The 57,506-nt window shown below is 63.8% G+C and carries 49 protein-coding genes and 2 pseudogenes (2 of these 51 only partly in view); 11 read left to right on the forward strand and 40 right to left on the reverse strand.

What is annotated here, in order from left to right:
- The 4 genes from ACNQPB_RS09375 to ACNQPB_RS09390 form a co-directional block, all read right to left on the reverse strand.
- Positions 1 to 62: the beginning of an FAD-dependent oxidoreductase gene (locus tag ACNQPB_RS09375; protein ID WP_498751060.1), read on the reverse strand. 1,333 nt of this gene lie to the left of the window's left edge; the window shows 62 of its 1,395 coding nt (coding positions 1-62); the start codon lies at positions 60 to 62; its stop codon lies off the left edge, out of view.
- A 107-nt stretch (positions 63 to 169) separates the two neighbouring features.
- Complete coding sequence (locus ACNQPB_RS09380; protein WP_498751062.1) at positions 170 to 1,003, reverse strand: SDR family NAD(P)-dependent oxidoreductase; 834 nt, start codon at positions 1,001 to 1,003, stop codon at positions 170 to 172.
- Positions 993 to 1,379, reverse strand: a complete 387-nt coding sequence (locus tag ACNQPB_RS09385; protein WP_498751064.1) for an NIPSNAP family protein — start codon at positions 1,377 to 1,379, stop codon at positions 993 to 995. The genes ACNQPB_RS09380 and ACNQPB_RS09385 overlap by 11 nt, the downstream gene beginning before the upstream one ends.
- Complete coding sequence (locus ACNQPB_RS09390) at positions 1,376 to 2,803, reverse strand: MFS transporter (protein ID WP_498751066.1); 1,428 nt, start codon at positions 2,801 to 2,803, stop codon at positions 1,376 to 1,378. Before ACNQPB_RS09390 ends, ACNQPB_RS09385 begins: the two co-directional genes overlap by 4 nt.
- A 175-nt stretch (positions 2,804 to 2,978) precedes the next feature.
- On the opposite strand from ACNQPB_RS09390, the gene ACNQPB_RS09395 reads away from it, so the two are divergent.
- Complete coding sequence (locus ACNQPB_RS09395; protein WP_498751068.1) at positions 2,979 to 3,743, forward strand: IclR family transcriptional regulator; 765 nt, start codon at positions 2,979 to 2,981, stop codon at positions 3,741 to 3,743.
- Between the two features lie 65 nt (positions 3,744 to 3,808).
- Here the strand turns inward: ACNQPB_RS09395 and ACNQPB_RS09400 are convergent, their stop codons facing one another.
- Complete coding sequence (locus ACNQPB_RS09400; protein ID WP_498751069.1) at positions 3,809 to 5,065, reverse strand: FAD-dependent oxidoreductase; 1,257 nt, start codon at positions 5,063 to 5,065, stop codon at positions 3,809 to 3,811.
- Complete coding sequence (locus tag ACNQPB_RS09405) at positions 5,058 to 6,338, reverse strand: MFS transporter (protein ID WP_498751070.1); 1,281 nt, start codon at positions 6,336 to 6,338, stop codon at positions 5,058 to 5,060. Before ACNQPB_RS09405 ends, ACNQPB_RS09400 begins: the two co-directional genes overlap by 8 nt.
- A 48-nt stretch (positions 6,339 to 6,386) precedes the next feature.
- Between ACNQPB_RS09405 and ACNQPB_RS09410 the strand changes: the two genes are divergently transcribed.
- From ACNQPB_RS09410 to ACNQPB_RS09430, 5 genes are all read left to right on the forward strand, one after another.
- Positions 6,387 to 7,208 (forward strand): IclR family transcriptional regulator, encoded by an 822-nt coding sequence (locus ACNQPB_RS09410; RefSeq protein ID WP_498751072.1) that lies wholly within the window; start codon positions 6,387 to 6,389, stop codon positions 7,206 to 7,208.
- Positions 7,209 to 7,303: 95 nt separating this feature from the next.
- A complete protein-coding gene (locus tag ACNQPB_RS09415; protein ID WP_498751073.1) occupies positions 7,304 to 8,443 on the forward strand; it encodes a cupin domain-containing protein in 1,140 nt (379 codons plus the stop codon).
- Positions 8,443 to 9,279 (forward strand): fumarylacetoacetate hydrolase family protein, encoded by an 837-nt coding sequence (locus ACNQPB_RS09420; RefSeq protein WP_498751074.1) that lies wholly within the window; start codon positions 8,443 to 8,445, stop codon positions 9,277 to 9,279. Before ACNQPB_RS09415 ends, ACNQPB_RS09420 begins: the two co-directional genes overlap by 1 nt.
- Positions 9,279 to 10,043 (forward strand): maleylpyruvate isomerase family mycothiol-dependent enzyme, encoded by a 765-nt coding sequence (locus ACNQPB_RS09425; protein WP_498751076.1) that lies wholly within the window; start codon positions 9,279 to 9,281, stop codon positions 10,041 to 10,043. Before ACNQPB_RS09420 ends, ACNQPB_RS09425 begins: the two co-directional genes overlap by 1 nt.
- A gap of 97 nt (positions 10,044 to 10,140) precedes the next feature.
- Complete coding sequence (locus tag ACNQPB_RS09430; protein ID WP_498751078.1) at positions 10,141 to 10,488, forward strand: DUF5655 domain-containing protein; 348 nt, start codon at positions 10,141 to 10,143, stop codon at positions 10,486 to 10,488.
- A 448-nt stretch (positions 10,489 to 10,936) separates the two neighbouring features.
- Here ACNQPB_RS09430 and ACNQPB_RS09435 read toward each other — a convergent pair whose 3' ends face one another.
- From ACNQPB_RS09435 to ACNQPB_RS09485, 11 genes are all read right to left on the reverse strand, one after another.
- Positions 10,937 to 12,400 (reverse strand): APC family permease, encoded by a 1,464-nt coding sequence (locus tag ACNQPB_RS09435; protein ID WP_498751301.1) that lies wholly within the window; start codon positions 12,398 to 12,400, stop codon positions 10,937 to 10,939.
- Positions 12,401 to 12,536: 136 nt separating this feature from the next.
- Positions 12,537 to 13,202, reverse strand: coding sequence for a TetR/AcrR family transcriptional regulator (locus tag ACNQPB_RS09440; protein ID WP_498751080.1), 666 nt, complete (start codon positions 13,200 to 13,202; stop codon positions 12,537 to 12,539).
- Between the two features lie 348 nt (positions 13,203 to 13,550).
- Entirely contained in the window at positions 13,551 to 16,493 is a 2,943-nt protein-coding gene (locus ACNQPB_RS09445; protein ID WP_498751082.1) for an FAD-binding and (Fe-S)-binding domain-containing protein, read from the reverse strand.
- A gap of 107 nt (positions 16,494 to 16,600) precedes the next feature.
- On the reverse strand, positions 16,601 to 17,545 hold the full coding sequence (locus ACNQPB_RS09450) for a sugar ABC transporter substrate-binding protein (RefSeq protein ID WP_498751084.1): 945 nt from the start codon (positions 17,543 to 17,545) through the stop codon (positions 16,601 to 16,603).
- A gap of 86 nt (positions 17,546 to 17,631) precedes the next feature.
- Positions 17,632 to 18,630 carry an ABC transporter permease gene (locus tag ACNQPB_RS09455; RefSeq protein WP_498751086.1) on the reverse strand — a complete coding sequence of 333 codons (999 nt, stop codon included), beginning with the start codon at positions 18,628 to 18,630 and terminating at the stop codon, positions 17,632 to 17,634.
- Positions 18,627 to 19,511 (reverse strand): ATP-binding cassette domain-containing protein, encoded by an 885-nt coding sequence (locus ACNQPB_RS09460; protein ID WP_498751088.1) that lies wholly within the window; start codon positions 19,509 to 19,511, stop codon positions 18,627 to 18,629. The genes ACNQPB_RS09455 and ACNQPB_RS09460 overlap by 4 nt, the downstream gene beginning before the upstream one ends.
- Before the next feature lie 292 nt (positions 19,512 to 19,803).
- Complete coding sequence (iolG, locus tag ACNQPB_RS09465; RefSeq protein WP_498751090.1) at positions 19,804 to 20,814, reverse strand: inositol 2-dehydrogenase; 1,011 nt, start codon at positions 20,812 to 20,814, stop codon at positions 19,804 to 19,806.
- A 47-nt stretch (positions 20,815 to 20,861) separates the two neighbouring features.
- The gene (locus tag ACNQPB_RS09470) at positions 20,862 to 22,325 is read right to left on the reverse strand and encodes an APC family permease (RefSeq protein WP_498751092.1); all 1,464 of its coding nucleotides are present in this window, start codon (positions 22,323 to 22,325) and stop codon (positions 20,862 to 20,864) included.
- A 140-nt stretch (positions 22,326 to 22,465) separates the two neighbouring features.
- A complete protein-coding gene (locus ACNQPB_RS09475; RefSeq protein ID WP_498751094.1) occupies positions 22,466 to 23,449 on the reverse strand; it encodes a D-2-hydroxyacid dehydrogenase in 984 nt (327 codons plus the stop codon).
- Between the two features lie 68 nt (positions 23,450 to 23,517).
- Positions 23,518 to 25,275 carry an IlvD/Edd family dehydratase gene (locus ACNQPB_RS09480; RefSeq protein ID WP_498751096.1) on the reverse strand — a complete coding sequence of 586 codons (1,758 nt, stop codon included), beginning with the start codon at positions 25,273 to 25,275 and terminating at the stop codon, positions 23,518 to 23,520.
- Positions 25,276 to 25,329: 54 nt separating this feature from the next.
- The gene (locus ACNQPB_RS09485; protein ID WP_498751097.1) at positions 25,330 to 26,097 is read right to left on the reverse strand and encodes an SDR family NAD(P)-dependent oxidoreductase; all 768 of its coding nucleotides are present in this window, start codon (positions 26,095 to 26,097) and stop codon (positions 25,330 to 25,332) included.
- Between the two features lie 189 nt (positions 26,098 to 26,286).
- Here ACNQPB_RS09485 and ACNQPB_RS09490 point away from each other — a divergent pair, with 189 nt between their 5' ends.
- On the forward strand, positions 26,287 to 27,471 hold the full coding sequence (locus ACNQPB_RS09490; RefSeq protein ID WP_498751099.1) for a Gfo/Idh/MocA family protein: 1,185 nt from the start codon (positions 26,287 to 26,289) through the stop codon (positions 27,469 to 27,471).
- 73 nt (positions 27,472 to 27,544) lie between these two features.
- Here ACNQPB_RS09490 and ACNQPB_RS09495 read toward each other — a convergent pair whose 3' ends face one another.
- The 10 genes from ACNQPB_RS09495 to ACNQPB_RS09540 all read right to left on the reverse strand — a co-directional run bounded on the left by ACNQPB_RS09495 (position 27,545) and on the right by ACNQPB_RS09540 (position 41,719).
- A complete protein-coding gene (locus ACNQPB_RS09495; protein ID WP_498751101.1) occupies positions 27,545 to 28,900 on the reverse strand; it encodes an NAD-dependent succinate-semialdehyde dehydrogenase in 1,356 nt (451 codons plus the stop codon).
- Between the two features lie 94 nt (positions 28,901 to 28,994).
- Positions 28,995 to 30,944: a 3D-(3,5/4)-trihydroxycyclohexane-1,2-dione acylhydrolase (decyclizing) gene (gene iolD, locus ACNQPB_RS09500; protein WP_498751102.1), complete on the reverse strand. Its 1,950-nt coding sequence runs from the start codon at positions 30,942 to 30,944 to the stop codon at positions 28,995 to 28,997.
- Between the two features lie 186 nt (positions 30,945 to 31,130).
- Entirely contained in the window at positions 31,131 to 32,264 is a 1,134-nt protein-coding gene (locus tag ACNQPB_RS09505) for a Gfo/Idh/MocA family protein (RefSeq protein WP_498751104.1), read from the reverse strand.
- An 83-nt stretch (positions 32,265 to 32,347) separates the two neighbouring features.
- Positions 32,348 to 34,108: a hydantoinase B/oxoprolinase family protein gene (locus ACNQPB_RS09510; RefSeq protein WP_498751106.1), complete on the reverse strand. Its 1,761-nt coding sequence runs from the start codon at positions 34,106 to 34,108 to the stop codon at positions 32,348 to 32,350.
- Positions 34,109 to 34,110: 2 nt separating this feature from the next.
- On the reverse strand, positions 34,111 to 36,201 hold the full coding sequence (locus ACNQPB_RS09515; protein ID WP_498751108.1) for a hydantoinase/oxoprolinase family protein: 2,091 nt from the start codon (positions 36,199 to 36,201) through the stop codon (positions 34,111 to 34,113).
- A gap of 51 nt (positions 36,202 to 36,252) precedes the next feature.
- On the reverse strand, positions 36,253 to 37,152 hold the full coding sequence (locus ACNQPB_RS09520; protein WP_498751109.1) for a fumarylacetoacetate hydrolase family protein: 900 nt from the start codon (positions 37,150 to 37,152) through the stop codon (positions 36,253 to 36,255).
- Positions 37,149 to 38,447: an aspartate aminotransferase family protein gene (locus tag ACNQPB_RS09525; protein WP_498751111.1), complete on the reverse strand. Its 1,299-nt coding sequence runs from the start codon at positions 38,445 to 38,447 to the stop codon at positions 37,149 to 37,151. The genes ACNQPB_RS09520 and ACNQPB_RS09525 overlap by 4 nt, the downstream gene beginning before the upstream one ends.
- 21 nt (positions 38,448 to 38,468) lie before the next feature.
- Positions 38,469 to 39,416 carry a C-terminal binding protein gene (locus ACNQPB_RS09530; protein ID WP_498751113.1) on the reverse strand — a complete coding sequence of 316 codons (948 nt, stop codon included), beginning with the start codon at positions 39,414 to 39,416 and terminating at the stop codon, positions 38,469 to 38,471.
- Between the two features lie 249 nt (positions 39,417 to 39,665).
- Positions 39,666 to 41,465: a sigma-54-dependent Fis family transcriptional regulator gene (locus ACNQPB_RS09535; protein WP_498751115.1), complete on the reverse strand. Its 1,800-nt coding sequence runs from the start codon at positions 41,463 to 41,465 to the stop codon at positions 39,666 to 39,668.
- Between the two features lie 32 nt (positions 41,466 to 41,497).
- Positions 41,498 to 41,719: a hypothetical protein gene (locus ACNQPB_RS09540; RefSeq protein WP_498751117.1), complete on the reverse strand. Its 222-nt coding sequence runs from the start codon at positions 41,717 to 41,719 to the stop codon at positions 41,498 to 41,500.
- 126 nt (positions 41,720 to 41,845) lie between these two features.
- On the opposite strand from ACNQPB_RS09540, the gene ACNQPB_RS09545 reads away from it, so the two are divergent.
- Positions 41,846 to 42,565 (forward strand): TetR/AcrR family transcriptional regulator, encoded by a 720-nt coding sequence (locus ACNQPB_RS09545; protein ID WP_498751119.1) that lies wholly within the window; start codon positions 41,846 to 41,848, stop codon positions 42,563 to 42,565.
- Between the two features lie 242 nt (positions 42,566 to 42,807).
- Here ACNQPB_RS09545 and ACNQPB_RS09550 read toward each other — a convergent pair whose 3' ends face one another.
- From ACNQPB_RS09550 to ACNQPB_RS09570, 5 genes are all read right to left on the reverse strand, one after another.
- On the reverse strand, positions 42,808 to 43,338 hold the full coding sequence (locus tag ACNQPB_RS09550; protein WP_498751121.1) for a gluconokinase: 531 nt from the start codon (positions 43,336 to 43,338) through the stop codon (positions 42,808 to 42,810).
- Complete coding sequence (gene manD, locus ACNQPB_RS09555; protein WP_498751123.1) at positions 43,328 to 44,557, reverse strand: D-mannonate dehydratase ManD; 1,230 nt, start codon at positions 44,555 to 44,557, stop codon at positions 43,328 to 43,330. Before manD ends, ACNQPB_RS09550 begins: the two co-directional genes overlap by 11 nt.
- Before the next feature lie 73 nt (positions 44,558 to 44,630).
- Positions 44,631 to 46,037, reverse strand: coding sequence for a mannitol dehydrogenase family protein (locus ACNQPB_RS09560; protein ID WP_498751124.1), 1,407 nt, complete (start codon positions 46,035 to 46,037; stop codon positions 44,631 to 44,633).
- A complete protein-coding gene (gene uxaC, locus ACNQPB_RS09565; protein ID WP_498751126.1) occupies positions 46,034 to 47,440 on the reverse strand; it encodes a glucuronate isomerase in 1,407 nt (468 codons plus the stop codon). Before uxaC ends, ACNQPB_RS09560 begins: the two co-directional genes overlap by 4 nt.
- Before the next feature lie 120 nt (positions 47,441 to 47,560).
- A complete protein-coding gene (locus ACNQPB_RS09570; protein WP_498751128.1) occupies positions 47,561 to 48,613 on the reverse strand; it encodes a LacI family DNA-binding transcriptional regulator in 1,053 nt (350 codons plus the stop codon).
- 61 nt (positions 48,614 to 48,674) lie between these two features.
- Here ACNQPB_RS09570 and ACNQPB_RS09575 point away from each other — a divergent pair.
- Positions 48,675 to 48,878 (forward strand): annotated as a pseudogene (locus tag ACNQPB_RS09575) (NADP oxidoreductase); the annotation flags it as partial.
- Between the two features lie 109 nt (positions 48,879 to 48,987).
- On the opposite strand, the gene ACNQPB_RS09580 reads toward ACNQPB_RS09575, so the two are convergent.
- Together ACNQPB_RS09580 and ACNQPB_RS09585 are read right to left on the reverse strand one after the other, a co-directional pair.
- Entirely contained in the window at positions 48,988 to 49,890 is a 903-nt protein-coding gene (locus ACNQPB_RS09580) for a sugar phosphate isomerase/epimerase family protein (RefSeq protein WP_498751130.1), read from the reverse strand.
- Positions 49,891 to 49,895: 5 nt separating this feature from the next.
- Positions 49,896 to 50,852: a Gfo/Idh/MocA family protein gene (locus ACNQPB_RS09585; protein ID WP_498751131.1), complete on the reverse strand. Its 957-nt coding sequence runs from the start codon at positions 50,850 to 50,852 to the stop codon at positions 49,896 to 49,898.
- Here ACNQPB_RS09585 and lasR point away from each other — a divergent pair.
- The gene (gene lasR, locus ACNQPB_RS09590) at positions 50,788 to 51,507 is read left to right on the forward strand and encodes a transcriptional regulator LasR (protein WP_347032980.1); all 720 of its coding nucleotides are present in this window, start codon (positions 50,788 to 50,790) and stop codon (positions 51,505 to 51,507) included. The genes ACNQPB_RS09585 and lasR overlap by 65 nt on opposite strands.
- Before the next feature lie 59 nt (positions 51,508 to 51,566).
- On the opposite strand, the pseudogene ACNQPB_RS09595 reads toward lasR, so the two are convergent.
- From ACNQPB_RS09595 to ACNQPB_RS09615, 5 genes and pseudogenes are all read right to left on the reverse strand, one after another.
- A pseudogene (locus tag ACNQPB_RS09595) lies at positions 51,567 to 51,803 on the reverse strand (Gfo/Idh/MocA family oxidoreductase); the annotation flags it as partial.
- Positions 51,800 to 52,648, reverse strand: coding sequence for a sugar phosphate isomerase/epimerase family protein (locus tag ACNQPB_RS09600; protein ID WP_498751133.1), 849 nt, complete (start codon positions 52,646 to 52,648; stop codon positions 51,800 to 51,802). The pseudogene ACNQPB_RS09595 and the gene ACNQPB_RS09600, both read right to left, overlap by 4 nt.
- A gap of 2 nt (positions 52,649 to 52,650) precedes the next feature.
- Positions 52,651 to 53,577 (reverse strand): carbohydrate ABC transporter permease, encoded by a 927-nt coding sequence (locus ACNQPB_RS09605; protein ID WP_498751135.1) that lies wholly within the window; start codon positions 53,575 to 53,577, stop codon positions 52,651 to 52,653.
- Positions 53,574 to 54,605, reverse strand: a complete 1,032-nt coding sequence (locus tag ACNQPB_RS09610; protein WP_498751137.1) for a carbohydrate ABC transporter permease — start codon at positions 54,603 to 54,605, stop codon at positions 53,574 to 53,576. Before ACNQPB_RS09610 ends, ACNQPB_RS09605 begins: the two co-directional genes overlap by 4 nt.
- Positions 54,606 to 54,610: 5 nt before the next feature.
- The gene (locus tag ACNQPB_RS09615; RefSeq protein ID WP_498751139.1) at positions 54,611 to 55,969 is read right to left on the reverse strand and encodes an ABC transporter substrate-binding protein; all 1,359 of its coding nucleotides are present in this window, start codon (positions 55,967 to 55,969) and stop codon (positions 54,611 to 54,613) included.
- Between the two features lie 186 nt (positions 55,970 to 56,155).
- Between ACNQPB_RS09615 and ACNQPB_RS09620 the strand changes: the two genes are divergently transcribed.
- Positions 56,156 to 57,175, forward strand: a complete 1,020-nt coding sequence (locus ACNQPB_RS09620; protein WP_498751140.1) for a LacI family DNA-binding transcriptional regulator — start codon at positions 56,156 to 56,158, stop codon at positions 57,173 to 57,175.
- An 18-nt stretch (positions 57,176 to 57,193) separates the two neighbouring features.
- On the opposite strand, the gene ACNQPB_RS09625 is transcribed toward ACNQPB_RS09620, so the two are convergent.
- Positions 57,194 to 57,506, reverse strand: the 3' portion of a protein-coding gene (locus ACNQPB_RS09625) for an alpha-L-fucosidase (RefSeq protein WP_498751142.1). Its footprint extends 1,265 nt past the window's final position; only the last 313 of its 1,578 coding nucleotides appear in the window; the start codon falls outside the window, past its right edge; the stop codon is at positions 57,194 to 57,196.

The following is a 57,506-nucleotide window of genomic DNA, read 5'->3' on the forward strand; positions in this document are numbered from 1 at the left end:
GATTGCCCCGCAATGCCGGACCCGAGGACCACCACATCGTAGTTGTGTTCGGACATGGTCATGATGCTGTCCCTTCCAGGAGTGTTGCAGTGATTGCCAGGAGTGTTGCAGTGATTGCTTCTTTTCCCGCCCGCGTGTGAGACAAGGTGCCTACGCGGCGGCCGGTGGTTCAGCACGTGAGCCATCCGCCGTTGACGTCCAGGCTGATGCCGGTGATGTAGGTGGACTGGTTTCCGGTGAGGAAGGCCACCGCATCGGCGATCTCGTCCGGTCTCGCGAAGCGCTTCATGGGGACCTGCCCGAGGAGTTTGGCGTCCTGGCTGACACCGCCCATCATCGGCGTCTGCACGAATCCCGGGGCCACGCCGTTGACGCGGATCTTCAGCTCGGCGAGTTCGTGGGCCAGGCTGGCCGTCAGGTTCTGCAACGCCGCCTTCGATGCCCCGTAGGCCACGGAACTGGGAAGGTACGGGGCGAACTCCGCTTCCGGGCCGCCTCCGGTGCCGGTCTTGGCGGTGATGGACAGCAGGTTCACAATGCTGGCGGACCCGTCCCTGGGCATATGCCGGTAGACCTCGCGGATGAGGAAGAAGGGCGCGGCGACGTTGACCGCCATCACGCTGTTCCATTCCTCGTCGCTGAGTTCGAAGAAGGGGATCTTGCGGCCGTTGCGCTTGGGTGAAATGCCGACGGCGTTCACCACCACGCCTACCGGACCAGTACCGGCCGCGAAGGCGGCAAGCTCCCTGTTGACAGCTGCGTCGGCCAGGTTGCCGGCGAAGCCGCGGTGTTCGGCCCGGCCCACGTCCGGGAGTGCGGCGGCCGTGCGGTACGCCGCCTCCCGGTCGAGGTCCGCGACGACGACGGCGTAGCCTGCCGCTGCGAGGCGTCGGCTGATCGCCTGGCCGATGCCGCCGGCGCCGCCGGTCACGATGGCCGTCCGCGGGAGAACCGGCTGCGTGGCCGCTTCCGCATAGAGGGTGGCGGTGTGACTACTGGTCATGACCGGGCTCCTGATTCCGGCTGAACGCCGTGTGGGGATCGGTGATGGCGACGGGCAGGGTCCGGATCGGCGAGAAGGACGTCGGGTACATGATCCGGTTCTCCATCGTCATGATCATCGGCCGGATGATGGCCAGGCATTCCTGCCACGGCCCGTTCTTGGCGAGTTCGGCGCGGCGGGTCCGGCGGTCCTCCAGGTCGTCATAAGCCCAGAAGTGGTTGAGCTCGTTCTGCCGGCCGAATTCGGTGACGAAGTAACCGAGGAAGCCGCCCAGGATCGGCTTCTGCGCGGGCAGGCCGATGCTTTCGTAGGCTTCGAGGTACTCGTCGAGCCGGGCGCCGGTATGCAGGACGTAGGTGCGCTGTTCAACAATCACCGGGTCACGGCCTCTTCGGCCTCTTCGGAGACAGCCAGCCCGGCGGCGGGCGCCGTCGTCGTCGTTTCCTCAGCGGGAACGTAGCGGCCGAACCGGTGCTGGCCGCCCTCGAGGGTCTTGCCGTCGCCCATCAGCGCCAGGTTGATCAGCGCCGCCGCAATGATCACCATCCAGGCGACGGTGATGGAGACAGTGCTGCCGCCGCTGATGCTCATCAACCAGGAAGCCAGGAACGGCGCGGGCGCGGCGAAGATCAGGTTGGACCCGGTGAGCGCGAGTGCGGATCCCGTGTACCGCATGTGGGTGGGGAACGCCTCGGCGAAGAGTGCGCCCTGGCCGGCGTTTCCAAACTGCGCGGTCACCAAGGAGAAGGCCACCATGCCGAGCGTCAGCGGGAAGCTGCCCAGGTTCACCACCGGGAAGAACAGGACGGCGGCGAGCAGCGTGCCTGCGGATCCGATCATCAGGATCCGACGGCGGCCGTAGACGTCCGCGAGCCGGCCGCCCCACCAGATCGCGATCACGGAGAGGAAGTTGGAGATCATGATGATGGTGAACGTCTGGCTCTGCGAGAAGCCATGGGTGGTGAGGTAGCTGATGCCAAACACGGAGACGATGTAGAAGGTCACCACGATCGGGGCGAAGGCGAGGATGAGCCGCAGGATGGTGACGCCGTGGGTCTTGATCACGGTGGCCGGGGTGGTGGATTCCTGGGCGATCTCCTGCATGCCTTCCTTGAATACCGGCGTCTCTTCAACCTTGAGCCGGATATAGATGCCCACGGCCACCAGCAGGATGCTCAGCAGGAACGGCACGCGCCAGCCCCAGGAGAGGAACGCTTCCGGGCTCAGTACGCCGGAAAGGACTGCCAGCACCAGGTTCGCGGCCACCTGGCTGATCGGTGAACCCATCGCCATGAGCCCGCCGTAAAAGGCGCGGCGGTCCGCAGGGGCGTGTTCCATGGTCATCAACTGGGCTCCCGTGGCCTCGCCGCCCAGCGCGATGCCCTGGAGGAAGCGCATCAGAACCAACAGGGCCGGGGCGGCGATGCCGATCGCCGAATGCGGGGGAAGCAGGCCGATAACCATCGACGCGACGCCCATCATGATGAAGGTGGTAAGCAGGATCTTGCGGCGACCCAAGCGGTCTCCCAGATGGCCGAACACGATTCCGCCGAGCGGACGGGCCACGAATCCGACGCCGAACGTTGCGAAGGACGCAAGCAGCGCGATGGCGGGATTCATGTCATTGAAGAACAACTTGGGGAAGACGGTTGCGGCCATGGCGCCGTAGACAGCGAAGTCGAACCACTCAAGGGCGGACCCGAAGGTACCGCTGAGGACGGCGCGCTTGGCCTGGCGGGAGGCGGGTGTTGCGGGTTTGAGCGAGCGCTTCGCGGCTCGTGACGGCTGGGACAGACTCATCAGGACTCCTTCGTCAGGTGAGCAGGGGGCGCCTGTGGCGCCTTTAGCTTGGAGGTCACGCGGTTGGGGTTTGGCGATGCGAACGACGCGCAGCCCTTTGGGTCCGCTGCGTACGTTGTGCTGTGAGGTTAGTCAGCTCTATGCGCTCGACGCAACGACTGCTAATCTAAATTGCGTGATACGCAATATTGATGCACCCAGGGTTGAATCGGTCCACCGGGCGCTGGTGCTGCTCAAGCACATGGCCGAGCAGGGTTCCCTCAGCGTGACAGAGGCTTCCAGCATTCTTGAGGTCAATCCCTCGACGGCCCAACGCCTGCTGGTGACGCTTGTGGGAGACGGCTTCGCCGAGCAGGCGGCCCAGCGGCGCTATGTCCCCGGCCCCGAGTACCGGCGGGCGGCCATTGGCAGCGCCCCGCCATCGCTGCGGGTTCGTGTTCGCCCGCACCTGGAGCGGCTTTTCGCAAGGGTGGGCGAGACCAGCCACCTCGCAACCCTCATCGGCACGGATATCCACCACCTGGACGGTATCGAGGCCACCACCCATGCGCTGCGCTTCGGCCTTCGCACCGGGATTGTCCTGCCGGCCCATGTGACCTCGGCCGGCAAGGCCATGCTGGCGGACCTGCCACGGGAGGACATCGAGAGGCGCTACCACGTCCTCGACGACTCGGCGGCTGCGGTCAACGCAGGCATCGATTTCCCCAAGCTGTACCGGGACGTGGACCAGACGCGCCGGCAGAAGATCGGCATGAACTTCGAAGAGAGCGAGGACGGCGTGGCGGCGATGGCAGTATCCCTGGGCCTGGTGGATGGCCAGCACGCTGCCTTGAGCATCGCCATGCCGATCGGCCGCTTCGCGCGCCAGGACGCCAAACGCCTGTCCGCCCAATTGCTGGAGACGGCCGCTGAATTCAAGAAGCAGGAGCTGCCGGCCTGACGTGGCCCAGGACCAGCTCGAAAGAGCTGCAAACCCGGGCCACGAAGGCGCAGCGGGTCACGTTGTCAGGCAGAGCGCTGGCTGGCTAGCCGGTTCCGGGGTACCCCGGCTGCCGGCTTGCCTTCACCGGTTTGGCCGTAGAGCCAATCGTTGTACCGGAAGTCATTGTCCTTTCGGCTCTTGAAGAGCAGGTTGCGCAGGGTCCGTGCCAGTCCGGCGACGTGCCAGGATTCGCCCCACACGCGCGCCGTGCGTTGGACGCGGGCCGTGCGGGCAGCGCGGAGCGCGTTGAATTCCTTGATGGCATCGTCCCAAGCTGCCGGGTTGATGCCGGCTTCCGTAAAGACGGTGCCGTGGCTGACGTCCTGGAGCACTGCGGCGTCCTCAAGTGCCTGGCAGGCGCCCTGCGCGAGGTATTGGAGCATCGGATGGGCGGCGTCGCCCAGCAGCACCATGCGGCCTGCAACCCAGTTTTCGATCGGGTCGCGATCGTACATTGGCCAGCGGATGCCTGTGCCGAGGTTCTTGAGCGCAGCCTGGACGGCGGGGACGCAGTCCTTGTATGCGGCCTCGAGCTCGTCCACTCCCCCGTACTGTTCCTCGCCGCTTTCAAAGGACGGCGACTTGAAGACGGCCACCGTGTTCAGCAACTCGCCCTTGCGCAGCGGGTACTGCACCAGGTGGCAATCCGGTCCGAGGTACACCACAACATCCTCAAGGTCGGTCCTGGGAGTCTCCGGAGTGATGGGCACGGTGCCACGGTAAGCGACGTAGGCAGAGGAAACGGGTTCGTCGTCGGCCACGAGCGGCCGCAAGGTCGATTTCAGCCCGTCGGCCCCGATCACGACGTCCGCTTCATAGTCCACGCCGGCGGTGGTGTGCACTATGCCCCGGCCGTGCAGGGTTTCTACGCTTTCCACCATGACATCGTTGACCAGCTTGACTCCAGCTGCTTCGCATCCTTCCAGGAGCACCCGGTGCAGGTCGCTGCGGTGAATCACCACATACGGGGCGCCGTAGCGCTCTTCGAATTCGCCTTTGAGGCTCTGCCGGGTCAGTTCTTCGCCCGTGATGGCGTCGCGGAACACGAGGTGTTTGGGCTGGACGCCGATTTCCAATGCCTTCTCCAGCAGCCCCCACCGCTTCAGGACGCGGGAGGCGTTCGGGGCCATTTGGAGCCCGGCACCTACCTCGCCGAATTCGGGAGCCCGTTCAACCAGGGTGACGTTCGCGCCGTTCTCGCGGAGGGCCAGGGCTCCGGCCAGTCCGGCCATTCCCCCGCCCACAACCAGGACATCAGTGGACGTTGTGTACTCAGACATTGCTTGCTCCTTGGGAGATTTTGGTTTTGATTTTGAGTCCGACGGCGGCCAGCAGGACCGCTGCGATGGCGGCGGCTCCGGCGAACGCGAGGAAGTTGGAGTTGACGCCCAGCCCGGCTGCCAGCAGGAGACCGCCGACCTGCGGTGCGATGACGGCGCCAACACGGCCCGTCCCCAGCGCCCAACCAAGTGCGGTTCCGCGCAGATGGTCCGGGTAGTGGCTTGCCACGGCGGCGATGATGAGGCACTGCGTGCCATGGGTTCCGACGCCGGCAAATACCAGGGCGAGGTACACCACCGTCACCGGCGGGCCGGCCAGGAGGAGCGAGAGCCCGGCGGAGGCGACGGCGGCCGCCGCAATCGCCGTCGGGATCGGGCCGAAACGCGTGCCGGCCCAGGCTGTGATGACCGAGCCGGCAACGGCGCCGAGGTTCAGGGCCAAGGCGAAAGTGAGCGCCGACCCCAGGTTGTAGCCGGCCAGCTGCATGAGGTTGGGCAGCCAGGTTCCCAATCCGTACCAGGCGAACAGCGTGGCGATGGTGGCGAGGGCGAAGAGCACGCTGACGCCCAGGTACGGTGCGCGGAGAAGGGATCCGAAACCGGACGTGGCTCCCGCGTTCTTTCGAAGCCCGCCGGTGGTCAGCGTCTCAGGGAGGTACTTCAATCCCAGCGGAACCACGATCACCAGCGCCAGTACGGCCACAAGGAACATGGACTGCCAGCCCAGGACGGGAATCAGGGGAATGCCCACCAACGCTGCGATTGAGCCGCCGATCGGGACGCCGGACATCATCAATGTGGCAATGGTGGACCGCCACCTGGCCGGGACCAACTCAGCGACCAATGCGTTTGCCGAGGGAACCAGTCCACCGAGTCCGATGCCGGCGAGTAGCCGCAGGGCTCCGAAGACGGCTGCGTTGGGCGCGAAGGCACAAAAGATGGTGAAAGCCGAGAAGACGATCGCACAGCCGAGGATGGTTTTCCGCCTGCCCCATGCGTCGGCCATGCGCCCGGCGAAAATGGCGCCGATCATCATTCCGAGGAACGCCATGGACCCGATGGTCCCTGCGGTCGCTTTGGTCAGTCCCCAGCCGGTCCCTGAAATCAGCGACGACTGGACGGTCCCGTAGACGATGAGGTCGTAGCCGTCGAAAACCACCAACAGCCAGCAGACGAGGACTGCAAACGCCGAGCCTTTGGAAAAGCGCGGTGCCGTGAATGTGGTGACTGCGGTATGCCCTTGCGACACTGCAGTGGGAGGGAGGTGATTCATGCCACTACTGTCCTGTCCACGGAAAAGCCAGCACCATAGAATTCTGTTGTGCAGAACAAACCGCCCCCTTCACCAAGCCGGAAGCCCGTGCAGAAACGGCCCACGTACTCCGTCGAGGCCGTGGACAACGCCTTGCACCTTCTGCAATTGCTTCGCGACGGCGGCGCGCTCCGCCTCAAGGACGCTGCGGCAGAGCTGGGTGTCGCACCGTCCACGGCCCACCGGCTCCTGGCGATGCTGGTCTACCGCGGCTTCGCGGTCCAGGACGAAAACCGCCGCTACCTCCCCGGCCCGGCAATGGGAGTGGGCCCTGCCGGGCTGAGCTGGACAAGGCTCCTGCGCAACCTGGCGCAACCCCACATGGAACTCCTCTCCGCGCAGCTCAATGAGACGGTCAACCTCATGGTCCGGGTAGGCACCAAGGTCCGCTTCCTCGCCACGGTCGAGGGCAGCAACGTGCTTCGTATCGGCGACCGCCAGGGCACGGTCATGCCGGCCGACAAAACCTCCGGCGGGAAAGCGATGCTTGCCGAACTGGAACCATCCATGATCGAGCAGTTGTTCCGCAGTCCCAATGCAGAAATCGGCGGCGACACTATTCCGGTTGCTGAGTACGCCGCCTTCATCCGCGAACTGGTGACCATCAGGAACAACGGCTTCGCAGCCAACTTTGAGGGCACCGAGGAGGGCGTCAGCGCCCTGGGCATCGCCTTGCACAACCGGCACGGACATGTGGTGGGAGCCCTGAGCGTCGCCACGCCTTCCACCCGGTTCAGGAAAGTCTTCGACGGCGGTTTGGTGGCGGCCCTGCGCGAGACCTGCCGGCAGCTCGAGATCGATATCGCAGCCAACCCCGCAGACGCTTCATAAGGAATTCTGCACAGCAGAATACGCTCGGATTTGCTGTCCCCAATCCCTAGGGTCGAACTACGCCCAGAACGTTCAGACCTATCGAGGAGGCCAGCGTGTCCATCAGCACCGAGAACACGACTCACGAATCAGTGGCCGCCAGCCACGTGTTGCCGGAGCCGACTCCGGAGGAAGCTGCCCAGCTGGAACAGCTGTACAAAGACTTTGACAGGGAGAACTTGATCCCGCTGTGGACCGAGATCGGTGACCTGATGCCGATGGTCCCCACTCCGAAGGCCGTACCGCACGTGTGGCGCTGGAATGATCTGTACCCGCTGGCCGCGCGTGCAGGGGATCTGGTTCCGGTGGGCCGCGGTGGAGAACGGCGGGCCATAGCCCTCGCCAACCCCGGCCTGGCCCGCACACCTTATGCCACACCGACGCTGTGGGCCGCCATCCAGTACCTGGGCGCCCATGAAACGGCGCCGGAGCACCGCCACTCGCAGAACGCCTTCCGCTTCGTCGTAGAGGGCGAGGGCGTGTGGACGGTGGTGAACGGAGACCCGGTTGCGATGCGCCGCGGCGACTTCCTACTGACCCCGGGCTGGAATTTCCACGGCCATCACAACGACACCGACCAGCCCATGGCATGGATCGACGGCCTGGACATCCCGTTCGTGCACTATGCCGACGCCGGGTTCTTCGAGTTCGGTACCGAGCGCGTCACGGACGAAGCCACCCCGGACATCTCCCGCTCCGAAAGGCTCTGGGCCCACCCCGGCCTGCGTCCCCTCTCGGGGTTGGAGGACACCACCAACTCCCCCATCGCCGCGTACCGCTGGGAACACACCGACGCCGCCTTGCGCGAACAGCTCCTGCTTGAGGACGAGGGCCACCCGGCCACTGTGTCCCAGGGCCACGCAGCGATCCGGTACTCGAACCCCACTACGGGCGGGGACGTCATGCCCACTATCCGGGCTGAGTTCCACCGCCTCCGCACCGGCGCCTCCACGGAACCGTTGCGCGAGGTGGGCTCCAGTGTCTGGCAGGTCTTCGAAGGCACCGGGACCGTCACCCTCAACGGTGACACCAAGGAGCTGGCCAAGGGCGATCTGTTCGTCGTCCCGTCCTGGCAGGAATGGTCCCTGACGGCGGACGCCGATCAGCCAGGATTCGATTTGTTCCGTTTCAGCGACGCCCCCATCTTCGAACGCCTGAACTTCAACCGCAGCTACACCGAAGGACGCAACAAGTAATGAGACTCCTCACCCTCCGCACCGAAACCGCCGCCGGCAAAGGCACGGTAGCCGTCCGCCAGGACGGCGAAACCCTCACAGAGATTCCCGGATTCACCGACGTCGGCTCCCTGCTGAAGGACCCCGCCTGGGAAACCACGGCTGCGGCGGCCAACGGCGCAACCCACGCGCTCGACGGCGCCGACCTCGCCGCCGTCGTGCCCGCACCGGGCAAGATCATCTGCGTCGGCCACAACTACCGCAACCACATCAAGGAAATGGGCCGGGAAATCCCCGAGTATCCAACCCTGTTTGCGAAGTACGAGGAGTCGTTGATCGGCCCGAACGATGACCTGGCGTTGCCGCAGGAATCGGACACGGTGGACTGGGAAGCAGAGCTCGCGGTGATCATCGGCAGGAAGGGCCGCCGCATTGCCGAGGCTGACGCCGCTGAGCACATCGCCGGCTATGCCGTTCTGAACGACATCAGCATGCGCGATTACCAGTTCCGCACCATCCAGTGGCTGCAGGGCAAGACCTGGGAGAACTCCACCCCGTTCGGCCCCGCCCTGGTCACCAAGGACGAGTTCACCGCCGGCCCCCTCATGACTTCCGCCGTCGACGGGGAAATCCAGCAGAGCACGCCCACCGGAGACCTCGTCTTCACCCCCGAATTCCTGGTCTCATACATTTCCACGATCATCACGCTCAACCCCGGCGACGTGATCGCCACCGGCACGCCTGGCGGCGTCGGCCACGCCCAGGACCCCAAGCGGTACCTGCAGGAAGGCCAAATCCTGGTCACCACCATCGAGGGGCTAGGCACACTGAACAACCGCGTGGTCAAGGAAGCCTGATGGTCGCCCGCCACGACCAAACCACAGATCCGCGCCTGCAGGAAGAACTCCTGCAGGCGCGGCGGGGCACCGCGTTCTTCGCCCGCAAGCTGAACGAACTCACCGACGCAGAGCTCGACGGCGGCACCCGCCTTCCGGGCTGGACCCGCCGCCACGTCGTCGCCCACGTGGGCTACAACGCCCGCGCGATCGCACGGCTGGTCGAATGGGCTGCTACGGGCGTAGAGACACCCATGTACCCCTCTCCCGAGGCCCGGAACCAGGAAATCAACTTCGGCGCCACGCTCTCCCCCATTGCCTTGCGGAACCTGTTCGACCATTCGGCCGTGCACCTGTCCGTCGAATGGCGCGACCTCCCCGACACGAACTGGGCACGCGAAGTCCGCACCGCCCAAGGCCGCACCGTTCCCGCCTCCGAGACCGTCTGGATGCGCACCCGCGAAGTCTGGATACACGCCGTAGACCTGGATAATGGCGCGTCATTCAACGACATCCCCATATCCGTGCTGGAGCGACTCCTGAAGGACATCACCTCCGCCTGGCGAACGCGCGGGACGGACGCAGGCCTTGTGGTCAAAGTGACCGGCGCTGAGGCGAATGCCGGAAACCTCACGTTCGGAGACACCAGTGCCGCCGGCCCAACGATCATCACCGGCCCCCTGCCCGCCGTCGTCGAATGGGCCGCAGGACGCGGCACCAACGGCGTCACGACGGACGGCCAAGGGCCGGACGGAGCCGTCCCGGCCGCACCTGCGTGGATCTAAGCCTGACAACACCTTCCACGCATACCGTGTTTGACCCTTTTTGCCTTTCGATGACTACACGCATTGCGTAGGCCGTGTGTCCTCGTATGCTGGCTGGATGGCGCGCACAGCAAGAGAACGCATCGACGGCGATCCGGTTTCATCGAGCATCCACAAAGCGCTCATGGACAGGATTTCCAGTTTCGACGCGTGTGAAGTGCAGGAGAACGCCTCGTCGTTCCACGTAGTGCACGGGCGGGCGTTTCTAGGCATCCATCCCCGCCGCGGCGGTATTCTGATCAACATTGTTCTGACCAGGCAACTCGACTCGGAACGCGTTCACCGGGCCGAACGTGTTTCGGCCAACCGATGGCACAACGAGTTCGTCCTGACGAACCCCTCAGAGATCGACCCCGAACTGCTTGCATGGATCCGGGAAGGATACGCCCACACGGCCAACGGATGAAACGTCGCGGGCTTTCATCTCACTTATCGTTCCTTCTCTGTGCGTTAGCGCGGACGTGATCAGGCCAGTGCTCACGCGACGTGAGGCCAGAGGCCTTCGTAAGCCAGGTCAGCAAGCGTAGTGAGCGGCACGCGAAACGTCTTCTCCAGCGTGCCGTTGCTCTCGCTCAATATTGAGTACTGATCGGGTTGCACGAGTTCAGCATGGCAAGTCCGGACGCACTCCGAAGCCGTGCGTATCCCTTCAACGTGCCGCCCTTGCGCGAGCTTCCGGTTCATCATCGAGATCAACTCACTAGGAATGTTGGCTTTCTCATCCCTTCCAGAATCGGACCTGGAGAACCGTGCCAAAGGTGCCGGATTGAGACACTTTCAAGGTCATTCCCACGGCGCCAGCACCCGACTGCACAAGGTACGTCGCAGGGCGCTGGCATCATCGGTTGTTGGGATCAGTCGGCTTGCTGTCGGCCCAGGCGCGCATAGACGTCAGGCCGCTTGGAGCGGAGGAAGAATGCGTAAACAATTCCGCCGAAAAACAAGGCGAACGTGAAGCTCATGAAGATAACGGTCAAGACGGTCGAGCCGCCAATGAGTTCAGGGTAGTTCGCAATGGCCAGGTAGGTGATGGCACCCAGGAAGACGACGCTGATGAGCGGCGCGACCATGGTCTTCCACACCGACTCGGGCGCAAAGCTGCGCCGCCGCAGGAAGTACACAAGCACGGCAAAGCTGGTGATGAACATCAGGAGCAGAACAGCGAACGTGCCGCTTCCACTCGCAATCGGATAAAGGGCGTCGGGAGAGACACCAAGAATCGTAAAAATCACCGTTGCCACGGCCCAGATGAGGCCGACGGCAAGTGCCGACACATAGGGCGACTTGTGCCGGGGGTGTACGCGTCCAAGGAATGCAGGAAGGGCACGGTCGGCTGCGAGCGAGAAGCTGTACCGGGCCGCGATGTTCTGGACGGACAACATGCACGCGAGGACTGAAGTGATGAGCAGGATCATGGCGACATCGGCGAAGATTTTTCCAAGCAGCGCGCCGACGGCGTCGTTGAACAGATTCACTGTGTTGCTCTCCGCGGCGGCCTGCACGTTTTCCGGTCCCAGGAATGCGATGAAAGCCCAGGAAGCAAGAGCGTAGAAAAGGCCAATTCCGACAACGGCCAGATACGTCGCTCGCGAGATGGTCTTGTCGGGATTCCTGACCTCGTCCCGGTAGATGACCGTGGCCTCGAATCCGAAGAAGTTCCCAACGGCGAAGAGCAAAGCCAGGCCAACGGTTGCGTCGGATATCGATGGGAGCGCGAAGCCAACCCCCTGCACCGCTTCGAGTCCTTTTGCTGAGAACGACGCGATGTCGAAGACGACGATGATGGCAACCTCCAGAAGCATCACAGCAGTGAGCAGTTTTGCGGAGAGATCAATCCTGTTGTAGGCAAGGACCGTTGTGACGGCGGTGATGGCCAGCGCGTACCAGTACCAGGGGATGTCCGGCCCGTTCAGCGTGTTGACGACGAAGCCCTGCAGGGTTACGCCGAAAAACGATGGCGCGAAGAATCCTATGAAAATGTAGCCGAATAGTGCGAGGAAGGCGCCACCAAGCCCCGCAGGCTTACCCAGGCCGGCTGTGACAAACGAATAGAACCCTCCGGGTCCCTGAACGCTCCGGCTCATCGTCACGAAACCGATTGAGAAGATCAGCAACATCAGTGTCACCAGGGTGTAGATCGCCGGAGCCGTCTGGCCGCTGAACATGAGAAGGACCGGCAGGGTTCCCGCGACCGTGGCCAGCGGCGAGGAGAAGGCGAGCACGTTCATTACGAGTTCACCCACCCCCATATTGCCGCTGAGCCGGTTCTCCTGGGTGGGGCGCGTGGCCTTTGGCGCGTCGATTGTGGTGCTGTTCATGTAATCCTCGTCACTAAGTTTTGAGTGCTGAATCACAGTATCGATCCCGCTTGCGGCGGCGTTGTGCCAGCTTGGGACACCGCCACGGAAGGCCACGTAGCCCTCGGATCTTTACCCGCCGTTCGGGGGACTTCGGCTAGGCCGGGGTGCGGCTGCCGCTGCTGACTTCCAGGATTGAGCGGGACAGCTCAACCGTTCGGTCCAGCAACTCCGCGAGCCCCGCTTCGCTGCCGTCCCAGCCGGCCCATCGGCCGGCGCCGTCCAGGAGGGTGAAAATCACCCTGCTGGTTTGGGATGAGAGTTGATAGCCCATCTCTTCGGCCGCCGCCGCAAACATATCCTCGTGCAAGCTTGCCCATAAGCCGACTTCGGCGCGGACCTCGTCGCTCATGAAGCGCGCCACCCGGTCGGTGGCGACAAGGAGGTCCCGGAGGTCTGCCTCAGGCCGCTGCAGCTGCTGCGCAACGTGGAAGCGAACCAGAGCCGCCCAGTACTCCTCGGGAGAACTGGCCTCGTTGGCTGCAGCGAGCAGGTCACGGGCAAAGGTGTAGGTGAACCACCGAAGCGACTCAGCGACAATTTCGTCCTTGCCATGAGGGAAGCTCGAGTAAAGGCTGGGCGCCTTCATGTCCAGCTCGCGACCCAAGGTTCTCATGGTCACGGACTCGAAACCCTTTGTGGTGGCCAGCTGCAGGAACGCGGCAAGGATGCGGCGGCGCGCGGGTGTCCGGGTAGACCAACCACGGCCCGACAGGAACTCCGCAACGGCGGCATTCGCCCGCTCACGCGGCAACTGGCTCATCTAAACCTACTGTCGGACGTTATGGACCCGGAGACGGCCAGGGCGTCGTGTCGCCGATGTCACGGCCTTCTGCCATATCCTGGCGAAGCCTGTGGATAATCCCGGCGGACCGTTTCAGTTGGCGATCAGCCCGTTCCCCCGGATTCGCCTCGTTGGAATGGGCCGACGCACGCAACCACTCCACGTGCCGGCCTTGCGCGAGCTTCCTGTTCATCATCGTGATCAACCTTGTTACTGATAGGACTTTTCGGGTCACTACCAGCATCTGACTCGGCCAATTGGACCGGTCGTGCCAGTTTGATACACCCCCCCGTTCGCGGCCCGCCGGCTGGAACTCCATTCGATGTGCTAGTCCTGAGAAGCTCCGGTGTCCAACGCGATGGCAAGATGTTTGCTTGCCCGCTCCGGAGCAATTTGTGAGACCTGCATCGCGCAACTGAACCCATCAGTGAGCACCAGCGCCTCAGCGATCCCGCTGGCGAGCGCGGGAATGATGGAGTGTTCCGCCACCTTCATCGACATATCGAAGTGTTCCGCTTCGAACCCGAAATTGCCTGCCACACCGCAACACGATGACGACTCAAGGAGGTTGGGCACTCCCCACGCTTCCAGGACGCGCTTTTGTGCACCTGCGCCGAAGACGGCGTGCTCGTGGCAGTGGGTTTGCAGCACGGCCGTTTCGGGTGGGAGGGTCTTTGGCCGCCACCCGCGCTTGATGGCTTCATCCACGGCCACCGAGAACGAGCGGACCCGTGCCGCAACCCTGGCCGCTGCTGCACCGCCCACCAGCTTTGGACCTTCGTCACGGATGGTCGCCGCGCAACTGGGTTCGAGGACGACGATATCCCGGTCTGTGCCGTCGTCGAACTTAGCGATCAACCGGACCAGCCGCCGTCGGGCACCATCGCGTTGCCCCGTGGAAATCCAGGTCAAGCCGCAGCAGGCGTCAGGAGTGCATCCCACGGAGCGTCCGGAGTCGCGCAGCACGCGGGCAGCGGCAGGGACCACCTCCGGCCGGAAAGCGCGCGTAAAGCTGTCGATGAAAAGCAGGACATCCGCATCATCAGTCAGTCCGGCTTCGTGCACTTGGCGGCGGATCCTGCCGGCCTGCGCAAAGTCCGGCAGCCGCCGTCGGGCACTGACGCCCAACAACTCCCCCACGTACCGGAACGGCCGCAGGCGCGTGCCGAGATTGGCAAGTGGTGCGACCTTGGTCAGCGCCGGCAACCACCGCGGCAGCCAGCCGATCGAATAGTGCGTGAACGGTCGGATCCGCCCGCGGTAGTGCTCATCGAGCAGCTGCGACTTGGCCTCAGCGATGTCCACGCCCGTGGGACAGTCAGCCGAACAGGCCTTGCACGACAAGCACAGGTCGAGCGCTTCCCGGACCTCCGGGGTCTGCCAGCCGTTCCGGCTGCTTGCCTTGGTCCGGGTCAGTTCCTGCAGGACTCTCGCCCGCCCGCGCGTCGAATCCTTTTCGTCCTTGGTGGCCCGGTAGCTGGGGCACATGAAACCGCCGGACGTCGCCCGGCACCGCCCCACACCGATGCATGCGTGGGTGTTGCCGACGAAAGGGCTCACCACCGGGAGCAGGTCCCGGTCTTCGGAGGAAAGCACGACGGCGGCAGCCAGGTCCGCGGGCAACTCACCGTGGCTTGGGCCCGGCTTCACAACGCCCTCCAGGGCGAGCGACGCGGAGAACGGCTCTGGGTCCACGATGATCCCGGCGTTGAGAATACCTGCCGGATCCCAGAGGTGTTTGAACGCTTTGAAGATGCCCACCATCTCGCGTGAGTACATCACTTCAAGCAACTCACTCCGCGCCCTTCCGTCCCCGTGCTCCCCCGAGAGCGAACCTCCGTGGGCCACCACCAGCTGCGCAGCTTCCCGGGTGAAGTCTTCGAATGTTTGGCGCCCGGCGTCACTGCGAAGATCGTAGTCGAGCCTCATGTGGACGCATCCTGCACCGAAGTGGCCATACGTGAAGGCGGTGTAGCCATGCGCCTTCACCAGGGGCAGCAGTTCGGCGAGGTAGTCGGCGAGCCGTTCCGGGGCAACCGCTGAATCTTCCCAACCGGGCCACGTCTGCACTCCATCGATCCGCCGAGAGGTCAGGCCGGCGCCGTCTTCCCGCACACGCCAGAGCTTCGCCCTCTCCAGGGCATCCGTGACGATTGAGTGATCGACGACGCGGCCGTCAGCCCGAAGCTTCCCAAGCAGCCGCTCACAGTCTTCGGCAGCTTGCTGGAGGGTGGCGCCCGAAAACTCAACCATGAGGAACGCGTTACCCTGCGGGAGAGAGTCCACGCTGGCTGCACCCCTCCGGTGCCGCATGATGTCCACGATCGATGCGTCGAGGCCTTCGATCGCACTCGGCTTTGCGGCCAGGATGGTCATGACGTCCCGTGCAGATTCAATGGTGTCCGCATAGCCGAGGCAGAGAAGCGCGGTTGTCCTCGGCTTCTGCACCAGGCCAACTCTCGCCCGGACAACGACGGCGCAGGTCCCCTCGCTGCCTGCCAATGCGCTGGCGACGTTGAACCCGTGTTCGGGGAGCAAGTGGCCGAGGTGATAGCCCGAAACCTGGCGGGGAATGTTCTGCAGCTCGACCCGGAGCGGTGCCAGGCTGGCTTGCACCATTGAAGCCAGGCCATGCAGGAGTTCCTCCGCGCGGGCAACAGAGTGCGTGTCCGTTTCGTCAACGGCATGCAGGAAGTCCGGCCCCGCCTTGAGGTGGGCGCCGTCTGCGGTGACCAGTTCCAGCTCCAGCACATGGTGCGTCATCCGGCCGTAAGCGACGGAGTGGTTTCCGCAGGCGTCGTTGCCGATGGACCCTCCAATGGTTGCGCGCGTCATCGACGATGGGTCAGGGGCGAACGTCAGCTCGCCCTTCGTGGCCTTCTCAACGTGGGAACGCAGCTCACCCAGGACAACGCCGGCGTCGGCCCAAACTGTGGCGCTGCCGGCGTCGATGGTTCCTACCGAAGTCATCCGGCGGGAAAGGTCGATGACCAAACCGTGGCCTATCGCGTTTCCTGCCATTGAGGTTCCTCCGCCGCGGGCCGTAGTCGGCACTCCCGTCTCGGAGCATGCCCGCAAAATGGTTCGCACGTCGCCGACGTTGCGGGGGAATGCGACTGCGGCCGGACGCACGCGGTAGTTGGACGCATCGTAGGAGTACTCGGAAAGCCGCCGCGGGGAGTCGTCCACGTCGATGCCCCGATCCCTGAGTTCGTAAAGCAGGCGGGTCACCGCGGCGTCGTCGCGCTTGGGCAAGGTTGCGTTCTCCATTTCGTTGGTTCCACGCGAGTGTAGGCAGGCGCGAGTGCCGCCGCGGTGTGCCAAAACAGAACGGGCACGGCGGATGGGTCCGCCGTGCCCGTCGTGAGCAGGTCCGATTACTTCAGGAACTCGGACAGGTTGTCCTTCGTGATGAGCGTAAAGGGCAGCGTGTAGCGGTTCTCCACCTTCCCGCCCTTGAGGAATTCGGTGACGACCTCGACCGCCTTGACACCTTGTCCGGCGGAGTCCTGGCGCACCGTAGCCGACATGGTCCCGGCCTTGATGTCCTGCAAGGCGGGATCGGTCCCATCGACGCCAACCACGGCCTTGAACTCCTTTGTGCGACCGGCGTCAGCAATGGCCGAGGCGGCACCAATGGCCATTTCGTCGTTGTTCGCCACTACTGCGTCAATTTTTCCCGACGGGAAACGCTGAAGGGTGTCCTCCATGTTGCGCTTCGCTTCGTCGCGGCTGCCCTTCGCCTGGAACTCCGCGACAATCTTGAAGTTCTTGTTGATTGTCTTGTCGAAGCCCGACTTGCGACGGTCAGTCCAGGACGCTCCGTAGACGCCGGCTGCGAAGACCAGGTTGCCGCCGTTGGGGAGGAGTTTGTTGAGGTACTCCGCCTGCATCTCGCCGGCCACGGTGTCGTCCACACCGATGTAGCTCTTGTACCCGACATTTGCACCCTCTGCGAACTCAGTCGACAGGATGAACAGCGGAATGTTGGCGGCGATGACCCGTTTTGCAGCGTTCTGGCTCGCTTCGCCGTCCAGGGGCTGCATGATGACTGCGTCGACCTGGCGGGTGAGCAGATCTTCGACCTGGTTGAGTTCGCTGCCGACGTCCTTCTTCGAGTCGGTGATCTCGAGCTTTACGCCCTTCTCTTCGGCCGTCTTCTTCATGGCTTCGGTCATGTGTGCCAGGTCCGGGTCCTGCAGGTCAAGGACCACGACGCCGATGTTGTAGGTCTTGCCTGCGGCGGACGTATTGCTTGCGTTGCCGCTGCCGGCGCACCCGGTCAGGGTGAGGGCGCCTGCGGCGAGCATTGCGGTAGCCATAGCGAATTTTTGTCGCATTCCCATGGATGTTCCTTTCAGTGGATTCAGTGCTCAGGAGATTGTTTGTTGGAGGGCTTTCGCGGACCTTAGTCCGACTTCCAGCGGTTCAGCAGCACGGCGAGGACCAGAATGATGCCTTGGACACCCTGCTGGAAGTAGGACGAGACGCCGAGCAGGTTCATGCCGTTCATCACGACACCCAGGAGAAGGACGCCGACAACGGTTCCCCGGATGGTGCCGACGCCGCCGAAGAGGCTCGTCCCTCCGATCACGACGGCGGCAATCACCTGAAGTTCGTAGCCGGTTCCGGCCACAGGCGCCGCACCGTCGAGGCGCGCTGTCAGGACGAGGCCGCCCAGCGCTGCCATGACGCCACCAATGAGGTAGACGGTGAAGAGCACGCGACTGGTGGAGATACCCACCTTTTTGGCCGATTCTTCGTTGCCACCCACCGCATAGACGTGCGAGCCGAACTTTGTGCGGCTCAGTACAAACTCACACAGGAGTGCTGCCAGGAGGAAGATGATCACCGGCACAGGGACGGGGCCGACGAACCCTGATCCGAGCCATTCGGCCGGGCCGCTCAGCCCGGAGACCACCTGGCCGTCGGTCATCACCAGCACTGCGGTTCGAGCGATGGCCATTGTCGCCAAGGTAGCCAGGAACGGCAGGATCGCACCCCAGACCACCATCGCTGCGCTGAGGAATCCCACCAGCAGCCCCACGCCCAGCCCTGCTATCAGCGGGAGCCAGAAAGCACCTCCGCTGGCCGGAGCGAGCAGAGCAAAGGTCATGCCCGCCAGGCCGACCACGGAGCCGACTGACAGATCGATGCCGGCTGTGATCATGATGAAGGTCATCCCAAGCGCGATCACCCCGATGATCGACGATTGCCTGATCACGTTGACGATGTTGTTCAGCGTGAGGAAGTTGGGTGCGGCTGCAGCCAGGAACACGATGATGAGGACGAAGAAGATGAGGATTCCGTAGTCCCCGACGAAGCGTTTGGCCTTCGTGGCAACAGATCCCTCCTTCAGGTCCGCCGGTCCCAGCTTTGTCTTGAGGTTTTCCATAGTGAGGGTCACGAGTCGCTCCCGTCCGTAGTGCCGCGTGCAGCCATTGCGTCAACGACGTCCATCGATGAAGTGCTTCCGATCCTGCGGCGCTCCTCGGGGATGCCGCTCCCGTTGTCGACATAATCGTCAAGGGTGCCGTGTGAGATGAGGTGCGCAACCTGGGCTTCGGTGACGTCTCCTACGTGGAAACGCCCCACAACCTGCCCCTGCCGCATGACCGCGAAACGGTCGGCAACGGCGAAAGCCTCGTCCAGCCTGTGTGTGATGATGATGACCGCGATGCCCAGATCCTTGAGCCGCTGCGTCACCTCGATGAGCTTGTCCACCTTCGCCACTGACAAGTTCGCGGTGGGCTCGTCCATGATGATCAGGCGTGCATCGAAGGCCAGGGCCCGGCCGATCGCGACTGCTTGCCGCTGTCCACCCGACAAGCGCTTGACTTTGAGCCGGGGGTTGATGGGAATGTCCAACCGCTCGAGCACCCGCTTGGTCTCGGCTTCCATCTTCTTCCGGTCGATGATCTTCAGCAGGGGGCCAAGGATGTTCTTTTGCGGCTCCCGTCCCAGGAAGACGTTGGTCCGGACATCAAGATTGTCCGCCAGGGCGAAGTCCTGATAAACCATCTCTACTCCCTGGTCGCGGGAGGCCGACGGCGTGGGGAACTCGGTCTTTTTCCCGTCCAGCTCGATGGATCCGCGATCGGGTTGATACACACCCGTGAGTACCTTCATGAGTGTTGATTTTCCGGCGGCATTGTCCCCCAGCAATGCGAAGGTTTCGCCGGGCTGGACATCGATGCTGACGCCGCGCAGCGCGGACACCGCCCCGAATGTCTTGTGTATGTCTTTAAGTGCGACCAAGGGAGGGGTCGCTGGTGGTGCGTCGGTCATCTCATCCTCGTTTGATAGGGCCATGCAAATGAACCGGTGAAACACCTTGGGCGGCGGTCAATCAAACTACGTTGTTTGATTCTGCAGATTCATGGGTAATTCCATGGGGCTCATTGACTGCGTGACCTTAGCCACACTGTTTCACTTAGTTGAAGTGTGACCGGTTCCACAGGCGGGCGGCTGTGCCACTTTGAAACACGAATGATACGTTTCATACAGGGTTCAAAACCTGCACCGGGCCGCGCGGATTGTTACGCAACGTCGCACGGCCCGGGGCAGGCAGTATCTTGGCCTAGTTGGCCAGGTCTACGGCCACCGCAGCCCCGGTGCGGGCCGATTTCTCGGCGGCATCGGCCAGGATCAGGGCCGCGCGACCATCTTCGAAACCCGGGCTCCGGGATGGTAGCCCTCGAACTGCACGCAGGAATTCAGCGACTTCAAGGCGGTAGGCCTCAGCGTAGCGCTCCAGGAAGAAGCTCTGGTAAGGACCGATCGCTTCAACTGCCCGGGCGCTCCAGTGCCGGACGAGGGTGTCACTCTTGTTCGCCACCTGCAGCAAACCTGTTGAGCCGAAAGCCTCAATCCGCTGGTCGTAGCCATAGGATGCGTGGCGGGAGTTCACGATCGTCACGAGTTGATCCTTCGACCCGCGCAGGGTAACCACCGCCGAATCGAAGTCCCCGGCCTGGCGGACGTTCTCACTGAAGACGTTCGCGCCACGCGCCGACACTTCAACGATCTCCGGTATGAAGTACCGCGCCATATCCAGATCGTGAATGGTCATGTCCCGGAAAATTCCGCCGGACTCGGCAAGATACGACGCCGGCGGCTCCCCTGGGTCCCGGCTGGTGATCACCATCTGCTCCAAGGTGCCGATCTCATCAGCCGCCACACGACGCTTCAGTTCGACAAAGTGCCGGTCGAAGCGCTTGTTGAATCCAAGGGCGATGGGCACATCCGACGCCGCTGCCTTCCTCCGGAGCGCGTCCACGCGAGCGATGTCCAGGTCAATGGGTTTCTCGCAAAGGACGGGCACGCCGGCATCGATCGCCATTTCAACGAGATCCACGTGGGTCGCTGTGGGCGAGGCGACAATAACGGCATCGACCTCCCCCGAGGCGAACACCTCCCCGGGGTCGTCACTCACCCGGCCACCGAATTCGGCGGCTGTCCGTTTTGCCCCTTCGATGAAGGGGTCGCATACCCAGGCGAGCGTTGCTTCGTCCAGGGTTGCGAGGCTCATCGCGTGTACTTGGCCTATGCGGCCGGTACCGAACAGGCCGATCCTGATCTGTTGCGTCATTGCAAGCTCTCCGATGTCGATACGTCGTTGAAGTGGAAAGGGATTTGTCAGTCGATCTTTTGCCGGCCCAGGCGCGCATATGTTCCCGGTCGCTTGGCACGCAGGAAGAAGGCGTAGGCAATGCCGCCAAAGAACAAGGCAAAAGTGAAGGTCATGAAGATCGCAGTCATGATGGCGGAGCCGCCGATCAGCTCGGGATAGTTGGTGATCGCCAGGTAGGTGATGAGGCCAAGGAAGCCGACGCTGATGATCGGGGCCACGATGGTTTTCCAGACCGACTCCGGGGCGAAACTACGGCGACGGAGGAAGTAGACGAGGACAGCGAAGCTCGTGATGAACATCAAGAGCAAGACTGCGAAGCTGCCGCTACCGCTGGCGATGGGATACAGGTTGTCCGGGGACACGCCCACGATCGTGAAGATCACGGTCGCCACGCCCCAAATCAGACCCACGGCCAGCCCGGACACATAAGGGGACTTATGGCGGGGGTGTACCCTCCCAAGGGCCGAGGGCAGCACCCCGTCGGCCGCGAGGGAGAAGCTGTACCGGGCCGCAATGTTCTGTACAGAGAGCATTGACGCCAGAATCGAAGTGATCAAAAGCACCGTGCCCGCATCCGCGAAGATCTTTCCGACCAGCGCTGTGGCGGCGTCGTTGAACAGGTTGACAGTGTTGTCCTGGGCAGCGCTCTGGGTGTTGTCAGCTCCCAGGAACGCTATATAGGCCCAGGCCGCGATGGCGTAGAACATCCCGATGCCGGCCACGGCAAGGTAGGTTGCCCGCGGGATCGTCCGCTCGGGGCTCTTGACCTCGTCGCGGTAGATCACCGTGGCTTCGAATCCGAAGAAATTACCGACAGCGAAGAGCAGGGCCAGTCCCAGTCCGGCGTCCGCGAGCCACGGCATGGAGAAGCCGATGCCATGCTCCATGTTGCTGCCGCTCGAGGCGAAGGAGACGATGTCGAAGATGACGACCACCGTGGACTCCAGGAGCATCACGGTCGTCAAGACCCTCGCCGAAAGGTCGATCCGATGGTAGGCGAGAAACGTCGTCACTGCGATGATGGCGAGCGCATACCCGTACCACGGGATCTCCGGTCCGTTAAGGGTGTTGGCAACGAAGGACTGCAGCGTTACTGCGAACAGCGGCGGCGCGAAGAATCCGATGAAGATGTAGCCGAACAGCGCAAGGAAAGCCCCCCCTAGACCCGCCGGCTTGCCGAAGCCCGCCGTGACGAAGGAGTAGAAACCACCGGGGTTCTTGACGCTCTGGCTCATCGTGACGAATCCAACGGAGAAGATGAGCAGCATTGCCGTCAGCAGAATGTAAATCCCTGGCGCGGTGTGGCCGCTGAACATCAGCAGCACCGGGATGAAGCCCGCGACTGTAGTCAAGGGCGATGAGAATGCGAGCACGCTCATCACGAGCTCGCCGACTCCCATATTGCCGCTGAGCTTGTGGTCCTGGGTATGGGCCGGCGTTTTCGTCGTACCTCTTATTGTCCTTGGCATGGAATCCTCGTCGCGAAATTTCGAGTGCTGAATCACACTACCGACGGGGATCGTGTGGGGAGTGTACCAGCTTGAGGCATCGGTCCCCATGGAATGCGCCGCAGCCCCTACCGCCGGCACATTCCATGGGTAGGCCTGAGTCAGGGTTTGTCCGTCACCAGGACTGGTGCGGCCACCCCGAGTTTCTTGAGATCCACAACATCGTGGAGGGGCTCGTTCGCCTTCCATCGTCGGAGGTTCCGGGCAAAGGAATCCACCACCCGACCCCGCCAGCCAATCAGGTCCCCGGAGGCATGCGGCGAGACGAGGATGTTTCTCCGGCTCCACAGCGGATTCCCGGCGGCCAGGGGTTCGTGTTCAAAGACGTCGAGGGCGGCACCGCGAAGATGTCCTGCGTCGATCGCGTCAATGAGGTCCTGCTCCACCACGACGGCGCCGCGGCCAACGTTGACGAGCCGTGCACCCGGCCTCATCTTGCTGAACCGGAGCCCGTTGAACAGGCCGCGTGTCTCCTCGGTGAGCGGCAGCGTCAGCACAACGTCTTCGGCCTCGCCAAGAAGCATGTCAAGGTCACCGAAACCGCAGATGGGACCGAGCTGCGCGTCATCTCTCGCCGACCGCCCCACCGCCGTCACGTCCATGCCGGCTGCCCTCAGCAGGAGGATCGTCTCGCGACCAACCGGCCCCGGGCCCACCACCAAGACCTTCCTGCCCAGCAGGGACTCCGTTTCGCGGTGCTGCCATGTGCGTGCCTGCTGCAGCTCGATGGTCCGGCGCAGATCCTTGGTGAACATCAGCAACACGCCGAGGACCCACTCGGCGATGGGCCGTTCGCAGACGCCGCGCGAATTGCTGACCACGATGTCGCTGTTCACGATTTCGTCGGTCATGACGCTGTCGACGCCGATGCTTGAGGTGTGGATCCAGTCCAGCTTCCCGGGGCCTACTTCGCGCAGGAGGTTGGTGCGGAAGTCGTTCAGGAACAGGATTCGAGCCCCCGGCAGCGCAGCCCGGAATTCGTTCGCCGTCCGGACCACCACAACGTCGGCTTCCGCTTCCAAACGTTCAACCGGAGGTACCGGACGGCCCTCCTGGACGATCACAATCACTTTCGGTCGTGACACGTTATCTCCTTCCGCGGCCGCCCCTGCATGGGGCCGCCGCAAGTCTGTGGGTGATTGGGCAATGCTGGTTACCAGCCGCCCTGCCAGCCGCTCATCAGGCCGTAGGGCAGCCTCTGAGGTTCCTCGTCAGGCAGGCCTTTCAGGAAGTCGAAGTCACAGCCCTCGTCGGCCTGGTTTACATGGTCGATGAAAAGGCGGCCGTATCCGCGGCGGTACTTCGGCTCGGGAAGTTTCAGTTCCGCAAGCCGGCTCTCGATTTCCTCCGCCGGGATATCGAGGTCAAGGCGCTGGTTCTCGACGTCCAAGACAATCGGGTCGCCGTCGCGCACGATCGCGAGCGGACCTCCCACGGCGGCCTCCGGGGAAACATGCAGCACGGTGGTCCCGAATGCCGTGCCGCTCATGCGCGCGTCCGAAATTCTCACGACATCCCGGATTCCCTTGCGCAGGAGCTTTTCGGGGATGGGAAGCATTCCCCATTCCGGCATGCCAGGCGCGCCGACCGGTCCGCTGTTGCGCAGCACCAGGACCGAGTCCTCGGTGATGTCCAGCTCGGGATCGTCGATCCTTCGCCCGAGGTCGTAGATGTCCTCGAAGACGATTGCGGAGCCCTTGTGCTGCAAAAGTTCCTTGGAGGCTGCGCTGCGCTTGATCACCGCACCGTTTGGTGCCAACGAACCACGGACGACGGCGATACCACCGGAGGCGTCGAAGGGCGCCTCGAGGGTACTGACGACGATGCCGTCGGGCTCGGGCGCCGAACGGTAGCCCTTTTCAAGGGACTCACCGGTGACCGTGACGGCGTCCCTGTTCAGCAAAGGATCCAGTGCCTTCAGCACCGTGGGGATGCCGCCGACCTCGAACAACTGTTTCACCAGGTACTCGCCGGATGGGCGGACATTGACGATGCGCGGCGTCCGCTGCGAGATCTCGTGGAACCGGTCCAACTGAAGCTCGTAGCCGACCCTGCGGGCGAGCGCCAGGAGGTGCACCACCGCGTTGGTCGAACCACCCACGGCCATGAGCAGCGTGATGGCATTGTCGAAGGCTTCCTTGGTCAGGATTTCGCTGGGCTTCGGGCCTGACAAGGCCATTTCCACGGCCCGGCGGCCGGTGGCTTCTGCGGCCTGCCCGCGGCGCGAGTCGACGGCGGGAATGGAAGCACTGCCAGGCAGGCACATGCCGAGTGCTTCCACGAGGGACGTCATGGTGGAAGCCGTGCCCATTTCACTGCAGTGGCCTGCAGATGGCTTGGCAGCGGATTCGAGTTCGTCGAAGTCGGCCTCGGTGATCTTGCCCGCCCTGAGTTCGTCCGCGTACTTCCACGTGTCCGTGCCGACGCCGAGCTGCTTTCCGCGGAAATGGGCCGGTTCCTGCGGGCCGCCCGTCAGCATGATGGTGGGGATGTCCGCGCTGGCTGCGCCCATGAGCTGGGCCGGAACAGTCTTGTCACAACCTCCCAGCAGCACGATCGCGTCCAGCGGGTAGGCGCGGATGGACTCCTCGACGTCCATGGCCATCAGGTTCCGGAACTGCATGGCTGAGGGCTTCATGAGGCTCTCGCCCAGGGAGATCGTGGGGAATTCCAGCGGCAGGCCGCCGGCCATCAGGACACCACGCTTTACCGCATCGGCAAGGAGCTTGAAGTGGATGTTGCAGTTGACGAGTTCCGACCAGGAGTTGGCTATGCCAATGACCGGCCGGTCCTTGATCGCGAAGCGCGAGAAGCCTTCGGCCTGAATGGCTGTCCGGTGCACGAACCCCGTGAGGTCATGCGGCGCGAACCAGCGTGCGCTGCGGAGATCGTTGTAGTTCGACTCAGGCATATCTTTCAAAGCTCCTTGGCTTGTTGGTGTCTTGTGAGGTCTTGGGTGGGGCAATTACGCGGCGGACGTGCCGCCGTCGAACGCCATGCTGGTCCCCGTGGCGAAGGTTCCCTCGACGGCCAGGAAGTAGATGGCCGCAGCTACTTCCGCGGGGTCGGCGAGCCTGTTGAGCGGCACGGAACCCTCCTTTTGCTGCAGGGCCGCGACCGGGTCGGCTTCAGCCGCCAGTCCCGCCCGCAGCATGGGTGTATCGATGGGGCCGGGGCAGACGGCGTTGACCCGAACATCCGGGGCAAGTTCCAAGGCAAGCGCCCGGGTCAGGCCAACGACTCCCGCCTTCGCGGCGCAGTAGTGCGCCAGTCCCGGAACGCCCATCGAAGCGAGATCCGAGGCAACGTTCACGATGGCGCCCCCGCCTGCTTTTCGCATGTGCAGCCCCGCTTCGCGGGCGACGTAAAACGTTCCGGAAAGGTTGGTGTCCAGCACTTCACGCCAGCGGTTTTCGTTCAGCTCCGCCAGGGGGACATAGCCCGCGATGCCGGCCGCGTTGACCGCTACATCGATGCCGCCGAGTGCGTGGATTGCCCCGCGGACCCCGTTGGCTGCGGATTCGGCGTTCGCGACGTCGGCGACGACGGTGTGCGCATCGCCGTCGATCTCGTCCGCCACGCGCTGCAGTTCAGCCGGGCGGCGTCCCAGCAGCGCCACCGTGGCTCCCCTGCCCGCAAAAAGCTTCACTGTGGCTTCCCCGACTCCGGAGGCGGCACCGGTGATGAGCACCCGCATGCCCTCAGGACGAAGCAGTCGATTCCGGTCCTTCATCGTCGATGGAACTCCCTTTTTAGTAAGCGTGGCCAGCTGTCACATTCCACTAAAACAGCGCGCGGGAAGGCCCGGTTGTCTCAGATTGAGACACAGCACACACCCGCCGCATTCGTAGGCTGAACGACAGATGCCGCCCCTCGTGCGGCACCACTTCGGAGAAACCAGTTGCTACACAGAGGAGTCCACTTGGAACAGCAAGACCGCATCGGGGTTGGCCTGATATCGGTGGGGTGGATGGGCCGCCTGCACTCACGCGCCTACCTGGCCACCAAACAGTTCTTCCCGGAACTGCCGCGGCATCCTGAGCTTGTGATCGCCGCCGACCCGGACGACGCCGGCCGCCACCACGCAGAAGACGCTCTGGGTTACAAGGAAACCGCCACCGACTACCGCAAGGTTCTGGAGAACCCTGACGTCGACGTCGTTTCGATCTGCTCCCCCAACTTCCTCCACCACGAAATTGCCCTGGCCACGATCGAAGCCGGCAAGCATTTCTGGATCGAGAAGCCCATGGGACGCAGCGCCCGGGAATCGCGGGAAATCGCGCAGGGTGCAGAGGCTGCGGGGCTGATCACCTCGGTGGGGTTCAACTACCGTCATGCCCCGGCCGTTGCTGAAGCCCGGCGGCTCATCCGTTCAGGCGCGCTGGGACGAATCACCAACGTGCAGATCCGGCTCCTCACCGGCTATGCCTCGGACCCCACCCAGGTCTTTACGTGGCGCTATGAGCAGGCCCGGGCGGGGTCCGGCGTGCTGGGCGATGTCCTCAGCCATGGATTCGACCTTGCGCAGTTCCTGGTTGGCCGCATCACCTCGCTGAACGCCGTCACCGAGACGTTCATCAAGGACCGGCCGCTGCCTGCGGGCAACTCCTCCAATTCCTTCGACATGGGCAAGGCCTCGGACGTCACGCGCGAGGTGGAGAACGAGGACTACACCGCCATGCTCGCCCGCTTCGAAGGCGGCGCAATCGGCATGTTCGAATCCACCCGGGTTGCCATTGGCCCGCACGCCGAATACATCATCGAGGTGTACGGAACCGAAGGCTCGCTGCGCTGGAACTTCGAACGCATGAACCAGCTTGAACTCGCTACGGACCGCAGCGGCTACCGCACCATCATGACTCCCCCGTCCTTCGGGGAATTCGGACGCTTCCAGCCCGGCCCTGGCCCCGGAATCGGGTTCAATGACCTCAAGACGATCGAGGCTGCCCTCTTCCTGCGGTCCGTGGCCGAAGGCAAGCAGCTTGGCCCCTCGGCGGCTGATGGCTGGTCCGCCTCCGAACTGGTGGATGCCTCCCTCCGCAGCGCCGGGTCCGGGGATTGGATGGAGGTTCCCGAGGTTTCCGGCACCACGACCTACCAGGCGTAATCGCCACGACTCCTGACCCACACCAAAGGGAGGCCGGATCATCTGATCCGGCCTCCCTCTTGTGGGAAATTTCCTACTTCGCGAAGCGGAACAACTTCTTGTTGGCGAACTCAAGCATGCCCACCTTGCCCAGCTCGCGTCCGTAGCCGGACTTCTTCACGCCGCCGAAGGGAACATCGGGGCCGCTGAGGTCGTAGGCGCCCACGAACACCATGCCGACGTCGAGCTGGTTTCCGACGCGCTCAGCCCGCTCGGGGTCGTCACAGATCACCACGGAACCAAGGCCGTAGGGCGAAGAGTTCGCGAGCTTGATCGCTTCCTCGTCGCTGCCCACCTTGTAGAGCTGTGCGACAGGGCCGAAGAGTTCCTGGCTGTACACGTCCATGGACGGGGTGATGTTGGTGAGGACGGTCGGGGTGAAGACATTGCCCTGAGGCTGGTTGTTGCCCACCAGGATCTCGGCGCCCTGGTCGACCGCGCCCTGAACCTGTGATGTCAGGAACCTGGTGGCCGATTCGGAGGACATCGGACCGAAATCGCCGTTCTCGTAGGACTGGCCGGCAATCTCGGCTTTGAACTTCTCCGAGAACTCGTCGAAGTACTTCTCCAGCACAACGATCCGCTTGGAGCCGTTGCAGGACTGGCCTGTGTTGCCCATGCGGCCCATGACGGCCTTCTTCACGGCAAGGTCCACGTCGTCGGTGTCCAGGACCAGAAAGACGTCCGCGCCGCCGAGTTCCAGCACGCACTTCTTCAGCGCACGCCCGGCCTGTTCGGCCACGATTGCGCCTACCTGCTCCGAGCCGGTGAGCGAAACGCCCTGCACCCTGTCATCTGCAATGATGTCCGAGATCTGCTGGTGGGTGGCGAAGAGGTTGACGTAGGCGCCCTCGGGGAAGCCTGCGTCGCGGAAGAGCTCCTCCAGGGCGAGAGCCGACTCGGGGCACTGGCTTGCGTGCCGGACAATAACGGTGTTGCCCAGGATGATGTTGGGGATCGCGAAACGGGCCACCTGGTAGTAGGGGTAGTTCCAGGGCATGATGCCGAGGATGACGCCGAGGCCCTGGTAGCGGAAGAAGCTCCGCAGCCCGTCGGCGACCTCGAGTTCCTCATCGGCGAGCCACTCTTCGGCGTTTTGCGCGAAGGCCGAAGCAATTGCGCCGGAGAACTCGGCTTCGCCTACTGCTTGGTGAAGGGGCTTGCCCATTTCCCGGTTGATGATTGCGGCCAGTTTGTCCTTGCGCTCGACAAAGAGGTCGGCCAGCTTCCGGGCCAAGGCGGCACGCTCCGCCACCGTGGTCTTGCGCGACCACTCCTGGTAGGTGGCCTGGGCAGCGCTGAGTCCTGCCTCTACCTCGGCGTCGGTGGTTGCGGGGTACTCTGCGTGGGTGGTGCCCGTGGCCGGGTCAATAACGGCGAATGCGCCCATGGTGAATGCTCCTGTGTCGGAAAATCGAATGATCGGGTGTATGCCCGTAATGGGCCGGGCGGGACCGCCTGATGACGATCCCGCCCGGTGGCCCTTAGTTCGTGCCAGGTAGGGTGGTGGCCCCGTAGTAGCGCTGACGGGCACGGCCCTGGAGGTGCTTCGCAGTACCTTCCTGGCTGCCCGGGCGCTCGGAGGTCATCGGGACTCCGACGTCCCAGAAGGCGCCGTTGCCGGAGAGGTACCGCCAAGGTTCCACGCGGGCGACGATGACGGCCGGCCCTTCAACTTCCCGCGCTTCTGTGAGCGCGGCAGAGAACTCCTCGATCGTCGTCGTGGACCATGCGGCACAGCCCATACTGGCCGCATTGGCAGCGATATCGAACTCGAGGACGGCCCCGTCCAGGCGACCGGACTCCTTGCCGCGTTCCCGGTATTGGGTACCGAATTCGCGGCCGGGGCCGCCCTTGGAGACCTGGAGCGGCCAGATGCACTGGTGACCCCGGTTGTCGATCACGATGGTGATGATCTTCTGGCGTTCCTGGACAGCCGTCACCAGTTCGGTCGGCTGCATGAAGTACGTGCCATCGCCGATCAGTACGAAGACGTCGCCAGGGGCGTCGGGGCGGGCCAGCCGGTATCCGAGGCCGGCAGGGATTTCGTGGCCCATGCAGGAGTTGGCGTACTCAAAGTGGATTTCCGCGCCGTTCGACGGATCCCATGCCTTGTGGATGCCCTCCACCACACCGCCCGAGCCCAGGATCAGGGCGTCCTGACTGGTCGCCTGCTTGTTGAGCACGTCAATGACTTGCGCCTGGCTCATGTTCTCGCCGGGGAATGCCTGGAGGTCGTGCTGGCGGACCTCCCGGGTAGCCTTCTGCGCGTCCGCGATGTCGCTGCGGAATTCCTCGGAAGTGCCGTAGCCCCCGGCGGCCAGGCGCTCGCGCAGCGCGGACAGGGACAGCCGGGCGTCGCCGACCACGGGGAACGAACCCATCTTGTGGGCGTCGAACGAGCTGACGTTGAGATGGACGAACCTGACCTTCGGGTTCTGGAACAGGGAATGCGATGCGGTGATGAAGTCCTGCAGGCGCGAGCCCACGGTGATCACACAGTCGGCACCGTCGGCGATCTCATTGGCACCAACGGTTCCGGTGACGCCCAGGCCGCCCATGTTCAGTTCGCTGACCGGGCCGCTTCCCTTGCCGGCGTACGTCTCGGAGACAGGGATGCCGAACTCGGCACTGAAGCGTGCCAGTTCCTCCTGGGCCTTCGAGTAGCGGACGCCGCCGCCAGCGATGAGCAGGGGACGCTTCGCGTTGCGGATGATCCCGGCGGCGTCGCGGATCTCGTCCTCCACGGCCGGACGGCGGCGGATGTGCCAAACCCGCGGCGTAAAGAACGCTTCAGGGAAATCGAACTCCGCACCTTGGATGTCCTGCGGCAGGCAGACGACGACGGCGCCCGTTTCCACCGGGTCGGTCAGGACGCGCATGGCCTCCGGAAGGGTGGACAGCAGCTGTGCAGGGTGCGTGATCCGGTCGAAATACCGGCTCACGGGGCGGAAGCAGTCGTTCGCGGAAACATCCCGCTCAACCGGGTGCTCGATCTGCTGCAGGACAGGATCGCCGAACCGGTTGTTGATGATGTCGGCCGGGAACAGGAGTACCGGAAGGCGGTTGGTGGTTGCGGTGGCGGCGCCGGAAATCATGTTCGTGGAGCCGGGACCCGCGGATGCCGTGCAAGCAAGGGTTGCGGCCCGGTTGGAAGCCTTGGCAAAACCGATCGCGGCGTGAACCATCGACTGCTCGTTCTTGCCCTGATAGTGGGGGAAGTCCACACCGTACTCATCGATTCCCTGGGCGAGGCCGACGGAGTTGCCGTGTCCGAAAATGCCATACATGCCGGGAACCAGGCGCCTCCTCTCGCCGTCAAGTTCGCTGTACTGGACCTGAAGGTACTCAACGATCGCTTGCGCGACAGTGCGGCGGCGGACGTTCTTGATGTCGACGTCGGTGCCGATGTCAGCAGCTGCTGTGCTTGTCATGCGTTCTCCTAAATTCGTAGGTGCGTCGGCACTTGCAAACCGATTCGCCCGAACATCAGGTTTTCACCGGGGAGAAGCAAAGTTCTGTCCCAGTTTGATACGACGCCCGGATCAGCCCGTAAGAACAAAACAGCAGCCGACGGCGGCACTTGCGTACCGCCGTCGGCTGCTGTTGGTGATGGCGTGTCAGTCGAACCGGTAGGGCTCCTGCGGGCCCACCGACGGCAGGGGCCGCGGCCGCTCACAGGTGCTTTCGATCTCGATGTGCCGGCCCTGTTCCGATGAAGCTTCGAAGGCGAGCAGGACTTCCAGCACGTGGTAGGCGAAGTCGCCGCCGGTGCGCGGTTCCAGCCCGTTGCGGATGGCATGGCCGAACTCGGCCAGGCCGATGCCGCGGTAGGCGTCGTCACGGTGCGTGATCGGGGTCACGCGCCAGTCGCCACCGCCCGGAGGGGTCATGTCCAAGGCGAGGTCACGAGGCTCCCCCCGTCGCAGAACGGGCGCGCCGGAGAAGTGGTCCGGGTTAGGCGCAGCCAAGGAACCACCCGTCCCATAGATCTCCAGGTGGGGCAGGTTGTGGTTCCAGACGTCCCAGCTGACGATCACCGTGGCGGCGGCTCCGGACTCGAAGTCGATGGTGCCGGTCACGTGCGTGGGGGTCTTGATCTCAATGACTTCGCCCTCGTGTCCAGGGCGCGGCCGCGTCTCCGAGGAGCGGGGCGCCGTGGCGGAAACCCGCTTCACGGGCCCAAAGAAGTTCACCAGGTTGGTGATGAGGTATGGCCCGATGTCCAGCATCGGCCCGGCTCCCGGGCTGTAGAACGGATCCACGTTCGGGTGCCAGTGTTCGTAGCCGCGGCACGCGAACGACGCGAACGCGGCCACGGGACGGCCGATCCAGCCGTCGTCGATGAGCTTGCGGCTGGTTTGCATGCCGGAGCCCAGGAAGGTGGTGGGCGCCGATCCGACCTTGAGGCCGGCTTCGCGGGCTGCGTCCAGGATCTGCTTCGCTTCCTCCAGCGATGTAGCAAATGGCTTCTCGGAGAGGACGTGCTTGCCGGCCGCGATGGCTTGGAGCGTCACGGGTGCATGCAGCTTCGGCGGGGTGAGGTTGAGGACCAGCTCAACCTCTTCGTCTGCCAGCAGTTCCTCGGGAGAGAGGGCCTTGGGAACCAAGTACTCCGCTGCACGCTTCTTGACGGCTTCGGCGTTGACGTCCGCGAGTGCCACCACATTGACGTCAGGATGGACGCCGATCTTGTCCAGGTATTGATTGAGAACGTTCCCGACGCCGATAATGCCGACTCGAATGGGTTCCATGTGAATCTCCGTCATTTGTTGTTGAAACAGTCCGGGGCGAGGCACGAACCCCGCCCCGGAACCAGTAGCGATGGCGGGGACTGCTAGCCCGCGAGGCGCTCGCGCCGGATTTTTGCTGTCGCCTCTTCGTCGATGGCATCGCCGGTGATAACGACACCGTAGTCCGCGGCCGCCGCCTCGAGCGATACCCGGGACTCACGGAAATCGTCCAGCACTGCCAGCACGTCACGCTCAAGCGGGTCTCCGTAGCCGCCGCCACCGGGCGTTACGGAAACCACCCTTTCTCCACGCGGCAGGTCGTAGCGGCCCACCACCGGAATCTCGCGGTGCTCACCCGTAGTGAGGTCCTCGACCCAGGCAGCTGGAGCCTGGCCGTCGCGCCCGCCCCGGACGCCCTTCGGCGGGTTCAGCTTGCCCTCGATGCCATAGGTGATGGTCACGCTCTCGCCACGAGGCTCCATCGTGACCCGCGTGGCGAGTCCGCCACGCTGCCTGCCGGCTCCGCCGGAGTCGGCCACAAGGCTGCGTTCGTGGATCAGGATCGGATACCGCTGTTCGTCCACCTCAACACTGTCGTGGTAGAGGAGGGCACCACATACGGGCCGCTGGTACGTCGGCCAACCGTCAACGTAGGGGGTCGCGGGCCCGCCGACGCCGCCCACCAGGATCTGGTTCACGTAGGCGTTGCCGTTCCGTTCATCGATTCCGGAGATGACCGACTTCGCGGGCGCCTGGCCGGCAGCACCCTCGGCGGTGCCGTAGCCGTCGTCGATCTGCGAGAAGGCCGCCTGGACGATGTTCACGACGCGGTCCGCGAGGTTGGTGGTTCCGGACGAGCAGGAGTACGGGTGCTTCGGCACGCCGACAGCGCAGCCGTCCCGCAGGAGCACTTCGACTCTGCGGAAGGTTCCGGCGTTGCTCGGCAGGTTCTCCGGGATGCCGGAGAGGATGCCTGCCAGGGCTGCGCCGGTAGCCGTTGCCCTCGTGAGGTTCAGGCCGTTGGGGAGGTTGTCCGGGTTGTCCCTGAGGTCGATGACGATCTTGCCCTGCTTGGGCTTGACCTCGAGGGTTGCCTGCAGATGTACGCCGTCCGGACCGGTGCCCGGGAACGGGTCATGGGACGAGGTGCCGTGCAGGACGTACTCGGGCAGGGTCTCGATGGCGCTGGCGGTGAGGCGCTCGGAGTAGTCGAACCAGGCATCAACGAAGTCCACGAGGTCATCGACGCCGAATTTCCCGGCGAGTTCGTGGATGCGGCGTTCGGCGATGCGGGAGGCACCGACCGATGCGAGGTAGTCGCCGTACCACTGGTCAGGTACGCGGATCCGCGACCGGCACATGCGGATGATGTCGTCGATGTCCGTGTAGTCACGCTGGATCCGCACGCAGGGGAAGATCAACGCACCTTCCTCGTAGACGTCCCGCGCGGTGGCGAAGAACGTGGTGGGAAGCGAGTTGCCGCAGTCCGCCTGGTGGGCTTTGGTCACGGCGGTGAAGAGGTGCCGGCCTTGGATGAAGATGGGCACCAGGATGACGTGGTCCGCGGCGTGCGAGTTGCCCATGTACGGGTCGTTGTGCAGGAAGGCATCGCCTTCGCGGATGTCGTCGTGCAGCGCCACCATGTCTTCGCCGAGGGGGCCGGCACCGAAGACGTGTACGGGTACGCCTTCCGCTGCAGCGAGCAACTGGTTGTCTGCCGTCAGCACGGCGCAGGAGAAGTCACGTGCCGTGTTGATGACAGAGGAACGTGCCGAACGCAGCAGGCCGCTGGTCATTTCACGGACGATGCCGTCGAATGCATTGGCAAGTACCGAGAGCTTTACGGGATCGAATTCGCGCGCCACGGTTATGCCTCCTTACGGGTGAGGTAGATGTTGGATCGTTCGTCGAGTGTCGCGTTCCATTCCGGCGGGACGACAATGGTGGTCGTGGGCTGGTCGATGACAGCCGGCCCGAGGATCTTGTCCCGTGGCGCGAGCGTGACACCGCGGTACCGCTGCGTGCTGAAGCTCTCGCCGCCGAAGACGATGGAATCGGTCCGGTGGACTTCGCCGGTGCGACTGAGTCCGCTCTCGGACTTGGCGTGTTCCGGGCGCGGGATCTCCACGCGTACGCCCCAGGTGATGACCTCCACGCGGCTTTCGGGATCGTGCGTGCCGTTCCGGCGGTCGTGTTCCTCGTGGAAGGCCCGCTCGATCACGGCTGCCGCGTTGCCGGCGGCGTCGGGGGCTTCGTTCAGGTAGACGCGCAGGTCCCAGGCCTGTCCGGGGTAGCGGGCGTCGACGAAGTAGGTGACATTGGGTGCGTCACCGACACCGCTGAAGCGCTCGGCGAAGACTTTCGCTTTGGCCTTCAGGTCCTCGACGGCGCGGCCTGCCGAACCGGCGTCGAAACTGCGGGTGTCGTTGTGAAGCGGAGAGAGGAATTCCGTCGCGATGGGCGCCCGGTGGGCACCGTACGCGGCCAGGACACCGGCAGTCGCGGGGATGAGCACCGTATCGGCCTCAAGGAGCACGCCGATGGCGGCTGCCACCATGGCGCCGGCGCCGCCGCCGGCGACGATCAGTGCACCGCGGGGGTCAACGCCCTGTTCGAGCGCGGCCTGGCGGATCGCAGTGGCCATGTGGTTGGCAGAGACATCAAGGATGGCCTGCGCCGCTTGGAGGGTGTCCATGTTCAGCGGTCCGGCGATTCGCGTGTCGATGGCCCGGATCGCTGCCTCGCGGTCAAGCGTGAATCCACCTTCGAAGCCTTCGGTATCGAGGTAGCCCAGTGCCACGCAGGCGTCGGTGACCGTGGGTTCCTCGCCGCCACGGCCGTAAGCCGCGGGACCCGGCGTGCTGCGTGCGCTCTGCGGGCCCACCCGAAGCAAGCCACCGCCGTCGATCCACGCGATGCTTCCGCCGCCGGCGCCGATGCTGGAGACCGCGACTGATGAAAGACCGGTCAGGTGCCCGACGAAAGGTTCCCCGAGCCAGGCTTCCCTGGTGTGGCGGACGACGCCTTCTTCGACAAGGGACACGTCGAACGTGGTGCCGCCCATGTCGCAGACCACTACGGTGTCGCGGTCGGGAGCGGCCGCTGCGCCGACGAGCGGCGCCATCGAGGGGCCGGAGTTCAACAGCAGCACGGGGCGGTCCAGGACATCGACGACGTCCAGCACGGCACCCTCGGAGGTGACCACCAGCAGGTCACCGGCGAAGCCGAACTCTTCAAGGTCAGAGCGGAGCTTGCCCAGGTGGTCGGCCATCAGGGGCTTCAAGGAAGCGTCGATGGAGGCAGCCGAGGAGCGGCGGTATTCCCGGATAGTGGGGTTGGCTTCATTGGAGAGCGTGTATGGAACACCGGGAAGGATTTCCTTGACGAGTTCCGCGATCCGGCGTTCGTGGACATCGTTGATGATCGACCAGAGGAACGAGACAGCCACCGCCTCGATTCCTTGATCCTTGAAGGACTCAAGGACCCCGCGGACCTGCTCTTCATCGAGCGGGACAAGAACGTCGCCTTCCGCGGAGATCCGTTCCCGGATCTCGAACGTCAGGTGTCGCGGGATGTAGGGCGGCGGGTAGGCGGCTTTGGAGTCGAACGCGTCGCGGCGCCCGCCTTCGCGCAGCAACAGGGTGTCGGCAAAGCCTTCGGTGGTCAGCAGCGCCGTCTTGGCGACTTTGCCGGTCAGCACCGCGTTGGTGGCGTGGGTGGTGCCGTAGACGATCACGTCTGCGTTGCGCAGGACATCGTCGCCGCTCCATCCGACTGATTCGGCAGCCCGCCGGACTGAGGCTTCAAAGCCGGTGAAGACGCGGTCGTAGGTGGTCAGGGCCTTGCCGACCGCCATGTCACCGGTACTCGAGTCGACCACCACGTCCGTGAACGTGCCGCCCGTATCGACGGCGATCCGGTACCGCGCCTCACCTGGTTGTACTTGAACTTCACTCATGAGTCTTCGTTACTTTCGTAGGGCTTGCAGGGACTTAGGACTGGGGCTTGCTTAGGACTGGGGCTTGCCGACACGGTTGCGAAGGAGCCCGACTTTTTCGATGTCGATTTCCACCGTGTCGCCTGGTTCAAGCCAGACGGGCGGATTCCGCTTTGCACCGATGCCTTGGGGGGTGCCCGTCGCGATGACGTCGCCCGGTTCAAGCGTGAGGAAGCTCGAAAGGTAGGAGACGATGCGGGCGATCGGGAAGATCTGGTAGCTCGTGTTGGAGCGCTGAACCTCATTGCCGTTCACACGGGTCACCAAGTCGAGTGCCTGCGGGTCGCCCGCCTCGTCGAGCGTCACCATCGCCGGACCCCACGGTGTTGAGCCATCCACTGCCTTGCCGGCGAGCCACTGGGTTCCCCGGTATTGGAGATCGCGTGCCGTGACGTCGTTCAACGGGGCAAGGCCAGCGACGTACCGGAGGGCTTCGTCTTCCGTCACCCCGCTTGCGGAGCGCCCGATCACAACAGCCAGCTCACCTTCGAAGTCGAGATTGTCGCTGACCCGCGCACCACCGATCTCATCCTCGGGACCGATCATGGTGGAGGCGAATTTCGCGAAGACATCCGGGTACTCGGGGAACGCCCGCCCGGTTTCGGCCACGTGATCCTTGTAGTTGAGCCCGATGCAGAGCACCTTCGCCGGGTCCGTCACCGGGGCGGTGAGACGGACCTCGGACCGCGCACCCACGCGGGCCACAGGGTCTTCCCCGACGAGGCTGCCTACTTCAGCGGAGATCGCCGCGATCCGGTCACCGTAGAGTTCAAGGAATTCGCGGACGGAGGCAGTTGCCCCATGGACGGCTTCGGTCGATCCCTGGAGGAGAAGTTCCAGGTCATAGACAGAATCCTCCGCGAGGACTCCTCCCCTGACTCCGGATTCGTGTTCGTAGGAAACGATCTTCATGCCTGGTTCCCTTCGTTGTTTCCCGGAGCTTGGCCGGCGACCGCACGTACGGCATCGGCAAGCCGGTCCGCGATGTCCGCCGCCACCTTCTCGTCCATCGGTGTCGAGAGGGAAAGCAGGTTGGCCGGGGAGCCAAGCAAGCCACGCGCATACGTCGCCCACCACAGTCGGTTCTGGATCTCCTCGCTGACCTTTTCAGCGCCGGCAGGAACTGCGCGGAGCAGCGAGCCACGTCCCCGGATTTCCCAGCCTGCTTCAGCGACGCGGGCGTTCACCGTCTCGCGGGTCCTGTCACCCAATTCATTCAGACGCTGAACTTCGTCCTCCGGGTACAGTCGCAGGGCGACGGCGCCGGCAGCCATGCTTACCGGGTTGCCTGAGAATGTGCCGCCGTGAGGAAGGCTGCCGGGGCGCGTCGGGTCCACTTCGGCCATGAGTTCGGCCTTGCCAAGCACGGCACCGACAGGGAATCCCCCACCAATCAGCTTGCCGGTGGTGAGCAGATCGGGCGAGACGCCGTATTCGCCGCTAAGGCCGCTGTATCCGAGCCTGAGGCTGATGACCTCGTCAATGATGAGTACAATTCCGTAGCGGGTCGCGAGCTCACGGGCTCCACGGACGAACTCCTCGGTGATGCTGAGCAAACCTGCCCGGTTAGGCAGCAAGTCGAGGATGATCGCGGCATATGCGTCCGGTGCGGCTTCGACCGTCTGACGCAAGAATTCGACGTCGTTCAGCGGTACTGCAGTAACGTCATCGATGACGCCACGGGTCAGTCCGCGTGTGTACGCGGGGCCGCCGGGTACCAATGCGACCTCGGACGTTCCGTGGTAGCCGCCCTTGGTGACTATGACGCGCTCACGGCCGGTACTCGCCCGCGCAATGCGGATCGCGGACATCACAGCCTCGGTGCCGGAGTTGGCGAAACGCACTTGGTCGAGGTCCGGTACGCGGGAAAGCAACAGTTCGGCCAGGTCCCACTCGTAAAGGTTGGGGATGCCCCAGCTGGCTCCGGATGTCAGTGCCTTTGTCGCCGCTTCGGTGATTTCGGGATGCGCGTTGCCGTGAATCAGCGAGGTGAAGTTGTTGTTGGCGTCAATCAGTTCGCGGCCCCGGTCGTCCCAGACCCGGTAGCCCTCGCCGCGGATCGCGTAGGGGCTCGGCGCACCCGTGTAGTAGGTCGACCGTCCGTAGCCGCCCGGCAGCAACGGGAAGCCCCGGGGGCCACGGCGCACGTGCGGGTCTTCCGTCAACTGGTGCTCTGCGAGCTGCTCCAGATTATTGTTCGTTCCCAATTTCGTGGTTCTCCAGTCTTTTCAGTTCACAAGATCGATCAGCGGCTGCCCGGTGAGCGCCAGCCGTACCCGCTCCACGGCACCGTCCTGCAATGCCGCCGTCGCACGGTTTGACCGCCAGGCGATGTGGGGGGTGAGGATGGTGTTGGGGGCCGAACGAAGTGGGTGGTCGGGACCGAGCGGCTCCTGGGCAAAGGTGTCAATGCCGGCCCCGGCGATGTGCCCGGCCTTCAACGCCGCCGCGAGCGGGGCCTCGTCGATAAGGCCGCCCCGCGACACGTTGACCACCACCGCACCCTTGCGCATTTTCGCCAGCACCTCGCCCGAGATGAGATTTGCGGTGTCATCGTTCAGCGGCAGGTGCAGTGACACGACGTCGGAGTTTTCCAGGATGTCTTCCAGTCCTGCGAGTTCCACGAAGCTCTCCGTGACGAACGGGTCGTAGGCCCGTACCCGGGCTCCGACAGCCTCGTACATACGCGCAACATGCTGCCCGATGCGTCCCATGCCGAGGACTCCCACCTCGAGTTGCGAAAGCACGGGGGTGTCATAGCCGATGGTCCCGGCCCAACCGTGGTCGCGGATCGAAGCGTCTCCAGCCGGCAAGCGGCGGGCGAGGGCGAGGCCCATAGCAAACGCATGCGAGGCGACTTCTTCCGAAGCAGTGCCCGGAACAATCGACACCGGAATGCCCGCGCCGGTAGCGGCGGCTACATCAATATTGTCGTAGCCGATGCCGTAGCGGATGACTGCCCGGCACTTTGCCATGACCGGAAAGTCCTCAGCGGTGAGCCGCGCGTAGGGAGTGATCATCACAATGTCGGCTTCAGGAAGGCCCGCGCGGAAGGCGTCGCTGTCGGCCGCGGGGTTGAGTTTGTAACCGAACTCCTCCGCAAGCGCATGCTCACGGTCCAGGTTCGGGAAATGGTGAGGGGCCACAAGAATGGTTCCCTGGGCATCGCGGGTCATAGTCGTCGTCCTGTTCGTGTCGTACCCTCGTTCGCTGCCAAGCACTCCGGGGAGGGTGCCGGTGTTCGGGTGATTTCAAGTACAACGCGTTATCGGAAGCCCTATCCGTACCAGATCGAGACACCCGCTGGGACACTGTGCCGGACAGCTGCGGCCCCCGCTGCGGCCCCCGTCCGGGCAGCACAATGGGCCGGCCATCCGGGATAGCCGGCCCCATTGGTCGGACAGTGAACTTGACGGACAGTGAACTTAGAGGTCAAACCCCCGACTGCGGAAGTAGTCCATTCGCCGGTAGAGCGTCGACCGGCCAATCTGGAGCGTCTCGGCGGCCAGGCTGCGGTTGCCGTTCGCTTCCTGGAGTGCGCTGCGGAGTTCGCTGAGCTCCGCGTCCTCCAGCCTTGAGAGGCGACCCTTGGTCAGGGCCCTGTGGAATCCCTGAGGAAGGTCGTCCACGGTCACTTCGGTGCCTTCTGCCCGCTCCACAGCGTTGGAGACGACAGCCCGCAGCTGATCGATGTTCCGCGGCCAATCAGAGTTTGTCAGTGTGGTGAGAAGCCTGCGGGACAGCCTGCGCTCCCCCAGCTCCCCGGCAATCGCGTTCGCCAGCTGCGGGATGTCTTCCCTCCTGTTCCGCAGGGGGGCCACGGAGATTTCAAGCACGTCGAATGCCTCGGACAGCAGGAGGGTGGCGTCCGTGGGACGTGTGATCGTGAAGATCAGTTTGGTGGACGCGTTGCCCCGAAGGCTTTTGGCGATTTCACCGGCTTCGTTCTGCGAAAGTTCGTCAGCATGTTCGATGATCAGTGTTGATGGCAGCTCCGTGGTCACGCGATGAAGAACATCCCGGAATTGCGGAACCTTGAGCGCTCCGCTCCTGGCATCGACCACGATTTGCCCGCCACGCAAATTGGCGATGGCGCTCGCGAGCCGGCGTTTTCCGCTGCCGAGTTCGCCAATCATCACTACCGAGCGATCCTGGTCCACAGCTTTCCGGGCCAGGTTCAGGGTGCGCTTGAATTCGGTACTCGTTCCGTCCAAGTGCTTCATCAAGCGGTCGGCCGTCCCTTGCAGGGAGGTCTCCGGCTGCTGCGTCAAGCTCTTGGTCTCTGCCCCACGGTCCTTGGACGGAGAATGTGGCCGGACGACAACAATTGCCCCGACGTTCGCGGCGGACAATGTAACGGGTGAGACTTCCAGGGTGGACAGTCCCGGCCCCTGAAGCATTACCTCACAATTCAGGTCCCGCCCCGAGGACATCACCGCATTGGCGTATCCCGACAGGATCGAAAAGTCGCCATCCTCCAACGAAGCGGTCGCCGACGCGTTCATGAGCGAGTTCTTGCCGTCCAACGCAATAACGGCGCGGTTGCCCCTCCTCCGGGAAATGCGAAGGTATTCGCTCAGCAGGGCGCGTTCCCTTGAAGACGTCCGAACCTCGATGTCCCGTTCAATTCGGGATGCTACGCCCTCAAGCATCAGCAGCGTTGAGGACGGTTCAATTGTTGACACTCTGTTTGCGGGAAGAGTCAGTCCAATGACGGCCCGCACACGGTTGTGAAACGGATCCCGGACCAGTGAAGCGAAGCACCAGTTTCCACGCATGTCCTCACGGAAGTGTTCCTCAGGGGCCAGCCAGACACCACGTCCTTCTTCCAGTGCCAATCCTTCACCGTTGCTGCCGCAGCTTTCTTCCAGCAGCGAATATCCCGCGGGAAAGCCGTCGTCACGCAGGAAGTTGGCCTTCACAAGGACGCCGTTAGGTGCCGTGAGGCTGACATATCCGCCCAGATCGGCCGCAACTTCGTCCAGCTTTTGAAGATGCGGACCAGCAGCGTGGATCGTGTACTCATCCACGCGTCCTTCGTCGAAGAATCCACGGTCTGCCACGGCGTCGACTCCCGCGGCGCGGCTGCGATACCAGGAGCGCGCCACGATCGGACGGATTCCCGAGAGATCGGCGTGCGGCTGCATGAGGAACAACTCACGAACACGATCCGTCTGCTGCAGCGATTCGTACGGCCAAGGGGACAGTACTTCGGCGGAGGCCATTGGAGCGATCTTTCTTGAGGACTGGAAAAGTTTTAGGAGGCGACGGCGGTACCGCCGCCATGGGAGGCAGCGCGGCGGGCGCGCCTACCCCGGGTCCGGGGACGGAAGGCCTGCTGAGCCTGCCAGGTCTCGTCTTGGGACGCATTGTCTTCCAAGGCCCTGGCATTGATGTAAGCGGCGACCATGCCGGAAAGGCCGCTTCCAAGGATGATGTTGCTTCGGCTGGCCCCCAGGCTCGAATTTTCGGTGACCATGTTCTACTCCCGTCAGTTCCCTGAGGCGCTCCAAGCGGGTGCTTCTTCGCTCCACCTTCAGAATACCTAACTAATGATCGTTAGCAAAGAGTTCTTGCCCCGTTATTTCCTTGTTAGGGTCGAGTCATGAGTGGTACGTCCTACGAGACTGCACGCGACGCTTTCGCGCACCGCCTCGAGGAATGGGATTGGGCGGGGCAGGGAGCCTCGCGCCGGCACATTCTCGAGGCTTTCCTTGAGCTCGCCATCACGAACGGCTTCAGCTCGGTGTCCATGAGAACCATCGCGAATGCCGTCAACATCAAGCCCCCAAGCCTTTACTCACACTTCCCGGCCGGCCGGGACGAAATTGTGGCCGAGTCACTCCGCTGGCATTTCCACCGCTTCGGCGTCGCCCTCCTCGACGCCGTCGGCCAAGCGACCTCGGCAGAGGATTTCTGGGAGGCCATGGTGAGGCTCCATTTCACCCGCCAGGTGCGACTCCCGGAGAGCAACTTGTGGGATCTGCTGGTTGCTACGGACAGAATGGCGGGCATCCTTCCGGCAGACCTGCGTGCCCAGGTCGATGACTGGGTGAACCTTTACCAGAACATGTACGTCGCCGCGGCCGCTGACATGGGGTATCCGCAAGCGGAGGACCGGGTCAAAATAGTCATGACCATTCTCGAAGGCGCCACCCGATGGGCGTCGCCCGAATGCGATGACAAGGAACTGGAGATCTTGTCCGACCGCGCAGTCATGCTTTCGAACACCGTGCTTGGACTTGAGTTCGATGCCTCGAAAAGATCCCTGCCGCCAAGAGACCTTGCCAAGGCTGCATCAACGGGCGGCAGAGTCCCAAAGTGATTCATCCGGCGATGTATCTACACAGGATCGTCGCCTGCTGCCTCAAGCCAAGCGCTAATCGATGCGGCAAAGTCCGTATTCCGGCGTCGGTCGTAAGTCGGCATCGTAGCGATTCCAAGAGGCTGCGACCGCGGCTCCCGCATCAATTCGTCACCGATGTGGTTGAGCAGCACTCTTGTATGTATGTCGGATAGCCGTGCCCGTGTCAGACCGCTTGTGGTCGTCCGGCACACCTCGAGCGGTCAGACTCGAAGTAGCAAGCCGGCCGCCGCCTCGGTGACGATTTCGTCAACACTCGACGCGATATTCATAACAAACCCGAATTCATCCGCTCCCAACGGCTCCAAGGTCGCCATTTGGGAATCCAGGAGCGACGACGGCATGAAGTGGCCGGGCCGGGAGTTCATGCGCTCCAAAAGCAGCTCCGGGCTGCCTTCCAAGTGCACGAACACCACGGTTGGGTCTTCCGAACGAATGATGTCCCGGTATGCCCGTTTCAGGGCCGAGCATGCAATGACCAGTCCGGCGTCGGGCGCAGCCGCGAAGAGCCGGCCGACCTCGGCAAGCCAGGGCTCCCGGTCGCCGTCGTCCAGGGGCGTGCCTGCCGCCATTTTGGCAATGTTCGACGCCGGATGCAGGGTATCGCCGTCGAGGAACTTTGCGCCGATCGCCTCGGCGAGGGCCTCGCCCACAGTGCTCTTCCCGCAGCCGGAGACGCCCATCACCACTACGTGGTGGCGGGCGTTTCCGGCCAGGTTCGCCTCACCAGTCATGAACGGTGCCGTCCACGAGCCGGTTGTAGGGCAGGTATGCCTGCTGGTACGGGAAGGAGTTGGCTGCTTCCTCGTTGAATTCGACGCCGAGGCCTGGCTTGTCGCCGGGGTGCAAGTAGCCGTCCTTGAACGTCATGGATTGCTCGAAGACCGTGTTGGTCTTGTCCGAGTGCTGCATGTATTCCTGGATGCCGTAGTTGTGGATGGCCAGGCCCACGTGCAGCTGCGCGGCGAAACCGACCGGGGAAATGTCGGTGGGGCCGTGGAAGCCGGACTTGATCTGGTACTGCGCGGCGAAGTCCATGACCTTCTTCAACGGCGAGATGCCGCCGAAATGCGTGGATGCCGCCCTGACGTAGTCGATCAGTTGTTCCTTGATGAGGGTCTGGAAGTCGTAGACGGTGTTGAAGATCTCCCCGATGGCCAGCGGGGTGGTGGTGTGTTGACGGACCAGGCGCAGGCCTTCCTGGTTTTCGGCCGGGGTGCAGTCCTCGAGCCAGAACAGGTCGTAGGGTTCCAGGGCTTTGCCGAGCTTGGCGGCCTGGATCGGGGTCATGCGGTGGTGGCCGTCGTGCAGCAGCGGGATTTCCGGGCCGAATTCGTTGCGCACTGCTTCGAAAACGGTCGGTAAATGGCGCAAGTACGCGCGGGTGTCCCAGTCCTCTTCCTGCGGGAACGCGCCGCGGCCCGCGGGCTCGTAGTCGTAGCGTTCGCCGGAGGCCTGCGCCTGCGCGGCCACCCCGTACACGGCTTTGATGCCCGGAATTGCGGTCTGGATCCGGATCGACTTGTAGCCCAGTTCCAAGTGCTCCCGGACGGAGTCGAACAGGGACGGAATGTCCGAACCCGATGCGTGGCCGTAGGCGCGCAGCCCGTTGCGCGAAGCCCCGCCCAGGAGCTGGTAGACCGGCAGGCCGGCCACCTTGCCCTTGATGTCCCACAACGCCATGTCGACGGCGGCAATCGCCGCCATGGTCACGGGGCCGCGCCGCCAGTACGCGGACCGGTACAGGAACTGCCAGGTGTCCTCGATGCGGTGCGGGTCCTTGCCGATCAGCAGCTGGGCGACGTGTTCCTTGAGGTACGCGGCGACGGCGAGCTCACGGCCGTTCAGCGTGGCATCGCCGATACCGACGACGCCGTCCTCGGTGGTGATTCGGAGGGTGACGAAGTTGCGGGTGGGGCTTGTCACGAAGACTTCCGCGGCAATGATTTTCACGGCATTTCCTTTCGGGGGCGAGCGTTCAGGGTGGGGCTGTTTGCGTAGTTGGGCTACGGCAGGAAAATTGCCATCAGGAAGCGTTGCGTGCTTCATGGCCGGTTCCGGCAAATGATTCAGCCAGCTCCTCCACGAGGCCGACGATGCCGGGATCCGCGGCAAGTTCCGGGTCAAGCAGACGCAGCAGGGCTTCGATGCGGGTGCTGCCCTGGAGTGTGTTCGCTGCCGCAATCGCGGATGCTTGCGGGTCCTGAAGGTTCGCGGCGGCCACCGTAAACTGCGCCCAGGCGGCGATCATGCGGGCTGCGGCAGCGCCGGAACGGCCTGCCGCACGCTCGGCGCGGAGAACCGGCACGGAGCGCATGCGCAACTTGGTGCTGCCATCCATGGCGATCTGTGAAAGGTGGTGCGCGATTCTGGAGTTGCCAAAACGCTCCAGCAAAGCCACCCGATATCCGGCAATATCCAAGCCCTGCTGCTTGAGGTGGCGTGCCGCCTCGTCCCAGAATTCTTCGACGGCGCCGCGGCAGCTTTCGTCTCCGAGCGCTTCGGCCACGGTCAAGTGGCCGTGCAGCTGACCGGCGTAGGCAAGGAGCGAGTGGGCGCCGTTGAGGAGCCAAAGCTTGCGATTCTCGTAAGGCTCGATCCCGTCGACAAAGATCGCGCCGGCGTCTTCCCAGCGCGGGCGCCCTGCCGGAAAATCGCCGCTGAGGACCCAGTTGTGGAACGGCTCGGCAACAACGGGCGCTACGTCAACGTAACCGCACGCGGTGGCCACGGCGTCGAGGTCGGCTTCCGTGACGCGTGGCGTAATGCGGTCCACCGAGGTACTGACGAAGCTGATGTTGGCTTTGATCCACGTCGCAAGGTCCGGCTCGAAGGCAGCAGCCATCCCGACCACCGCGTTGCGGGCGACCGTCCCGTTGTCGGAGAGGTTGTCGCAGCAGACGACGGCGAGCGGGCCGGCGTCGGCGTCCCTGCGGGCGGCGAGGCCCAGCACCAAGCGCCCCAACGGCGTCGCCGGCTTGCCGGTATCGGCACTTAACACGGCGAGGTCCGCCGCGACGTCGGGAGCTTCCTTGTCCAGCGTCCCGCCGGCATTGAGCCGGTACGCGGCCTCAGTGATGGTCAACGTGATCACGGACGTCAGCGGCGCGGAAACAAGCTCGACGAACCGTCCGACGTCGGCGCCGTCCACTGCCTCGACAATGCTGCCGACGACCTCGAAGGAATCGCCGGCCTCGGAGCGCTCCACCAAGGTGTATAGCCCGTCCTGGGCGGCAAGGGCGACTGCCGCATCCGGCCTGCGACCCGTGAAGGAGGCGATTCCCCACTCCGCGGCATCGCCGGCGTGCTGCGTGTACCACGCCTGGTGCGAACGGTGGAACGCACCGAGGCCCATGTGCACAATGCGGATGGCAGCCTTGGGTGCCGGCTTGATGGCGCGGTTTAGCTTTGGCAGTTCCTGCTCGGTTGTCACAGTTTGAAAACCCTTCGTGGCGAGGAATCGACGAGGTCGACGATGATCTCGTGGGCCCGGTCTTCGCTGACGCGATGCTCGGCGACCAGCCGCGCCAGGAAGGATGCTTCGATCCGGCGCGAGGCGTCGTGCCGGGCCGGAATGGAACAGAACGCCCGCGTGTCGTCGATGAAGCCGGACGAGCGCGAGAAGCCCGTGGTCTCCGTGACGGCCGAGCGGAAGCGGAGCATGGCATCCGGGGCGTCGAGGAACCACCACGGAGCACCGAGGTACACAGAAGGATAGAAGCCTGCCAGCGGGGCCAATTCCCGGGAAAATACAGTCTCGTCCAGAGTGAACAGCACCAAGTGGAAGTCCTTCGCCGTGCCGAAGTCCTGCAGGAGCGGGCGAATGGCCTCGGTGTAGTTGGTGGCAACGGGAATATCGTGACCGCTGTCCGCCCCGAATGCATTGAACGTCGGTTCATGGTGGTTCCGGAACGAGCCAGGGTGGATGGTCATGACCAGGCCGTCCTCCACCGACATCCGGGCCATTTGGTACATCATGTGGGCTTCGAAAACGTCGCGGTCCCGGGCCGTGGCCTTGCCGGCGCGGGCCAGCTCGAACAGTCGCGTGGCCTCGGCGTCATCGAGCTTGATGGTTGCGGGAGTGCGGACGCCATGGTCCGCGGAGACAGCGCCATGGTCCACGAAATAGCGTCGGCGGTTCTCGAGGGCGGCGATGTATCCCGCGTAGCCGGTGGCGCCGCCGCCAGCGTTTTCGATCAGGCGGTCTACCCTGCTGTTCCAGTCGGCGCCTGCGATGTTCAGGTAGGCGTCGGGGCGAAACGTCGGCAGCACGCGGCCGTGGAAGGACGGGTCCTCCGCGATGGCTTTGTGGCTTGCGAGGTCGTCGAGCGGATCGTCGGTGGTGGCCAGGACCTCGATGTTGAAGTCCTTGAAAAGCTGGCGGGGGCGGAACCCGGGCTCTTGCAGGCGGGCAGAGATCGCGTCGAAGCTGGCATCGGCGTTTTCTGCGCTGAGCTCGGACTCCAGGCCGAAGACAGCTTCGAACTGGGTCCGCAGCCAGTATCCGGAGGCAGTGCCGTCGAAGAGCGGCCAGGCCTCGCAGAAAGCGTGCCAGATTTGGCGCGGGGTGGCTGTTGATCGCGGACCGACGCCGAGCCGGTCGAGCGGGACACCGCTCGCGTGGATGAGCCGGGTGACGTAGTGGTCAGGAGTGACTAGCAGCGCCGCAGGATCGGGGAATGGGGTGTCCTGCTCGATGACAGCGGCGTCAACGTGGCCGTGCGGGGAAATGATGGGCAGGTCCTGAACCTGTTCCAGGAGCGTGCGCGCGATGCTGCGCGTCCCGGGATCCGCGGGCAGGAGTCGGTCGGGATGGGCGGCAATCGACTGTGACATAGGTCAATGTTCTGCGCCTCGGCAACTCCCTGTCAACCGGTTGCCACAAATTGCCAAATCGTTGCCATCCTGGCTTGGGTGCGGTTCCCGACGCCGACATGGCGGCGCCCGGCTCAGCGGCTACACAACACCGTTGAGGAGCCTGCCGCTCGAACCGCGGACCACGAGTTCGGTATCCGCCCGGACGGGCGAGGCCGGGGTAGCCCGACCGTCGAGCATGTCCAGTAGGAGTTTGGTGGCCTCGGAACCGCACTCCCCCAGCGGTGAACGGACAGTCGTAAGCGGAGGGGTGGTGAAATCCGCGCCGAAAATGTCGTCGAACCCGACAATGCTGATCTGGTCCGGCACGACAATCCCCGCCGCTTGGAGTTCCTGCATCAGTCCTATGGCCAGAAGATCGTTATACGTGATGACTGCTGTCGCGCGGCTTTCCACTATTGCCCTCGCAACCTGCCGTCCGCCGTCGAGCGTCGGCTTGGAAGACTCAACCCGGAAGGACTCCAGCCTCGACCAATCACAAGCCGCCTGAACGCCTTCCCAGCGGCGCTCGGACATCCAGGACCTCACCGGGCCTGCAACATACGCGACCCTGCTGTGCCCGTTGGCGGCGAAGCTTCGCACAGCCTCACTGATGCCCTTGTTGACGTCGGGAACCACACACGGCACGTGGTCAACCTCCCTGTTGATGACGGCAACGGGTTTGGCCGCCGCGAGTTCGCGGATCCGGTCGTCGTCCATGCGGGGGCTGGCCAGGATGAGCCCGTCCACTGTGCCCAGCATTCGCCGGGCCGCGGTGAGCTCAGTGTCGGCAGATTCCGCCGATTCCGCGAGCACCATCGTGTAGTCCCTGGCGGCGGCCGTCGCCTCGGCTCCTCGGATGATCCCGAAAAACGTGGGGTTGGTGATGTCCGCGACGATCAGCCCGATGGTCTGCGTGCGGCCAGTGGGAAGGGCCCTCGCGAAGGGATTCACCCGATAGTTCAGCTGCGCTGCGGCATCCTCGATGATCTTCCGGGTCTTGGCACTGACCCTGCCCGGTTTGTTCAAAGCGCGGGAAACGGTGGACGGATTGACGCCCGCGAGCTCGGCGATGTCGTAAATGGTGGCGGAGGGCTTCTCTCCGCGGCCGCGCTTGGCGCGGGCCGGCGTCCGCCGGCTCTGGGGTTCACTCACGGACCCATCCTAGCTTTTTGGCAACAAATAGCCCTTGTTGCCACCCGGAAAAAGGCGCAAAAGTCGGGCGCTGGCCACCGCGAGCGACTTCCCGGAGGCAGCGGAGCTGGTGACCAAGCTTTACGACGAGTTCGGCTTCGACACCGTGAACATCGGTCCACTCGACGAAAGCTGGCGCGTCGAACGGGACCGCCCCGCTTACGTGGTTCGGCAGAATGCCGAGGAACTCAAGGAAAACCTGGCCCGCGCGCCGCGCACCACCTAACGCGCATCATCCAAACAAGAGCCCACGGAAGCAGCCGCCTGCCTTTATGAGGCGAGCGGCTGCTTCTGCAACAAGCGCCCGACGCCGGCGGTCGCCAGGGCGGGAACGCTTAGGTGTGTGCGACGACGGCGAGCCCGGCCAGCGCTGCTGTCCTGCGCAGGTACTCAAGGTTCGCAACGGTACGCTGGGCGAGGGGAAGTTCGGTGGAGAAATCCTCCACTGTGACCCACGAGTCGTAACCGAACCCAGCGAGCGCCCGGAAGTACGCGAGCACGCTGGCCTGGCCTTCGGCGAGCGGTGCCCATTCGTTGGCCCACACGGCTGCACCCGACTCGTCCTTCGAATCGGTGCGTACCCAGCGGGCGTTCTTCACGTGGACATGTGCCAAGTAGGGGCCAAGGAGCTGGAGTGCCGGCAGCGGCGATTCCCAGCCCTCGATCAGGAGATTGCCGAGGTCGTGGATGACGCCGACGTGCTGCGGATCCAAGCCTTCGAGCAAGCGCCTGGCCGAGGAAGCAGAGGCTGTCACAGTTCCATGGTGCAGTTCCACCAGGGCCTTGACCCCGTGGTGCGCGGCGCGCCCGGCCACCCATTCGTAGTGCTCACGGGTGGCGGCGAACAGTTCCGGGTAGGACAGGCCGCTGGGTTCCTGTCCGCTCATGGTCGAGTTGCCCAGCGGGAGCACGTTGACACGGACTTGCCGGGCACCCAAGGCGGCCGTTGCCGCGAGGACGCGATCGACGTCGTTGTGGTTGTCGCAGCGGGCGTAGCCGCCGAGACCGGAGAACTCGAGCCCCGCTTCCGCGGTGAGCCGGGCGATCCCGGGGATCGAATCTTCCAGTCCCGTCATGGGCCAGGTGGCGCGGTTTCCCGCCCAGAAGCCCGGTTCGGCTGCCTCCGCTTGGTCCGTGACCCGCCATTCGATGCCGTCCCAGCCCTGGGCGGCGAGGTTGCTGGCGGCCTCGGCGGGAGACCATTCGGGGGTGGACGCGGTGAAGACCGAGAATTTCATGGGTTTCAGGCCCCTTCTGTTGCGGCATCGCCTGCGGACATGCCCCCAGGCGTCCCGGTCCGGACTTCGAGTTCGTTGTACTTGCCGGCGAGCACGTCGTCGAACAAGACTGGCTTGCCCAGGGTCGCGGACGCGTAGACGCCGCGCACGGTGGCGAGCGCGTTGACGGCGTCGCTGACCGTGACCCGGGGAGCCCGGCCCTCGGCGATGGCCCCGAGGATGTCGCGGTATTGGCGGACATGTCCGGCGGGGTAGACGGTGGGGTCCTTGGCTTCGTAGTCCTCGGCCGGGTACTTGGCGAGCTCCTCTTCGGCCTGGTTGCCGCCACCCTGGAGGCCCATGCTGGACGTTTCGCTACTGGCGTCGGCGGCGTGGAAGTACTGGAGGAGATCGTTGTCGATCACTGCCGAGCCCTTCGAGCCCATCAGCTGCAGCCGGACGGTCAGGCCCGGGTAGGCGGCGGTGGTGGCGTGCAGCACGGCGAGGCCGCCGTTTTCGAAAGTGACGGTGGCGACGGCGGTGTCCTCGACTTCGATCCGCTCGTGCGCAAGGCGGGCGGTGTGGGCGTTGATTTCGACAGGCCGTCCCATGTACCAGAGGAGCAGGTCCACGGTGTGGACGCCTTGGTTCATGAGTGCTCCGCCGCCGTCCATGGCCCAAGTTCCGCGCCAGTCGCCGGAATCGTAGTAGCCCTGGCTGCGCCACCACGCCACGGAGGCGATGGCCGAGGTGAGCCGGCCGAAACGATCCTTGGCAACGGCGTCCGCCACGGCAACGCTGGCTTGGTCGAAGCGGTGCTGGCTGATGACGGAAGCGACCACGCCGTTCTTCGCAGCTTCCTGCGCGGCGGCTTCGATTTCCTGGGCGCGGCTCAGGTCGACGTCGAGAGGCTTTTCGATGGCCTTGGTTGACGGTTTTCTTGAGCTGGAACGCTCAAGTGGAAAATTGGAGTGGAGCGCCATCCTGCAGAAGATGGCGAGCGACCTTGGATTCTCGAAGATCCTGTTCGGCCTGTTGCCTAAGGACAGCCAGGACTACGAGAACGCCTTCATCGTCGGCAACTACCCGGCCGCCTGGCGCGAGCATTACGACCGGGCTGGCTACGCGCGGGTCGACCCGACGGTCAGTCACTGTACCCAGAGCGTACTGCCGATTTTCTGGGAACCGTCCATCTACCAGACGCGAAAGCAGCACGAGTTCTTCGAGGAAGCCTCGGCCGCCGGCCTGGTGTATGGGCTGACCATGCCGCTGCATGGTGCTCGCGGCGAACTCGGCGCGCTGAGCCTCAGCGTGGAAGCGGAAAACCGGGCCGAGGCCAACCGTTTCATAGAGTCGGTCCTGCCGACCCTGTGGATGCTCAAGGACTACGCACTGCAGAGCGGTGCCGGACTGGCCTTCGAACATCCGGTCAGCAAACCGGTGGTTCTGACCAGCCGGGAGAAGGAAGTGTTGCAGTGGTGCGCCATCGGCAAGACCAGTTGGGAGATATCGGTTATCTGCAACTGCTCGGAAGCCAATGTGAACTTCCATATGGGAAATATTCGGCGGAAGTTCGGTGTGACCTCCCGCCGCGTAGCGGCCATTATGGCCGTTAATTTGGGTCTTATTACTCTCTGAATGATGACGTGCTTGCCGGCGGAAAGGACTTCGAGGGCGTGCTGGATGTGCAGGCCGCTGGGCGTGGCGAGCGCGACGAGGTCGATCTCCTCGGCCGCGAGCGCGTCGGGGATGGTCGTGTAGATGGCCGGGCGGGGCCGGCCGCTTTCGGCGATGAAGGCTGCGAGCTTTTCGGCGGCTTCCGGAATGGCGTCGACGAGGGCGACGACGGTTGTTCCGGGAAATTCCTGCAGTGCTGCCGCGTGGGTGCGGCCGATGACGCCGCAGCCGGTGATGGCTACCCGGATGTTGCTCATGCTGTTTGGACTCCTGCTTCTGCAGTTACTTTCGCGAATGCGCGGGCCGCGATGCCGAACGCGGTAGGACCGGAGAAACCACCGAGGCCGTGGGCGCCGGCCAAGTGTGGCTCAAGGCTGGCGAAACCGGTGTAGCCGTCTGCTTTGAGCGCCTCGACCGTGCGCTGCACATCGCCGTCGCCCTCCCCCGCCGGGGTGACGTGTCCGTTGGCGAAAAGGGCGTCCTTCACTTGGAGGTATTCGAGGTGCGGCCGGAGTTTTTCGTACGCTTCGTCGAACGGCTTCACGCCTACCTGGACGAAGTTCGCGGCGTCCCAGGCGACCTTCAGGGCCGGGGAGTTGACGGTCTCGATGATGTCGAGCACACGGTCCGGGACGTCGCCGAAGATGTCCTTCTCGTTTTCGTGCAGGAGGACGACGCCGGACTCCTCGGCTACCGCCGCGAGGGCACGCATGCGCTCGATGACGTCGTCGCGGATGCTTTCCACGGCGACGTTTTCGCCGTAGTAGAAGGAGAAAATCCGGATGTACCTGGCATCAAGCACCTTCGCGGCATTGACCGCACGGCGGAGCCGCTCCACCTCGTGCTCAACCGGCAGGCCGACGTCGACCTTTCCAATCGGCGAGGCGATCGCGGAGACCTTCATGTCCTTCCCGGCGAGCAGGGCTTTCAACGTGGCGAGCTGCTCGTCGGAGAGGTCCACGATGTTGGTCCCCCACGCACTGCGTACCTCTATATGGTTTGCCCCGAGCGCCTGCAGCACGGCGATCTGGATGGCTGGATCATCGTCAATCTCATCCCCGAAACCTGAGAGCAGCCAAGGGGTCTGAGTGTCCGAAACCATGGTTATTTAACTCCTCCGGCGGTGAGCCCGCCTACTAGATAACGTTGGAAAATCAGGTAAAGGATGACCACGGGCGCCGCGCAGACGAGCGCGGCCGCCATCATCTGGCCGTAGTAGGGAATCGCGCCGCCCTCTTGGGAGGCACCGAAGATTTGGAGTGCGACGGCGGCTGTCTGGCTTTCGGGGCGCGTCATGACGGAGGCGAAGAGGACGTCGTTCCAGCCGAGCAGGAACGCGAAGATGCCGGAGACCACGATCCCGGGCCAGCTGAGGGGCAGGATGATCTTGAACAGGACGCCCAGGTTGCTGGCGCCGTCGATCTTCGCGGCCTCTTCCAGTTCCCGTGGCAGGCCCCTCAGGTAGGTGACCATCACCCACGTGGAGAACGGCATCGCGAAGGTCAGGTAGGTGACGAACAATCCCCATTGGGTGCCGATGACCTGGATGCCGAGATACGTGGCCGCCGAAGAGAAGAGCACGAAGACCGGAAGCACCATCAGCGTTCCGGGCACCGACTGCAGGGCGAGCAGCCCGCGGAGGATGGTCAAGCGGCCGCGGAAGCTGTACCGCACCAGGACAAACGCGGTGGAAACGGACAGCGCGGCGGATACGACGGCGGTGCTGCCCGCCACCAGGACGCTGTTGGCCAAGCCGGTGGCGAGCCCCACGCTGGTCCAGATCTTCGAATAGTTCTCAAAGGTGACGCTCGAAGGCCAGAACTCGCCATTTGCGACACCGATGTCCGAGTTGATGGACGACAGGAAAATGTACAGCACCGGGATGAGGACCACGGCGCACAGGAAGACCAGGATGATGACCAGCAGCGGGCGCGGAAGGAGCCGCGTTACCTCGTGCTGCCGGTTGGAGCCGGGCCGCATGACTGCGGCGTCCGCCGTCGAACGGCGGCTTGTGACAGCGGAGGCGCTCATTTCTTCGCTCCAGGAGTCTCGGCGTCGTCAAGCTTGACGGCGCGCAGGTAGATGAACAGCGGGATGGCTATGAGCACCAGCGAAATGAAGGCCATGGCGGCGCTCAGTCCGAAGCGGAAACTCTGGAAGCTCGTCACGTAGGTGAGGATCGGCAGGACCTCGACGTCGCTCGGCGCGGGTACGCCGAACAGGACGAAGGGAAGGGTGAAGTTGTTGATGTGGTGCAGCATGCCGATCAGGAACGCCAAGGAGAGCGGACCTTTCAGGTAGGGGAAAACCACAAACCGGAGCTTGTTCCACCACAGTGCACCATCCAGGGCCGAAGCTTCGTGGACCTCGTGGTCAACGGACTGGAGGCCGGAGAGCGCCAGCAGGTAGATGAAGGGCCAGGACGCCCAGATCTGCACCAGGATCAGGGTCCAGAATGTCTGCGGACCGTTGAGCCAAAGGCCCGCATGGATGCCGAACGTTCCGAGTACTTTGTCTACGATGCCTTCGGGCTGGAACATCGTGCGCCATACCGTTGCCACCACGAATGCCGGCAGTACATACGGGATCAGGAAGATGGACCGGACCACTGCGCGGCCCTTGAAGGAGTTCTGGGTGGCAACTGCTGCGGCGATGCCCAGCGGGAGTGTGATGACCATGGCAATCAACGAGTAGCTGACGCTGAGCCAGATCGCGTGCAGGAGCGGTGATGCCACGGCCGCTTCAACGAAGTTCTCCACCCCGATGAACGGCGAGCTGATCCACTTCCGCAGCGTGTACTGGTCCAGGTTCAGTGTGGACATGTAGATGCCCAGCAGAAGCGGAACAACAATGATGATCACCATCAGCGTGCCGCCTGGGATGAGCATCCAGAGCGGCCGGTTGCGCTCGCTCAAGCCCTTGCGACGCGGCGTTTTGGGTGCGCCGGGGCTGTTGCTTGCGCCTGTAGGCGGTCCGGCGGCGGCCGAGACTGTTCCGGAAGCTCCGGATGCGGCGGACTCCGCCGCGATCCGGACTTCGTTGGAAGCATCAGTAGACATTGGAACTAACCTTTGGATGCGCGGTCCAGGGACGCCTGGCCCTTGGTCTGGGCGTCCTTGATCCTTTGGGCAAGCGCGGACTCGTCGATGCTGCCCTTGCTAAGGTCAGGGATCGACTGGACGGTCACGTTCAGCAGGGCAAGCTGGATATCGCCCCATGCACCGGTGAACGGAGTTGCCTTCGACTTCTGGGCCGCATCAGCGATGGGCTGGAGCTTGGGATCCGTGAGGCTCTTCAAGGCTTCGGCATTGGCGGGCAAGTCACCGAAGGTCTTCTGGTAGTTGAGCTGCTCGTCCTTGGACGTGATCAGGTTGATGTAGGCGAATGCCAGGTCCTTTTGCTTCGAGTAATCGGCCACCACCACGTTGTCACCGGAGAGGATGCTCGCCGCCTTGGCACCGTCGCCCTGGGGGCTGCTCTGTCCGGGAGCGGTCGTCGGCATCACGGTATATGCGTATTTGCCGGCAACGGCCGACTTCTCGAGGGTCGGGATGGAGCTCGACGTCGTCATCATCAGGTAACCGGCTTTTCCACTGGCGAAGGCGGCAACTGCGTTGCTGTTGCTCCAACCGATCGACGCGGGATCCACCACCTTGTCGTTGGTGAGCCAGCCAAAGTAGGTATCGTAGGCCTTCTTCACTGCGGGATCGTCGAGCTTGAGCGTCTTGCCGTCCACCAGCGGATCGCCGGCCTGGACCGACATTGCCCAGATGAACTTCCACGGATCGAAGTTGTCCTTGTAACCGGTGGCGAGGCCGTAGGTGCCCGCGCTTGCGTTGGTCATCTTCTTGGCCTGGGTTGCAAGCTCGTCCCAGCTCGTGGCGGGCTTGTCGATGCCGGCCGCAGCCAGCAAATCCTTGTTGTAGGCCATCACGAAGGGGCGGCTGACGAAGGGGATGCCGGCGAGGTGGTCCTTATCCGGGCCCGAAATGCCCAGGGTTGCGGGGTTGAACCTGTCCTTTCCGCCAATCTTCTTCCAGTCGTCGTCGGACAAAGTGACGAAGGCCCCGGTGGCAACGGCAGTAGGGGTGAACGTGGTGCCAAGGCTGTAGACGTCCGGACCCTGGCCGGAAACCACGGAAGTCTGGATGCGGGTGAGTTCGTCATTGGCTGATGCGAACGTCTCGAACTTCACATCAGCGCCAGTCTGCGCCTTGAACTTGGCGGCGATATCGGCCTGCCACTTCTTCTGTTGTTCTGGGTACTGGGCGTTGACGCCGGTGAGTACGCTGAGGGTCTTTCCCTTGCCGTCCACCGGTCCTGCGTTTCCGCCGGAGCCGCTGTTGCCACCTCCGCACGCGGATAGGGCGAGTGCTGCAGTTACTGCAACGGCTGCGAGCTTGGCTGACGATGCAAACTTCATTGTTTTCCTCCCTGGATACCCAACGTCCACAACGGCGTGGTGCACATCACATCGGGTGATTTCTCCGAGTCTAGGCAGGGCGCAACAAGCTTGGCAAGCGATTGCCAAAAATTGCCAATGGTGCTGCAATAGTGGAACAAGCCACTCACTGTTGAGCGGCTGCAGCAGATGAGGAACAACCAGGCCATGGCAGATCTCCAGCTCCAGCCACCGGGCAGGCAGCCCACCATCCGCGACGTCGCCGAACTAGCCGGGGTGGCCACGTCGACCGTTTCCAGGGCCCTCTCGAATCCGGACAGGGTGAACCATGTGACCCGGGAACGCATCGAAGAAGCTGCTGCCCGCCTGAACTATGTGCCCAGTTCCCAGGCGCGCGGCCTCAGCTCGGGCCGCACCCAGGCAGTGGCCGTCCTGGTCCCTGACATCACCAACCCGTTCTACTTCGACATCATCCGCGGCACGCAGCACCAATTGAAGGCCGCCGGTTACACCCAGCTGCTCGTGGACACCGAAGAATCCGCCGAGATGGAAGCCGACGCGCTTCAGAAAATGCGCCGCTCCGCCGACGGCTTCATCCTCGCTGCCTCCCGCCTCACAGACGCGCAACTGGCTGAGGCCGCAGCAACGCAACCCATGGTCACAATCAACCGGGCATCGGCCAACGCACCCACAGTGGTGATCGATACGCCGTCGGCTATCATCCAAGCACTCGAGCACCTTGTCTCGCTGGGCCACAGCAGGATCTGCTACGTCGGCGGCCCGGCCAGTTCGTGGTCCAATGCAAAGCGCTGGAAGGCGTTTGAAGAGGAGGCCCGGAACCGGAACCTGAACACTTTCCACGTGGGCCCGTTCGCGCCCAAGACAACCTCCGGCGCGGCTGCCGCCGACGCCGCCGTGTACACGGGAGCCACGGCCTGCATCGTGTTCAACGACCTCCTGGCCATCGGCATGCTCCAACGGCTGCGCGAACGTGGCATCCGGGTTCCGGACGACATGTCCATTGTTGGCTGCGACGACATCTTCGGCGCCGACTTCTGCAATCCCCCGCTCACGACCATGGCCTCGCCCATCGAACAGGCAGGGCGCGTGGCTGTTTCCATGCTCCTGTCCCAACTCAATCCGCTGTACGGCGGAACCAACCGCCGGCTTGCCGTCATGCCCACGCACCTTACAGTCCGCGCCTCAACCGGCCCTGCGCCGTCGTAATTGACCGTAAAGACCGCTCTAGATAAGCCCGATGTCCTGACCCGGCGCTGAGAGCTCATCAGCGGCGCGAGCCGGGGCCGGCTTGTCGATGCTCCCCACCACGTCGGCGAGAAGTTGATCCGTGTGACGCCAGTCAGCGGACCGCTGCGGCCGAACGCGGAAGCACAGCGGCACGTCGCGCTGAGCACCTTCCGGGACCTCGATGTGCAGTCCTTCCGCATCCTGCCTGTAGACGATCTCCGGCCGCCACGGGCCAGCAAGATCCACCCGCTCGATCCCGGACGACAGCAGGGTCAGTTCGCTGCTGAACGATCGAATCCTCACCTCCGAA

This window comes from Curtobacterium sp. LFS079 (assembly GCF_047977865.1).
Lineage (GTDB): Bacteria > Actinomycetota > Actinomycetes > Actinomycetales > Micrococcaceae > Arthrobacter.

Excerpts from the sequence above, each read along its gene's own strand:
- ACNQPB_RS09380 (WP_498751062.1), bottom strand. The coding sequence starts at position 1,003 with ATGACCAGTAGTCACACCGCCACCCTCTATGCGGAAGCGGCCACGCAG.
- ACNQPB_RS09390 (WP_498751066.1), bottom strand. The coding sequence starts at position 2,803 with ATGAGTCTGTCCCAGCCGTCACGAGCCGCGAAGCGCTCGCTCAAACCC.
- ACNQPB_RS09400 (WP_498751069.1), bottom strand. The coding sequence starts at position 5,065 with ATGTCTGAGTACACAACGTCCACTGATGTCCTGGTTGTGGGCGGGGGA.
- ACNQPB_RS09405 (WP_498751070.1), bottom strand. The coding sequence starts at position 6,338 with ATGAATCACCTCCCTCCCACTGCAGTGTCGCAAGGGCATACCGCAGTC.
- ACNQPB_RS09420 (WP_498751074.1), top strand. The coding sequence starts at position 8,443 with ATGAGACTCCTCACCCTCCGCACCGAAACCGCCGCCGGCAAAGGCACG.
- ACNQPB_RS09425 (WP_498751076.1), top strand. The coding sequence starts at position 9,279 with ATGGTCGCCCGCCACGACCAAACCACAGATCCGCGCCTGCAGGAAGAA.
- ACNQPB_RS09430 (WP_498751078.1), top strand. The coding sequence starts at position 10,141 with ATGGCGCGCACAGCAAGAGAACGCATCGACGGCGATCCGGTTTCATCG.
- ACNQPB_RS09435 (WP_498751301.1), bottom strand. The coding sequence starts at position 12,400 with ATGAACAGCACCACAATCGACGCGCCAAAGGCCACGCGCCCCACCCAG.
- ACNQPB_RS09440 (WP_498751080.1), bottom strand. The coding sequence starts at position 13,202 with ATGAGCCAGTTGCCGCGTGAGCGGGCGAATGCCGCCGTTGCGGAGTTC.
- ACNQPB_RS09445 (WP_498751082.1), bottom strand. The coding sequence starts at position 16,493 with ATGGAGAACGCAACCTTGCCCAAGCGCGACGACGCCGCGGTGACCCGC.
- ACNQPB_RS09450 (WP_498751084.1), bottom strand. The coding sequence starts at position 17,545 with ATGGCTACCGCAATGCTCGCCGCAGGCGCCCTCACCCTGACCGGGTGC.
- ACNQPB_RS09460 (WP_498751088.1), bottom strand. The coding sequence starts at position 19,511 with ATGACCGACGCACCACCAGCGACCCCTCCCTTGGTCGCACTTAAAGAC.
- iolG (WP_498751090.1), bottom strand. The coding sequence starts at position 20,814 with ATGACGCAACAGATCAGGATCGGCCTGTTCGGTACCGGCCGCATAGGC.
- ACNQPB_RS09470 (WP_498751092.1), bottom strand. The coding sequence starts at position 22,325 with ATGCCAAGGACAATAAGAGGTACGACGAAAACGCCGGCCCATACCCAG.
- ACNQPB_RS09480 (WP_498751096.1), bottom strand. The coding sequence starts at position 25,275 with ATGCCTGAGTCGAACTACAACGATCTCCGCAGCGCACGCTGGTTCGCG.
- ACNQPB_RS09485 (WP_498751097.1), bottom strand. The coding sequence starts at position 26,097 with ATGAAGGACCGGAATCGACTGCTTCGTCCTGAGGGCATGCGGGTGCTC.
- ACNQPB_RS09495 (WP_498751101.1), bottom strand. The coding sequence starts at position 28,900 with ATGGGCGCATTCGCCGTTATTGACCCGGCCACGGGCACCACCCACGCA.
- iolD (WP_498751102.1), bottom strand. The coding sequence starts at position 30,944 with ATGACAAGCACAGCAGCTGCTGACATCGGCACCGACGTCGACATCAAG.
- ACNQPB_RS09505 (WP_498751104.1), bottom strand. The coding sequence starts at position 32,264 with ATGGAACCCATTCGAGTCGGCATTATCGGCGTCGGGAACGTTCTCAAT.
- ACNQPB_RS09515 (WP_498751108.1), bottom strand. The coding sequence starts at position 36,201 with ATGAGTGAAGTTCAAGTACAACCAGGTGAGGCGCGGTACCGGATCGCC.
- ACNQPB_RS09520 (WP_498751109.1), bottom strand. The coding sequence starts at position 37,152 with ATGAAGATCGTTTCCTACGAACACGAATCCGGAGTCAGGGGAGGAGTC.
- ACNQPB_RS09530 (WP_498751113.1), bottom strand. The coding sequence starts at position 39,416 with ATGACCCGCGATGCCCAGGGAACCATTCTTGTGGCCCCTCACCATTTC.
- ACNQPB_RS09535 (WP_498751115.1), bottom strand. The coding sequence starts at position 41,465 with ATGGCCTCCGCCGAAGTACTGTCCCCTTGGCCGTACGAATCGCTGCAG.
- ACNQPB_RS09540 (WP_498751117.1), bottom strand. The coding sequence starts at position 41,719 with ATGGTCACCGAAAATTCGAGCCTGGGGGCCAGCCGAAGCAACATCATC.
- ACNQPB_RS09545 (WP_498751119.1), top strand. The coding sequence starts at position 41,846 with ATGAGTGGTACGTCCTACGAGACTGCACGCGACGCTTTCGCGCACCGC.
- ACNQPB_RS09550 (WP_498751121.1), bottom strand. The coding sequence starts at position 43,338 with ATGACTGGTGAGGCGAACCTGGCCGGAAACGCCCGCCACCACGTAGTG.
- uxaC (WP_498751126.1), bottom strand. The coding sequence starts at position 47,440 with ATGTCACAGTCGATTGCCGCCCATCCCGACCGACTCCTGCCCGCGGAT.
- ACNQPB_RS09580 (WP_498751130.1), bottom strand. The coding sequence starts at position 49,890 with ATGAAATTCTCGGTCTTCACCGCGTCCACCCCCGAATGGTCTCCCGCC.
- lasR (WP_347032980.1), top strand. The coding sequence starts at position 50,788 with ATGGCCTTGGTTGACGGTTTTCTTGAGCTGGAACGCTCAAGTGGAAAA.
- ACNQPB_RS09585 (WP_498751131.1), bottom strand. The coding sequence starts at position 50,852 with ATGGCGCTCCACTCCAATTTTCCACTTGAGCGTTCCAGCTCAAGAAAA.
- ACNQPB_RS09600 (WP_498751133.1), bottom strand. The coding sequence starts at position 52,648 with ATGGTTTCGGACACTCAGACCCCTTGGCTGCTCTCAGGTTTCGGGGAT.
- ACNQPB_RS09605 (WP_498751135.1), bottom strand. The coding sequence starts at position 53,577 with ATGAGCGCCTCCGCTGTCACAAGCCGCCGTTCGACGGCGGACGCCGCA.
- ACNQPB_RS09610 (WP_498751137.1), bottom strand. The coding sequence starts at position 54,605 with ATGTCTACTGATGCTTCCAACGAAGTCCGGATCGCGGCGGAGTCCGCC.
- ACNQPB_RS09615 (WP_498751139.1), bottom strand. The coding sequence starts at position 55,969 with ATGAAGTTTGCATCGTCAGCCAAGCTCGCAGCCGTTGCAGTAACTGCA.
- ACNQPB_RS09620 (WP_498751140.1), top strand. The coding sequence starts at position 56,156 with ATGGCAGATCTCCAGCTCCAGCCACCGGGCAGGCAGCCCACCATCCGC.